The organism is Sulfurospirillum sp. SCADC (genome assembly GCF_000743525.1).
Taxonomy (GTDB): domain Bacteria; phylum Campylobacterota; class Campylobacteria; order Campylobacterales; family Sulfurospirillaceae; genus Sulfurospirillum.
The window spans coordinates 1-57,671 of sequence record NZ_JQGK01000009.1; the positions used below are offsets into that span (position 1 = coordinate 1).

58 protein-coding genes and 1 riboswitch (1 of these 59 running past the window's edge) are annotated in these 57,671 nt (G+C 41.6%); of the genes, 16 read left to right on the forward strand and 42 right to left on the reverse strand.

Features of this window, described 5'->3' with window-relative positions; translation table 11 throughout:
• Positions 1 to 274 (reverse strand): type II toxin-antitoxin system RelE/ParE family toxin (locus JU57_RS06915; protein WP_294876445.1); only part of this gene is annotated, 274 nt, incomplete at its 3' end.
• Positions 267 to 497 (reverse strand): ribbon-helix-helix protein, CopG family, encoded by a 231-nt coding sequence (locus tag JU57_RS06920; RefSeq protein ID WP_037958805.1) that lies wholly within the window; start codon positions 495 to 497, stop codon positions 267 to 269. The genes JU57_RS06920 and JU57_RS06915, both read right to left, overlap by 8 nt.
• 107 nt (positions 498 to 604) lie before the next feature.
• Between JU57_RS06920 and JU57_RS06925 the strand changes: the two genes are divergently transcribed.
• Entirely contained in the window at positions 605 to 1,081 is a 477-nt protein-coding gene (locus JU57_RS06925) for a glutathione peroxidase (RefSeq protein WP_037958808.1), read from the forward strand.
• Here the strand turns inward: JU57_RS06925 and JU57_RS06930 are convergent.
• Complete coding sequence (locus JU57_RS06930; RefSeq protein WP_037958810.1) at positions 1,076 to 2,104, reverse strand: YeiH family protein; 1,029 nt, start codon at positions 2,102 to 2,104, stop codon at positions 1,076 to 1,078. The two genes, JU57_RS06925 and JU57_RS06930, sit on opposite strands and share 6 nt — an antisense overlap.
• Before the next feature lie 102 nt (positions 2,105 to 2,206).
• Here JU57_RS06930 and JU57_RS06935 point away from each other — a divergent pair, with 102 nt between their 5' ends.
• Positions 2,207 to 3,091 carry a LysR family transcriptional regulator gene (locus JU57_RS06935; protein WP_037958812.1) on the forward strand — a complete coding sequence of 295 codons (885 nt, stop codon included), beginning with the start codon at positions 2,207 to 2,209 and terminating at the stop codon, positions 3,089 to 3,091.
• A 24-nt stretch (positions 3,092 to 3,115) separates the two neighbouring features.
• On the opposite strand, the gene ribB is transcribed toward JU57_RS06935, so the two are convergent.
• Positions 3,116 to 3,751, reverse strand: a complete 636-nt coding sequence (gene ribB, locus JU57_RS06940) for a 3,4-dihydroxy-2-butanone-4-phosphate synthase (protein ID WP_051906692.1) — start codon at positions 3,749 to 3,751, stop codon at positions 3,116 to 3,118.
• A gap of 91 nt (positions 3,752 to 3,842) precedes the next feature.
• A riboswitch (FMN riboswitch) is annotated at positions 3,843 to 4,160 on the reverse strand.
• Between the two features lie 40 nt (positions 4,161 to 4,200).
• Complete coding sequence (locus JU57_RS06945) at positions 4,201 to 5,082, reverse strand: DMT family transporter (RefSeq protein WP_037958814.1); 882 nt, start codon at positions 5,080 to 5,082, stop codon at positions 4,201 to 4,203.
• Between the two features lie 71 nt (positions 5,083 to 5,153).
• Between JU57_RS06945 and JU57_RS06950 the strand changes: the two genes are divergently transcribed.
• Complete coding sequence (locus JU57_RS06950; protein WP_037958816.1) at positions 5,154 to 6,146, forward strand: adenosine deaminase; 993 nt, start codon at positions 5,154 to 5,156, stop codon at positions 6,144 to 6,146.
• On the opposite strand, the gene JU57_RS13725 is transcribed toward JU57_RS06950, so the two are convergent.
• Positions 6,143 to 8,503 carry a transporter substrate-binding domain-containing protein gene (locus JU57_RS13725; RefSeq protein ID WP_051906694.1) on the reverse strand — a complete coding sequence of 787 codons (2,361 nt, stop codon included), beginning with the start codon at positions 8,501 to 8,503 and terminating at the stop codon, positions 6,143 to 6,145. The two genes, JU57_RS06950 and JU57_RS13725, sit on opposite strands and share 4 nt — an antisense overlap.
• Positions 8,504 to 8,628: 125 nt before the next feature.
• Positions 8,629 to 9,681 (reverse strand): GGDEF domain-containing protein, encoded by a 1,053-nt coding sequence (locus JU57_RS13730; protein WP_051906696.1) that lies wholly within the window; start codon positions 9,679 to 9,681, stop codon positions 8,629 to 8,631.
• A 159-nt stretch (positions 9,682 to 9,840) separates the two neighbouring features.
• On the opposite strand from JU57_RS13730, the gene JU57_RS06970 reads away from it, so the two are divergent.
• On the forward strand, positions 9,841 to 10,029 hold the full coding sequence (locus JU57_RS06970; protein WP_037958818.1) for a CCE_0567 family metalloprotein: 189 nt from the start codon (positions 9,841 to 9,843) through the stop codon (positions 10,027 to 10,029).
• Here JU57_RS06970 and xseA read toward each other — a convergent pair.
• The 5 genes from xseA to JU57_RS06995 all read right to left on the reverse strand — a co-directional run bounded on the left by xseA (position 10,026) and on the right by JU57_RS06995 (position 14,684).
• Positions 10,026 to 11,279, reverse strand: a complete 1,254-nt coding sequence (gene xseA / locus JU57_RS06975; protein WP_037958820.1) for an exodeoxyribonuclease VII large subunit — start codon at positions 11,277 to 11,279, stop codon at positions 10,026 to 10,028. The two genes, JU57_RS06970 and xseA, sit on opposite strands and share 4 nt — an antisense overlap.
• Positions 11,279 to 11,998 carry a bifunctional demethylmenaquinone methyltransferase/2-methoxy-6-polyprenyl-1,4-benzoquinol methylase UbiE gene (gene ubiE, locus JU57_RS06980; RefSeq protein WP_294876459.1) on the reverse strand — a complete coding sequence of 240 codons (720 nt, stop codon included), beginning with the start codon at positions 11,996 to 11,998 and terminating at the stop codon, positions 11,279 to 11,281. The genes xseA and ubiE overlap by 1 nt, the downstream gene beginning before the upstream one ends.
• A gap of 118 nt (positions 11,999 to 12,116) precedes the next feature.
• Positions 12,117 to 12,887 (reverse strand): complement resistance protein TraT, encoded by a 771-nt coding sequence (locus JU57_RS06985; protein WP_037958822.1) that lies wholly within the window; start codon positions 12,885 to 12,887, stop codon positions 12,117 to 12,119.
• Positions 12,888 to 12,976: 89 nt separating this feature from the next.
• Positions 12,977 to 13,756: a hypothetical protein gene (locus JU57_RS06990; protein WP_037958823.1), complete on the reverse strand. Its 780-nt coding sequence runs from the start codon at positions 13,754 to 13,756 to the stop codon at positions 12,977 to 12,979.
• Positions 13,757 to 13,766: 10 nt separating this feature from the next.
• Positions 13,767 to 14,684, reverse strand: a complete 918-nt coding sequence (locus tag JU57_RS06995; RefSeq protein ID WP_037958825.1) for a manganese-dependent inorganic pyrophosphatase — start codon at positions 14,682 to 14,684, stop codon at positions 13,767 to 13,769.
• Positions 14,685 to 14,999: 315 nt separating this feature from the next.
• Between JU57_RS06995 and JU57_RS07000 the strand changes: the two genes are divergently transcribed.
• Positions 15,000 to 16,265 carry a coproporphyrinogen III oxidase family protein gene (locus JU57_RS07000; RefSeq protein WP_037958827.1) on the forward strand — a complete coding sequence of 422 codons (1,266 nt, stop codon included), beginning with the start codon at positions 15,000 to 15,002 and terminating at the stop codon, positions 16,263 to 16,265.
• On the opposite strand, the gene JU57_RS07005 is transcribed toward JU57_RS07000, so the two are convergent.
• The 16 genes from JU57_RS07005 to JU57_RS07080 all read right to left on the reverse strand — a co-directional run bounded on the left by JU57_RS07005 (position 16,255) and on the right by JU57_RS07080 (position 34,472).
• Entirely contained in the window at positions 16,255 to 17,103 is an 849-nt protein-coding gene (locus JU57_RS07005) for a cache domain-containing protein (protein ID WP_037958829.1), read from the reverse strand. The genes JU57_RS07000 and JU57_RS07005 overlap by 11 nt on opposite strands.
• Positions 17,100 to 18,281: a HAMP domain-containing sensor histidine kinase gene (locus tag JU57_RS07010; RefSeq protein ID WP_037958831.1), complete on the reverse strand. Its 1,182-nt coding sequence runs from the start codon at positions 18,279 to 18,281 to the stop codon at positions 17,100 to 17,102. Before JU57_RS07010 ends, JU57_RS07005 begins: the two co-directional genes overlap by 4 nt.
• Positions 18,268 to 18,933, reverse strand: a complete 666-nt coding sequence (locus JU57_RS07015; RefSeq protein ID WP_037958832.1) for a response regulator transcription factor — start codon at positions 18,931 to 18,933, stop codon at positions 18,268 to 18,270. The genes JU57_RS07010 and JU57_RS07015 overlap by 14 nt, the downstream gene beginning before the upstream one ends.
• Positions 18,934 to 18,942: 9 nt before the next feature.
• Positions 18,943 to 19,911, reverse strand: a complete 969-nt coding sequence (nrfD, locus tag JU57_RS07020) for an NrfD/PsrC family molybdoenzyme membrane anchor subunit (protein WP_037958834.1) — start codon at positions 19,909 to 19,911, stop codon at positions 18,943 to 18,945.
• Positions 19,908 to 20,474 (reverse strand): 4Fe-4S dicluster domain-containing protein, encoded by a 567-nt coding sequence (locus JU57_RS07025; RefSeq protein ID WP_037958835.1) that lies wholly within the window; start codon positions 20,472 to 20,474, stop codon positions 19,908 to 19,910. The genes nrfD (JU57_RS07020) and JU57_RS07025 overlap by 4 nt, the downstream gene beginning before the upstream one ends.
• Positions 20,475 to 20,483: 9 nt before the next feature.
• Positions 20,484 to 22,769 carry a thiosulfate reductase PhsA gene (gene phsA / locus JU57_RS07030; protein ID WP_037958837.1) on the reverse strand — a complete coding sequence of 762 codons (2,286 nt, stop codon included), beginning with the start codon at positions 22,767 to 22,769 and terminating at the stop codon, positions 20,484 to 20,486.
• Between the two features lie 45 nt (positions 22,770 to 22,814).
• Complete coding sequence (locus tag JU57_RS07035) at positions 22,815 to 25,616, reverse strand: EAL domain-containing protein (protein WP_037958839.1); 2,802 nt, start codon at positions 25,614 to 25,616, stop codon at positions 22,815 to 22,817.
• Between the two features lie 130 nt (positions 25,617 to 25,746).
• Positions 25,747 to 26,712, reverse strand: a complete 966-nt coding sequence (gene nrfD, locus JU57_RS07040; protein ID WP_037958841.1) for an NrfD/PsrC family molybdoenzyme membrane anchor subunit — start codon at positions 26,710 to 26,712, stop codon at positions 25,747 to 25,749.
• The gene (locus tag JU57_RS07045) at positions 26,709 to 27,281 is read right to left on the reverse strand and encodes a 4Fe-4S dicluster domain-containing protein (protein ID WP_037958843.1); all 573 of its coding nucleotides are present in this window, start codon (positions 27,279 to 27,281) and stop codon (positions 26,709 to 26,711) included. The genes nrfD (JU57_RS07040) and JU57_RS07045 overlap by 4 nt, the downstream gene beginning before the upstream one ends.
• 15 nt (positions 27,282 to 27,296) lie before the next feature.
• Positions 27,297 to 29,588, reverse strand: coding sequence for a thiosulfate reductase PhsA (phsA, locus tag JU57_RS07050; protein ID WP_037958846.1), 2,292 nt, complete (start codon positions 29,586 to 29,588; stop codon positions 27,297 to 27,299).
• Between the two features lie 365 nt (positions 29,589 to 29,953).
• Entirely contained in the window at positions 29,954 to 30,526 is a 573-nt protein-coding gene (locus JU57_RS07055; RefSeq protein ID WP_037958848.1) for a hypothetical protein, read from the reverse strand.
• A 127-nt stretch (positions 30,527 to 30,653) separates the two neighbouring features.
• The gene (locus JU57_RS07060) at positions 30,654 to 30,935 is read right to left on the reverse strand and encodes a type II toxin-antitoxin system RelE/ParE family toxin (RefSeq protein WP_037958851.1); all 282 of its coding nucleotides are present in this window, start codon (positions 30,933 to 30,935) and stop codon (positions 30,654 to 30,656) included.
• Positions 30,925 to 31,161 carry a hypothetical protein gene (locus JU57_RS07065; protein ID WP_037958853.1) on the reverse strand — a complete coding sequence of 79 codons (237 nt, stop codon included), beginning with the start codon at positions 31,159 to 31,161 and terminating at the stop codon, positions 30,925 to 30,927. Before JU57_RS07065 ends, JU57_RS07060 begins: the two co-directional genes overlap by 11 nt.
• Positions 31,162 to 31,187: 26 nt before the next feature.
• Positions 31,188 to 32,834, reverse strand: coding sequence for a TIGR01212 family radical SAM protein (locus JU57_RS07070; protein ID WP_294876477.1), 1,647 nt, complete (start codon positions 32,832 to 32,834; stop codon positions 31,188 to 31,190).
• A 29-nt stretch (positions 32,835 to 32,863) separates the two neighbouring features.
• Positions 32,864 to 33,211 carry a nitrous oxide-stimulated promoter family protein gene (locus tag JU57_RS07075; RefSeq protein WP_037958860.1) on the reverse strand — a complete coding sequence of 116 codons (348 nt, stop codon included), beginning with the start codon at positions 33,209 to 33,211 and terminating at the stop codon, positions 32,864 to 32,866.
• A gap of 256 nt (positions 33,212 to 33,467) precedes the next feature.
• The gene (locus JU57_RS07080; RefSeq protein WP_037958863.1) at positions 33,468 to 34,472 is read right to left on the reverse strand and encodes a c-type cytochrome; all 1,005 of its coding nucleotides are present in this window, start codon (positions 34,470 to 34,472) and stop codon (positions 33,468 to 33,470) included.
• Positions 34,473 to 34,552: 80 nt separating this feature from the next.
• On the opposite strand from JU57_RS07080, the gene JU57_RS07085 reads away from it, so the two are divergent.
• Genes JU57_RS07085 through JU57_RS07095 form a run of 3 tightly spaced genes read left to right on the forward strand, consistent with a single transcriptional unit; the run spans position 34,553 to position 37,354 of the window.
• Positions 34,553 to 35,539: a cache domain-containing protein gene (locus JU57_RS07085; protein WP_037958866.1), complete on the forward strand. Its 987-nt coding sequence runs from the start codon at positions 34,553 to 34,555 to the stop codon at positions 35,537 to 35,539.
• Positions 35,536 to 36,195 (forward strand): response regulator transcription factor, encoded by a 660-nt coding sequence (locus tag JU57_RS07090; RefSeq protein WP_037958867.1) that lies wholly within the window; start codon positions 35,536 to 35,538, stop codon positions 36,193 to 36,195. Before JU57_RS07085 ends, JU57_RS07090 begins: the two co-directional genes overlap by 4 nt.
• Positions 36,185 to 37,354, forward strand: coding sequence for a HAMP domain-containing sensor histidine kinase (locus tag JU57_RS07095; protein ID WP_051906698.1), 1,170 nt, complete (start codon positions 36,185 to 36,187; stop codon positions 37,352 to 37,354). Before JU57_RS07090 ends, JU57_RS07095 begins: the two co-directional genes overlap by 11 nt.
• A gap of 3 nt (positions 37,355 to 37,357) precedes the next feature.
• Here JU57_RS07095 and JU57_RS07100 read toward each other — a convergent pair whose 3' ends face one another.
• The gene (locus tag JU57_RS07100) at positions 37,358 to 37,573 is read right to left on the reverse strand and encodes a cold-shock protein (protein ID WP_025343528.1); all 216 of its coding nucleotides are present in this window, start codon (positions 37,571 to 37,573) and stop codon (positions 37,358 to 37,360) included.
• 186 nt (positions 37,574 to 37,759) lie between these two features.
• On the opposite strand from JU57_RS07100, the gene JU57_RS13735 reads away from it, so the two are divergent.
• Together JU57_RS13735 and JU57_RS07110 are read left to right on the forward strand one after the other, a co-directional pair.
• Positions 37,760 to 40,282 carry an EAL domain-containing protein gene (locus JU57_RS13735; protein ID WP_051906700.1) on the forward strand — a complete coding sequence of 841 codons (2,523 nt, stop codon included), beginning with the start codon at positions 37,760 to 37,762 and terminating at the stop codon, positions 40,280 to 40,282.
• Positions 40,269 to 40,583, forward strand: coding sequence for a DUF309 domain-containing protein (locus JU57_RS07110; protein ID WP_037958873.1), 315 nt, complete (start codon positions 40,269 to 40,271; stop codon positions 40,581 to 40,583). The genes JU57_RS13735 and JU57_RS07110 overlap by 14 nt, the downstream gene beginning before the upstream one ends.
• 4 nt (positions 40,584 to 40,587) lie before the next feature.
• On the opposite strand, the gene ribD is transcribed toward JU57_RS07110, so the two are convergent.
• The 13 genes from ribD to nadA all read right to left on the reverse strand — a co-directional run bounded on the left by ribD (position 40,588) and on the right by nadA (position 53,421).
• The gene (ribD, locus tag JU57_RS07115; RefSeq protein WP_051906702.1) at positions 40,588 to 41,601 is read right to left on the reverse strand and encodes a bifunctional diaminohydroxyphosphoribosylaminopyrimidine deaminase/5-amino-6-(5-phosphoribosylamino)uracil reductase RibD; all 1,014 of its coding nucleotides are present in this window, start codon (positions 41,599 to 41,601) and stop codon (positions 40,588 to 40,590) included.
• Positions 41,595 to 42,023, reverse strand: coding sequence for a ribosome maturation factor (locus JU57_RS07120; RefSeq protein WP_037958874.1), 429 nt, complete (start codon positions 42,021 to 42,023; stop codon positions 41,595 to 41,597). The genes ribD and JU57_RS07120 overlap by 7 nt, the downstream gene beginning before the upstream one ends.
• On the reverse strand, positions 42,016 to 42,393 hold the full coding sequence (rbfA, locus tag JU57_RS07125; RefSeq protein ID WP_037958877.1) for a 30S ribosome-binding factor RbfA: 378 nt from the start codon (positions 42,391 to 42,393) through the stop codon (positions 42,016 to 42,018). The genes JU57_RS07120 and rbfA overlap by 8 nt, the downstream gene beginning before the upstream one ends.
• Positions 42,390 to 45,047 carry a translation initiation factor IF-2 gene (gene infB, locus JU57_RS07130; protein WP_037958879.1) on the reverse strand — a complete coding sequence of 886 codons (2,658 nt, stop codon included), beginning with the start codon at positions 45,045 to 45,047 and terminating at the stop codon, positions 42,390 to 42,392. The genes rbfA and infB overlap by 4 nt, the downstream gene beginning before the upstream one ends.
• Before the next feature lie 279 nt (positions 45,048 to 45,326).
• Positions 45,327 to 46,211, reverse strand: coding sequence for a homoserine kinase (gene thrB / locus JU57_RS07140; RefSeq protein ID WP_037958884.1), 885 nt, complete (start codon positions 46,209 to 46,211; stop codon positions 45,327 to 45,329).
• 9 nt (positions 46,212 to 46,220) lie between these two features.
• Entirely contained in the window at positions 46,221 to 46,583 is a 363-nt protein-coding gene (locus JU57_RS07145; protein ID WP_294876488.1) for a hypothetical protein, read from the reverse strand.
• A gap of 92 nt (positions 46,584 to 46,675) precedes the next feature.
• Positions 46,676 to 47,560, reverse strand: coding sequence for a UDP-3-O-acyl-N-acetylglucosamine deacetylase (gene lpxC / locus JU57_RS07150; protein WP_037958888.1), 885 nt, complete (start codon positions 47,558 to 47,560; stop codon positions 46,676 to 46,678).
• Positions 47,557 to 48,150, reverse strand: coding sequence for a septum site-determining protein MinC (gene minC, locus JU57_RS07155; RefSeq protein ID WP_037958891.1), 594 nt, complete (start codon positions 48,148 to 48,150; stop codon positions 47,557 to 47,559). Before minC ends, lpxC begins: the two co-directional genes overlap by 4 nt.
• Complete coding sequence (locus JU57_RS07160) at positions 48,147 to 49,517, reverse strand: M23 family metallopeptidase (protein WP_037958894.1); 1,371 nt, start codon at positions 49,515 to 49,517, stop codon at positions 48,147 to 48,149. Before JU57_RS07160 ends, minC begins: the two co-directional genes overlap by 4 nt.
• Complete coding sequence (locus tag JU57_RS07165; RefSeq protein ID WP_037958897.1) at positions 49,514 to 50,458, reverse strand: bifunctional oligoribonuclease/PAP phosphatase NrnA; 945 nt, start codon at positions 50,456 to 50,458, stop codon at positions 49,514 to 49,516. Before JU57_RS07165 ends, JU57_RS07160 begins: the two co-directional genes overlap by 4 nt.
• 64 nt (positions 50,459 to 50,522) lie before the next feature.
• Positions 50,523 to 51,581, reverse strand: coding sequence for a flagellar biosynthesis protein FlhB (gene flhB, locus JU57_RS07170; RefSeq protein ID WP_037958900.1), 1,059 nt, complete (start codon positions 51,579 to 51,581; stop codon positions 50,523 to 50,525).
• A gap of 20 nt (positions 51,582 to 51,601) precedes the next feature.
• Complete coding sequence (gene nadC / locus JU57_RS07175; protein WP_037958903.1) at positions 51,602 to 52,432, reverse strand: carboxylating nicotinate-nucleotide diphosphorylase; 831 nt, start codon at positions 52,430 to 52,432, stop codon at positions 51,602 to 51,604.
• Positions 52,429 to 53,421, reverse strand: a complete 993-nt coding sequence (gene nadA / locus JU57_RS07180; RefSeq protein ID WP_037958905.1) for a quinolinate synthase NadA — start codon at positions 53,419 to 53,421, stop codon at positions 52,429 to 52,431. Before nadA ends, nadC begins: the two co-directional genes overlap by 4 nt.
• A gap of 100 nt (positions 53,422 to 53,521) precedes the next feature.
• On the opposite strand from nadA, the gene plsY reads away from it, so the two are divergent.
• The 6 genes from plsY to JU57_RS07210 all read left to right on the forward strand — a co-directional run.
• Positions 53,522 to 54,148: a glycerol-3-phosphate 1-O-acyltransferase PlsY gene (gene plsY, locus JU57_RS07185; RefSeq protein WP_037958909.1), complete on the forward strand. Its 627-nt coding sequence runs from the start codon at positions 53,522 to 53,524 to the stop codon at positions 54,146 to 54,148.
• The gene (locus tag JU57_RS07190; protein WP_037958912.1) at positions 54,148 to 54,483 is read left to right on the forward strand and encodes a dihydroneopterin aldolase; all 336 of its coding nucleotides are present in this window, start codon (positions 54,148 to 54,150) and stop codon (positions 54,481 to 54,483) included. Before plsY ends, JU57_RS07190 begins: the two co-directional genes overlap by 1 nt.
• Positions 54,484 to 54,562: 79 nt before the next feature.
• Positions 54,563 to 55,234: a homeostatic response regulator transcription factor HsrA gene (gene hsrA / locus JU57_RS07195; RefSeq protein WP_012856039.1), complete on the forward strand. Its 672-nt coding sequence runs from the start codon at positions 54,563 to 54,565 to the stop codon at positions 55,232 to 55,234.
• 23 nt (positions 55,235 to 55,257) lie between these two features.
• Entirely contained in the window at positions 55,258 to 56,523 is a 1,266-nt protein-coding gene (locus JU57_RS07200; protein WP_294876502.1) for a HAMP domain-containing sensor histidine kinase, read from the forward strand.
• A 67-nt stretch (positions 56,524 to 56,590) separates the two neighbouring features.
• Positions 56,591 to 56,842 (forward strand): YfhL family 4Fe-4S dicluster ferredoxin, encoded by a 252-nt coding sequence (locus tag JU57_RS07205; RefSeq protein ID WP_025343508.1) that lies wholly within the window; start codon positions 56,591 to 56,593, stop codon positions 56,840 to 56,842.
• Positions 56,842 to 57,671, forward strand: the 5' portion of a protein-coding gene (locus JU57_RS07210) for a Ppx/GppA phosphatase family protein (protein WP_037958914.1). The gene runs 637 nt beyond the window's last position; the window shows 830 of its 1,467 coding nt (coding positions 1-830); it begins with the start codon at positions 56,842 to 56,844; the stop codon falls past the right edge of the window. The genes JU57_RS07205 and JU57_RS07210 overlap by 1 nt, the downstream gene beginning before the upstream one ends.

Sequence of the window (57,671 nt, forward strand, 5' to 3'; positions counted from 1 at the left end):
TGGGTTTTTCAGGGTCGACTATATAGTAAACCTCTTTGCGATGTGCAACACGAATGATTGTAATAACAAGCAACTCGCCCTCTTTAAGGTAAACAATGCGGTAATCACCTGCTCGTTTACGAAATTTACCTTTGTGTTTACCCTTGAGTGCTTTATCGCCTAAAAAATGACCTGCTTGGAGTTCTAAAATCTTTGCAGCAACAAACGCTTGGATGCTTTTTTGAAGCTTCAAAAACTCTTTTTGGGCATCTTGCTCAAAGGCAACTTTATACATCAATGCCCGCTTGCTTGAAAACCTCTTCCAAAGAAATCACAGTTGATTTACCACTTTTGAGATTGTCGATGCGTTTATCTGCTACCATCTCATCGAGCGTATCAAAGTAAAGCTCAATCGCCTTTTCGATCAAACTGGTGCGGCTTTTATCCAGTTCACCTGCATACTCATCCAATGTGTCAATCATCTTTTTTTCGAGACGTATATTAATAGCCTGTTTCATAAGTAGCACCTTCTGTTTTGTAGATACAATTGTAGTGCATATAACGCTACTTGTCAATAACTTTGCTATAATTTTCTACTCTTCATTTTACACACAAAGGAGTATTTATGAGCATCTATGACTTTGAAGTGAAAACAATTAGCGGTGAAATCATCTCAATGAGTAGCTTTAAACACAAGGTTCTCCTCATCGTGAATGTCGCGAGTAAATGCGCTTTCACCAGTCAATACGAAGGGCTTGAACGGTTGCATGAGAAGTACAAAGAGCAAGGGCTGGTTATCTTGGGCTTTCCGTGCAATCAATTTATGAACCAAGAGCCTTCAAGCGAAGAGGAGATCCAAAGCTTTTGCTCGCTCAATTATGGTGTGACCTTCCCAATGTTTGCTAAAATTGATGTCAATGGTGAAAATGCTCATCCACTCTACACGTACCTCAAAGAGGCGCAAAAGGGGCTTTTGGGAAGTGAAGCGATTAAATGGAACTTCACCAAATTTTTAGTCGATAAAAATGGAGTGGTGATCAACCGTTTTGCCCCTTCTACCAAGCCCGAATCTTTGGAAGTGGATATTCTTCTGTATTTATAGCATCAAAGAGCATTTAACGATAAAAAAGCCTCCCACTATGAGCCATACAAATAAAATACTTGCCAAATAAATAGGCTTCATGCCTACATTTTTAAATTTATCGATGCTCGTCTCCATCCCCAAAGCACTCATCGCCATTGTCAGTAAAAAAGTATCGACCGCGTTGATGTGAGCGACAAGATCAAGAGGAACCAAATCCAGAGAATTAAATCCTGCTATAACGATAAAAAAGACGGCAAACCAAGGAATCGTGATTTTCTTTTTCTGCTTTTGGCTCAGGGTATGAGATGTTTGAACCAGCCAAAATCCTAAAATTACCAAAAAGGGGGCAAGCATCATGACCCGTATCATTTTGACGATAACTGCCGTCTTAGAAGCTTCCACGCCAACAGCATTTCCTGCTGCGACAACGTGTGCGACTTCATGCAAAGTTCCTCCGATGTAAATGCCCATCTGCTCAGGGCTCAAAGGAATGATCCCGATTTTGTAGGCAAATGGGGAGAGAAACATCGCAAGGGTTCCAAAAACGACGACAGTTGAAACTGCGATGGCACTTTTATAAGGCTCTGCATTCAGTACAGGCTCGGTTGCAAGGACTGCGGCAGCACCACAGATAGAACTTCCAGCACTCGTTAAAATAGTCGTCTCTTTATCCAGTTTCAAAAACTTTGTTCCCACGAAATAACCGATGATAAACGTTGAGCTCACCACCAAGCCACTCGTGACAATGCCTGCAAGGCCTACGGCTTCGATGTTTTGAAACGTGATGCGAAAGCCGTATAACACAATGCCAGCTCGAAGAATGGTTTTAGTGGAAAATTGAATGCCTAGAACCCACTCTTTGGGCAGTTTGGTACGAAGCGTGTTGGCATAGATCATCCCAAGAACGATGCCGATAATCAAAGGGCTAATGCCAAAATGTTGAAAAAATGCAAAATCAGCCAAATAGGTCGCACTCATCGCAAAAAGCGCTACAAATAAAATGCCGCTGAGCGTATTGGTGCGATTCTCTTTTTGAAACATACTTATCCTTTAAATCTTTCATTGATTATAAAACGATTTTTTTCACAAGTAAAATAAATTATATTCGTTATAATCATAAATATTTTTAATTAAAGGTAAGGTATGACCTTTCAAGAGCTCCGACTTTTTTATTATCTCTGTGAAGATTCGCACATCTCAAACTTGGCACAAAAGCTTGGCATTACGCAATCTGCGATCTCGTTAGCGATCAAATCGCTTGAATCACACATCGGCGAGCCTCTTTTTGATCGTATTGGAAAAAAACTGGTGCTCAGCGAGACGGGGAAATTGTTTCGTGAGAAAACTCATGCCCATTTTTTAGCACTTAATGATGCAGAAGATTTTTTTAGAAACACGAAAGTATCGGGGATTTTAAACATCGCTTCGAGTAAAACGATTGGGGATTTTATTACCCCACAGATTGTGTTTGATTTTTTGGCACAGCATGAACATGTAAAAATTCAAAAAGATATTCAAAACTCGGCGCAGATCATTCAAATGGTCAAAAATGCCACCATCGACATCGGGTTTATCGAGTCTTCGTGTGATGAAGCAGATTTATGCAAAGAGGTCATAGGCGATGACCAACTGATCGTTGTAAGTAGCGATCCTTGTCTTGCAGAGGGGACATTTTTCATCGATGAGCTGTTTCATAAAAAGTGGATTTTACGGGAAAAAGGCTCAGGCACGCGGGAAGTTTTTTTAGAGGCTTTGGGTGAAATTGCCAAAGATTTAACGATTTTTATGGAATTTTCCGAGTTTGAAGAGGCAAAAACCATTTTGTTGAACAATCCTCAGACCATCACCTGTCTTTCCAAAGTGGCTGTTGCTAATGAGCTGAAGCGAGGCGAACTTTTTGAAGTGACGCTTGTCAATTTAAAAATGGATCGGTCGTTTTACCTGATTTATCACAAGAGCAAATACCAAAGCAGGCTCTTTAGTGAGTTTAAAAATTTTGTCCACACAAAGATGAATTCTCCGTCATAGATGAAGCCTATGACGGATCAACGTTTAGAGTGTATGCGCTTTACGATACGCGATAATTTCATCAATGCTCACGATGGGAAAACCATGTTGTTCTGCAAAACGATAGATGGTATCCCCCACTGCCATAGTACCATCAGGATTGGTCAGCTCACACAAAACGGCATAGGGTGAGAGATGAGAAAGACGCATCAGATCGATGGAAGCTTCGGTATGTCCATCACGCTCTAACACACCACCTTTCTTTGCACGCAATGGAAAAACATGCCCTGGAGAGACGATCTTCGTTTTGCCATCGGGATGAATGGCAGCATGAATGGTTGTGAGGCGATCTTTTGCACTCACACCTGTTGTAACGCCCTCTTTGGCTTCGATGGAGATGGTAAAACCGGTTTGGAATTTGGATTGATTATGCGTTACCATCATGGGAAGTTCAAGGGCATCGACCTTTTCAGGGGGTAAACACAAACAGACGATGCCACTGCATTCGCGAATCAGCAGTGCAGTTTGCTCTGTGGTAAGCGAGTCTGCGTGGAAGATGATGTCTGCCTCGTTTTCGCGGTTGAAATTGTCCATAACGATTACGCCGCTATGGTTTTGAAGCGAAGCGATGGCTTGCTTAACATGGTGGTGAAGGGAAGTTCCCTTACAGATTTGATTCATGGGTTACTCCTAAGAATGAGTAAACTTACCAGAATCAGGGCATCTTTAAATATAGACACACGATTTTGTCATCAACAATGGCAATAATGCACTACATTCTCTCTCATCCGGACTTTAACCGTTGGTTTTGGAATCGCACCAAATCTGCTTGACCTTTTAACATTAGACTTCTTACATAACCCTTGAAAAAAGAGTATCGTCCATAGCACATCACTTTTTAAAACTAAAAACATCGCCATAGCTTTAGCTATGACTCAATTTTGAGTTTTAAAAATTAACACACTCTGAACAAACTCTTCATCTTTTCAAGGGTTATGAAAGAAGTCTATTACATGTAAAAGCGCTCGCGGACTCTCTTTATTACAAGATTACCGCCAGTAGGGAGTTACACCCTGCCCTGAGAAATAAGTTTCGATCAAAGTATACTGCAATAGACTTAAAAAATAAAATTACTTTTTTGTAAGACTATTGGCAAGTCCCGATGCGACAATCAGTGCAAGCGCGATAAAATAGACCGGCAAAATGGGTTCATCAAAGACAAGGATTAGAAACGTTGCCGATAAAATTGGCGTGATAAAAATAAACGGTGCGACAAACGAAGCATCTGCATTTTGGAGGGCTTTAATCCAAAACAGATACGAAATGCCATTCAGAAACACGCCATTAATGAGAATGTACAACCACTCTTTCCCCTGAGGAACCACCCATGAGGAGAACGTTTGCATCGAGATAAACGCATAGATGATGGCAGTCAAAAAGTATATGGTTACAGCATTGGCAAGATTGATGCTCACTTTTTTACTCAAAACAGAAAAGAGTGCAAACGATGTTGCACCTAGCAAAACCATGCCAATCACATTTATATTGGACAGATCGATTGAGGCAAAATTTCCTTTGGTGATCACAACGACGACGCCTAAAAACCCCAAACACACAGAAATGGTTTTCGATAGAGTCAATTTTTCTTTGAGAATGACCAGAGAAAGGAGTACGATAAAAATGGGCCATGTATATTGCATGACCAGCACTTCAAGACCATTGGATTGTTGGTAACCAAAATACAAAAGAAGGTAGTAAAAAAAATCTAAGAAGCCAAGCAAGACTAAAAAAAGATACATTTTTCCAGAGTATTTGAGAAGCTCATGGGTTTTTTTCGTGTAAAAGGCTACGGTCAAAAGTGAAAGAAACGAGACAATGCTGGAGTAAAAAAGATACTGATGATGATCCAAAGTTGATTGCCCAAGTTTGGCAAAAACAGGGATCAACGACCATAAAAGAATGCACAGTGCTACGTAAATAATCCCTTGCATCGTTTGAGGAACCCGTTTCATATGTCTCCTTTTAAGAAGAGGATTATAGCCAATTTTAAATCTTTGCTATAATTTTGAAAAAAAGAGAACCCATGAAAGAGCTCATCGCCAAACTTCCCAAAGCCGAACTGCATCTGCACATTGAAGGAACATTGGAGCCAGAATTGATGTTTGCGCTTGCGCAAAAAAACAACATCAAACTCCCTTATCAAAACATTGAAGAGATCAAGCGTGCCTATAACTTTACCTCGTTACAATCGTTCTTGGACATCTACTACGCGGGGGCTAATGTACTGGTCAACGAGTCTGATTTTTTCGATCTAACGTGGGCGTACCTGCTTACATGTAAAGCGCAAAACGTTGTTCATGTAGAGATTTTTTTCGATCCTCAAACGCATACAGCAAGGGGTATTGCCTTTAAAACTGTGGTGGATGGCATCACGAAAGCACTGCTAAAAGGGGAAATTGAGCTCGGCATCAGCTCATTTCTTATCATGAGTTTTTTGCGCCATCTGAGCGAAGCAGAAGCGTTTGAAACCCTAGAACAATCCTTGCCGTTTAAAGATAAAATAATTGGTGTGGGGCTGGATTCGAGCGAAGTGGGACATCCGCCTTCCAAGTTTGAGCGCGTCTTTGCAGCGTGTGCAAACGTGGGCTATACAATCGTAGCTCATGCAGGCGAAGAGGGCGATAGTTCGTATATTTGGGAGGCGATCAACCTTTTACATGTAACGCGAATCGATCATGGAATTCGCTGTGATGAAGATGAAACACTGGTCGATTTTCTCATTGAAAAACAGATACCGCTCACCGTTTGCCCCCTCTCCAATGTCAAACTAAGAGCCGTTTCAAGCATGCGTGAACACAACATTATCACCCTGCTACGTCAAGGGGTTTTGGTCACCATTAATTCAGACGATCCCGCGTATTTTGGTGGGTATATCAACGAGAATTATGAAGCGGTTGCGACATCGTTACATGTAACCAAAGAAGAGCTCAAAACTTTGGCTCAAAACAGTTTCAAAGCCTCTTTTTTAAGTGAAGTGAAGAAGCGTGCTTTTAGTGAAATGATCGCGCTTCTTTAACGGCTAAGATCATAAAAACAGATCCGATCACGCCCTGCCTCTTTGGCATTGTACATCGCGGTATCGGCTCGTTTTAACAGATCGTCTTGGCTACCTTCTTCACTGTTAAAGACCAAGACACCAATGCTTGCGGTACAGTGATGCTCAACGCATTCATCTTTGCCTTCGTGCGGTATACACAGCAGATACGCTGCTGAAAGGCTGACGCGAATTTTCTCAGCAATGTTTCTGGCTTCTTGTGTCGAGATCTCTTTATCTGCATGCAGAGTATCTAAAACCACCACGAACTCATCTCCTCCAAAACGCGCTACCGTATCGACTTCACGAATGCAACGCTTAATCCTATCCGCGACTTGGCAGAGCAATATATCGCCAACACTGTGCCCTTGGGTATCGTTGAGCGATTTAAAATTATCCAGATCAATGAAAAAGAGTGCACTGAATTTTTTCGTGCGTTTCATGTTGTACATCACATGATTCAGACGCTCTTTGAGCAGTAGACGATTGGGCAATTGTGTCAGTGGATCGTAAAAGGCTAACTGTTGCACGCGATCTTGCATCGCTTTGCGCTCACTGATCTCTCTGGTAATACCATGATAGCCGATGATTTCACCCTTTTCATTGCGATCAGGTTTTGAGATAATTTCGCCCCAAATGAGTCTGCCATCTTTGCATTGATGTTGAATTTCATTCGTCACGAAATTGGTGCGAATGCCATTGTTTTCCGCTTCTGCTCTTCGTTTCATGTGTTCACGTAAAATTGCAACGCCCTCAGGCGTAAACATCTCAAACGCATGATGCCCGATCACTTCAGAGGCTTTATACCCTCTTAAGCGCTCATCTGAGGGGCTGATATACGTTATCATCAGATCACGATCTGTTTTCCAAATCACATCGCTTATCTCTTCCGTCAAATGCCGATAGAGCTCTTCGCTCTTTTTGAGTTTTGTGGTCACCATACTTTTTTCAATCGCAATACTGGCAAGATTGGCGGATTGTTCTATCAGTACATTATCGGCTAAGCTTGGTATTTGAGGAGTGGTATGGTAGATTGCAAACGTACCTAAAACCGTCCCATCCGATGCAAAAATCGGCTCCGACCAACATGCCTGCAGACCGGCACGAAGCGCTATCTCTTTGTACGCTTTCCAATAAGGATGGGTGGCAATATTTTCCACAATCACACGCTCTTTACGATACGCTGAAGTGCCACATGAACCCACACCCTCTCCTATCAAAACGCCTTTGATCGCTTCATTATAGAAATCAGGTAGTGTGGGGGCAATACTATCGTAAAAGTATTGTTTCGTTTCATCCAAGAGCAAAATACTGCAGATCATGTGGGGATTTTGAGCTTCCACCTCTTTGACGATGGATTCAAGAATGATCGGCAAAGGAAGCATTTTTGCGATCATCTCTAAAACACTTTTCCTGCGACGTTCACGCAGCTCAACCGCTTTGCAGTACTTGATTTCGCGATGCAGTCGATAATACCAATAGCCAAACAGCAGGAACAAACAGCCTACCCCTAAACTGTATTTTAGAATAGTCTCTTTGCGAATACCTTGCTCAATGCGCATCCCCAGCCAACGGTTAAAAATAGCGTCGGACTCCTCTTTGGAAACAGACGCCATAGCTTTTGCCATGATAGCAGTAAATTCGGTGTGCTTTTTAGGAAAAGCAAAGCGATGCTGACTGGAGAATTCCGTTTGACCTGAGAAGCGAAGTGTTTCAAGACCATTATTTTTAATCGCATAATTAATGGCGCTCAAATCACCCACATACGCATCGGCTCTCCCGTCCATAACACATATCAATGCTTCTAAAATATTATTGGCTAATACCAGTTGGATATTAGGATATTTTTTTGTAAGGACTTCTTGTGTGTAGTACCCTTTCTCAACGGCAACACGTTTATGATTGAGATACTCTGAACTCCCGATGAACGTCCCTTTACCATTGTCGACAATCATCGTCTGCGTCTCTCTGTAAGGAGGAGAAAAATTAAAGTATTTTAACCGCTCTGGTGTTTGAACAATGCTGGTAATCATGTCAATTTCACCTTTTTTGCCCATCTCAATGATTTGGCTCCACGATTTTCCTTTGACAATTTCAAAGTGAACACCCAATTTTTTCTCCAAAAGATGCAGGTAATCCACCGCCATTCCCACGTACGTTCCGTTTTGGTTCATCCACTCGTACGGCGCGTACGCAGAATCCATACCTACCTTGATGGTGGGGTGTTTAAGAAGCCATGCTTTTTCTGTTTCACTCAAGTCTAAATTCAAGGGTATAGCATTTGCAAAAAGCGAAAGAGGGAGCAGTAGACTAAAGAGGTGAAAAAGAAAAAATTTCATTTTTGCTCCTTTTTAGAGGTTCGTTTCTTAGCATAAATCGCTTTACTTAAAAAGGTTCTTAACTGCATTCTATTTTGAGAGAGGTTGAACCATCGCGTAACATTTAAGATCAATGGTAGGCTTTTTTAACTCTGGCTAAAGATGCTGACACAATTTTTGCCTAACATTTTAGCGTGGTACATCGCCTTATCGCAACGGTTCACCAACGCATCCAAACTCATCCCTTTTTCGTACGCACACATCCCAAAACTGCACGTAAGGGTGCCGACACTTTCAAACACACTTTGAGTGATTAACAGACGGATTTTTTCACATGCTTTTTGGGTCTCTTCGATACGCATATGGGGCAAGATCAGTAAGAATTCTTCGCCACCCCAACGCCCAAAGGTATCATTCACCCGTATAGAGTTTTTCACAAGCTTTGCAAGGCGTTTGAGCACCGCATCCCCTGCATTATGCCCATACGTATCATTGATACTTTTAAAATTATCCACATCAAACAAGACAACGCATAAGGGCGTGTGATGACGCTCTGTCCTCTCAATCTCCACTTGTAAGATTTCACGTAATTTATGACGGTTATACGTCTGGGTCAGCTCATCCTCTTCGGCTAGTTTCTGAAGCTTCGTGTAGGAACGGTACAGAGCTAGTTCCATCACATAGACCACAAAGGTGAGTAAAACCATTGAAAAAACATAGCGAAAAAAAGCAACCTTATCCCAAAGTCCATTTTGCCATACACCAATGCCCTCATGTGCCATCAAAAAGATATAGCCATAAAGGACAAAGGTGTAAAAAAGTCCTTTTTTATGCCCATTGAGGTTGATAGCAATCATACAAAAAAAGATATTCCAAATGAGCCCAAAGCTCTCATTTTTATTAATGTAGGTAAACGCAACAAAGAAAATAAAAAAATAGGCGGTTACAAAAACCCTTCCGAGCTCAATGTTGTGTGTTTTCTTTAAAAAAAGTATGGCACCAACCGACGTTGCAAAACAGATCGTATCGATCAAAGCGATGGTGTAATAGTGCAAAACCATGAGATTGTAAAAAAAGAAAAATCCAAATGTGACTGCACCCAATGAGGCAAATATCATCACCAATGAATATTGCCTGCTCGCATACGAACTCAGTGGCATACGGTTAGAGATAAAAAAACGGTAAAAAAAGTTTAACATTACACCTACTCCCAATAATCCTCATAATAAAAGCACCAGCCACTATATCGGTCAAAGGTTATAAAACTATCACATTGTATGCAAAAAAATTTAAAAATATTTTCTTATGCGGAATACTCCTTGCAAATGAAACAGCAATGTCACATAAGGAGTGCCCCGATGGATGAAAAAGAGCTCAAAAAAGAGTTAGCAAGACTCAAACGTTTAGCCGTTGAGATCGCAGGCGAAATTCACGATATTGTCGAAGATACCTTGTGGGTTAAATACAACGAACTGCCCATACTCTCCGCCAAAATCGTTGAAGCGATCCACGAGGCAGAGGCGTTTAAAGCGCAACACAATCTCTAAAGCGCTTTTTTCTCTAATGCTTTCGCTTTTAAAATGGTATGCGGTGTTTGAAGCTCGAAAAGTTCACCCTCTTCTATCTTTTCAAGGGCAATTTTTTTACCCCCTTTAACAATTCGAGCATAACACTCTTTTTGTTCACGTGTCGGCTCTTTAGAGTGAAGTGCTATCGTGTAAGAGGAGAGCAGTTGCTCTTTTGTAGCAATATTTTGTCTGGTTTGAAAGCTAATTTGCTCTTGGAGTAGCGTGACGTGGCGTGATTTTTCACGGTAGAGCAGTGCTATTTTATCGTTGTATTGACTCTGTAAAATACCAATTTCATTTTTCCATAACGAGAGTTTCTCATCGATGGAGCGTTTGGCAAAAAGGCGTGAAAGATGTGTTAAACTCTCTTCTTTAGAGCGTAAGATTCGTCCGAAGACAAGCGTGTAGTGCTCCATCAAACCATCGATGCGTTGCAACATTTCAACGCTATCTGGTAGTATCATCTCTATCGCAGCCGAGGGCGTTGGCGCTCTCAAATCGGCGACAAAATCGCTGATGACATAGTCTATCTCATGCCCTACGGCGGAGACAATTGGTGTTTTACATGTAAAGATCGCGTCTGCGACAATCTCTTCATTAAACGCCCACAAATCTTCCACACTTCCGCCACCGCGCCCAACGATAATGACATCAGCCCCAAGAGCGTCGGCACGTGCAACGTTCGCCGCGATGGAGAACTTTGCACCTTCACCTTGAACCAATGTATCGAGCAGTGTAATTTTGACCAGTGGCCAGCGTTTGGTTGCCACACGAAGCATATCTTGCAGTGCGGCACCTGTACCTGAAGTGACGAGCGCAATGTGATTGATAAAACGAGGTAAGGGCTTTTTGCGCTCCGCTTCAAAGTAACCTTTGGCTCCGAGTTTCACTTTGAGCTGTTCATACGCTTTTGCCAAAGCGCCGCTACCGGAAGGTTCCATCATCGTACAGTTGATCTGATAGGTTCCACGCGGTGAGAAAACGGAAATGGAGCCATAAACGACTACCGCCATGCCCTCTTCGACTTGAAATTTTAAGGCTTTGGTATTGCCTTTAAACATCACGCACGAGATGGAAGAGTCAGCATCTTTGAGGGTAAAGTAGAGATGCCCAGAGCTGTGGTATGTGGGTCTTGAGACCTCACCTTCCACACTTACATGTAAAAAGGTGGTCTCAAGCAGAGACTTGATTTGGTTGTTTAAACTTGAGACACTAAGGGTTTGGCTCATTAGCGTTTTTTAGCAATGACCAAAGTCGAGATGTCCATCGAAAAGCTTTTGACATATTCGGTTTCAAAGCCAGCAGTATCCAACTCTTTTTGAAGCATCGAAGGGGTTAAAAACCCTTCAATGGAGTTTGGCAGATACTCATACGCCGCTCTATTTTTAGAGATAAGCCCACCCAAAATTGGAAGCACTTTGTTGAGATAAAAATCTTTAATCACGAAGAAAAAGCCCTTTTTCTCATCTTTGGTAAACTCTAAAATAACGACATAACCGCCTTGTTTCACAACACGTGCAAACTCGCTAAAGGCTTCTTGTCGACGTACGACATTGCGAATACCATAGCTAATACTTAAAATGTCGGCACTCTCATTCGGAAGTGGAATTTCAGTAGCTTCGGAGATGACAAATTCAAACTCAGGGAATTTTTGCTTACCCACGTCGGTCATGCCAACGGAAGGATCAACCCCTAAAATCTTGCCAATTTCACGTTCAGCTTTTTTCGCTTGCTTTGCCCAGTAACCCATCATATCGCCTGTGCCACATGCGACATCGACAATGAGATCGATCGGTTTGGTGTAGCGTGCAAACGTCTCATCGCAGGCAGTTTTGCGCCATTGAATGTCGATTCCCATACTTAAAACACGGTTAGCCGTATCGTATGTCCCTGCGATCTCATCGAACATCTGAACAATTTTTTGTTGCTTGTTGTCGTTATTCTCCAAAACAATTCCTACATGTAAAATTAAAAGCGTGTCAAAGTATTTCTGCCTCGCAAGAGGCAAGCTTCAGTGCGAAGTCGCAACGTAGCCCCAAGAGCTTTGCTTTTGGGGCGTGTCAAGGTTAAAACAGCCCTGCAATCTGTTGTGCGATTTTATCTTCTAAAATCGGCGTTGCTTCGGACAGTGTTAGATCCATTTTTGTCGCTTCGGCAAACATCATCGTACGGTGTTCAATGTAGTCACTCTCATACGATTGTGAAGCAGAGGAGTAGGTGTTGCTGTACATTTTTCCACTCGCATCTGCATCGCGAATCGATCCACCAAAGCTGTTCATCGTACCCGATTTTTGACCATCTCTAATGCCCGCTTGTCCGCCCACATTGCCTGTATTTGCCATCACTTTGCCTTTGGCTTTTTCACGAATCACGATGTCCACTTGCATTTGGAAGATGGTATCTTCGGTCGCTTTTCCTATGAGTCCACCCACAAGTGCACCACCCAATCCCGCAGCTGCTATGCCTCTGTTACTTGATCCTGAATTTGCAATCGCTCCTGCGGCACCACCCATGAGCGCACCACCTACGACATTGTTTTCACTTTTTTTGTTACAAAATAAAATATTGGTCATGAGCACATACGTTGCCATTTCAGGATCATCTACGATGGTGTAGCCTTTCGCATACAGCGTCTGAATAATGCGATTTTCAAGATTAATCGGGGCGCCACTCGTATTTTTTGTCGAAACAAAAACGGTTCGTTTATCTTTTGCCACAGGATTAATAAAAACGCTCTGTGTCATCCGTGCACTGGTTTGAAGCTCACTCGTGGCACACCCACTCATCAAAACAAGCGCAGCACTCAGTGCTAAGCTTACATGTAATGTTTTTTTCATTGTTTATCCTTCTTAAAAATGGGTGTGATATTGTATCGAAATATCACACATTATTGCTAAAAGCATACTCCAAAAATCAAAATAAAATGTTAATAAAGCGCCTTTTTAAGCCTTTTGGCGATGCGAAACTCCTCTTTTTTAAGATACTTTTTCACAAAAAAAAGTAGGGGCATTTCACTCTTTTTTAAAAGGTAAAAACCACTCTGTTCACGCAGGAAAAAACGCATATCCAACAGCATGGTTGCATACGCCCTACTTTGCACAAAAGAGAGCAGGCGGACTCTGTCTTGGCTTAACAAGGGAGCCAATATTTTGAGCATTTTTTCTCTCATCACCTCATCAAAAATGACCGTTGAGATCTTCAACAGATAGCCAATATTTTCAGCTCGCTTAGCGATATTTTTGGGTGCTTTAGCATGATCTTCCAAAAGAAGAGCCACGTCGTATTCTAAAAATTGCATCTCACGGTAGAGAAGTACTTTGAGCACTTTGTGCGTGCTCATTCCTGAAGCAAAGGCAAATTCGAAAGGTTTAATGCCGATTTTGTCGCATTTTTTATACACGTCATAGAGTGAAAAATCATACGTCTGCGGCAGGCCAAACAAAGAGAGATAACGGCTTTTGTAGCGTTTATCGCCACTCACGTCCGCGCATAAAAACGATTTTAAATCCTCTTCAAAATCTTCCATTTCGCCTAATGAATGAAACCGTGTTCCAAGCACTGCTAACCGCTCAGACGCATCGGGATGGTTTTCGATGAAGAGTTGTTGAAGGTTTTTCTTGTAAAAGGGGAACGTGGTGAGAATACGTTTCACCACTTCCTTAGGATTTTGAATCAGATAACGTCGTTTCAGCGTAAACTTTTTCACACAGAAGCTTTTAGAACTGCTTTTCCATGACAGGAATCACCTGTTTTTTACGGCTCAATACGCCATCAACCCACATTTCATGATTGATAAGCTTCGCGTTAAATGCGTTTTCAATTTTGCTTTCATCATCACTGACAACCAAAAACTGCGAGCCTTCGATCATAATGTCGGTTAACAAAAGCATGATGGTATGGCGTCCGCCCTCTTCTTTGTAGGCTTTCATATCGGCAAAAAGTGCCTCTTTCATGCCATCAAAGACTTTGAGATCAACCACTTCAAGTTGACCAATACCAATTTTATTGCCACCCATTTCAAAATCTTTGTAATCACGAAGCAACAGTGTACGTGGACTTGCTCCAATCACGGCTGATTTTACTAAGAACATCTCCATACCAAGGGCTTTAAAATCTTCTACCTCTGCTATTTTCGTTAGTTCTTTAACCGCTTTTGTATCTGCTTTTGTACACGTTGGTGATTTAAATAACACCGTATCACTTAAAATTGCAAGCATCATTGCACCCGCAATATTTTTAGGGATTTCAATTTTATAGTGATCAAACATCTCTTTGACAATCGTATTGGTACACCCAACAGGGCGAATCCAACACTCAAGTGGCGTCGTTGTGGTAATGTCACCTAGTTTATGGTGATCGACAATGCCTAAGATGTTCGTCTCTTTAAGATGGTGTGGTGCTTGAGCAAGGTCGGAATAGTCGGTAATGTAAAGATTTTCGCCTGAAAAATCATTTTTCAAAAGTGGCTTTTCGAGATTAAATGTTTTTAAAATAAACTCCGTCTCAGGGCTAAGTTCGCCTTGACGAGCGGGAATACACGTCTCACCCAGTTGGGTTTTAAGATACGAGAGAGAAATGGCAGAGACGACAGAATCAGAATCGGGATTAATATGTCCACATGCGTAGGTTTTCATGGGAAATTCCTTTAGTTTTTCTGTAATTATAGCCGATTTAGCTCAAATTTTAGCCACGCTTCTCTTAAGGAGTAAAAGCCTTGTGGATTCATTGTGAAAAACATTTCCCCTTATTTTCTCCTTTTTTACATGTACTATTCCTTTTTTATTTCTTAATGTTTTAATTTACATAACCTTTTGTTTACATAAAAATTACGTTCATAGGTTTATAATACCTCTGAACATTTGTTATGGACATTTTATATCATTCTGAATGTCACAAAGAACCACTATAATGTACTTTAATGTGGCACGAAACGTTACTAAGGATTTAAGATGCAAAGCCGACAATCAAAGATTATTACGAATGCGACCAGCTATTTTATGAGCCAATACACCAAGCACTATTTACATGTTGAGAAACCCTCTTTGGGATTGCCACCTCCTCCTGAAAACAAAAAATACCTTCTGTACATTCATATACCGTTTTGTACGATGTTTTGCCCATACTGCTCTTTTAACAAATTTACTTACACCAAAGAAGCTGCGACGCATTACTACACGCATTTACGTGAAGAGATTTTACATGTAAAAGAACTCGGCTATGATTTTAACTATTTGGTGATTGGTGGCGGTACCCCATTGATCGATGAAGAGGAGCTTTTAAAAACCATTGAGTTGGTTCGAAAGCTCTTCTCCATTGAACACGTTTCGTGCGAGAGCGATCCTAACCATATCAGACCCAAGACCATACTCCAATTGGATGGCTTGGTGGATCGTCTCTCCATCGGTGTTCAAACCTTTGATGATGTTCTGTTGAAAAAACTAGGACGTTATGAAAAGTTTGGTTCAGGCGAAGAGGTGTACGCGAAGATTGCATCCATGTTGGGGATCTTGCCCATCACCAGTGTGGATCTCATTTTTAATTTTCCAACCCAAACAGAAGAAGGACTTATCAACGATCTTGAGACCCTTAAAAAACTCCGCCCCGAGCAGACGAGTGTCTATCCACTGATGACCTCTTCCTTAGTGAAAAATAGCGTGAAAAAAACATTGGGTGAGTTCAGCCTTGAAAATGAATTTACTTTTTTTGGTGTGATCAAAGAGTCTTTAAAAGAGAACTATCCTTCTCGCCATGGGTGGTCGTTTTCCAAAGAGAGTGAGCTGATTATTGATGAGTATATCATCGACAATGAAGAGTATGTGGGCGTAGGTTCAGGCTCATTTAGTTTCCTTCAAGACACGCTCTATCTCAATGAATTTGCACTGGATAAATACGCCACATTCATTGAAGAAAAACACTCAGCCGTGACCAAAGAGCGCACCTTTCCTGCCAATTCTCAGATGTATTATCGCTTGATGGTCGATCTTTTCAATGGTAAACTCTCCAAGAAAAAATTTGCTGCCATGTTCGGTGAAAACATCAATGACGTATTGGGCAAAGAGCTAATGCTGCTTAAATTTGCCAAAGCGATCAAAGAAAATCACGAGAGTGTCACCACCACAGAGTTTGGCGACTACCTCTTTTTAGTCATGATGAAAGAGTTTTACATGGGCATGGATCGCATCCGTAACGATGCGCGCAAAGGGCTTATCCTTTAAAGGAGGCGAGGGAGAGACTCTCACTCCACGTCAGCACAAAAAAGCCAATTTGCTCCCCATTGATGTCCACAATAGGAGAATACAACACGTAATAATCGCCGCGTTTAAAATACCCCGTACCTTGAAAATTGATCTCTTTAATAAAATTGAGACTATTGACCTCTTGATTCACAATGGTATAGTTATCGAGCATTAGTTTTTGATCGTAACTGGCTGCATTGGCGATAGGAAGGTATTCATTTTTCATCAGCACGCACAGTTCAATCCCATCTTTTTTAAAATACGCATTCAAGTCTTTAAAATCTACTACGGTTTCAATCGTTCCAATATAATCACTTTTTGCAAAAACCGGTGCAATCGCACGCATAAACATACCATGTCTTCCAATCTCAATGCCCTGAATCGGCTGTTTACTCTGTTTGATTTTCTCTAACGCATGGCGAAAGGTGCTAAGATCATCATTGGTCTGATTGCTGTAATCCCATAAGCGCATAAAGCTTTTAAACTCTTTGGTATGCAGATGCAGTCGTGCGTTTTCAAAGATGTTGGCTTGCGCCATACTGTTCCTGATTTCAAGCAGGTATTGCAAGCAGCGCTCCCTTTTTTGCTGGTTCAAACACGCAACCACATGCGGGCTTTTCGCCAAAATAACCGAACTTGCCAAAGAGACTTTGGTTGTCTCTTCAATCTTATTGTGCAAGGTTAACAGCAGCGCATCCATCTGTTTTTTAAGCGTTGCTTCCTCTTCATACGCAATGGATTTGTCGTACAAAAACAACATGACAAGCCCAAAAAAAAGCATCAGTGCCGCACTGAGAAAAAACCGTTTTTCTTTCATTTTTCACCCTTTATCGTCTCATCATCCACGCTGTCTAAAAGCTTCTTTTTATCCAACCTAAAAATATAGGTAAAACACGATCCCTTGTTTTCATACGATTCGATACTGATGTCAATGTCATTTTTATTGCAGATATTCTGCACAATATTAAGCCCCAAACCAAATCCTCCTTGTACCGAATCTTCCCGTTCAAAACGCTGAAACACTTTGTAGAGATCTTTGATACCCTGACCATAATCGTGAAAACTGAGCACACAATGCTCTTCATCTTTTGGCAAAAGCTTTATCTCCACCTTGCCTTGAAAAAAGGAGTATTTGATGGCATTGGAGAGGGTATTGTCGATGATGCGCTGCAGCTCGACTTTACTCATATAGATCATTATATCAGGCGCTACACTGTACTCCAAATCAATGGACTTTGAAACAGCAATATCTTCAAAAAAAGCAATGCGTTGGTTCAAATACTCCGAGAGATTCATCCGCTCTTTGTTGTAGGTCACTTTTTTATGTTTGATGTAATATTCCACGTCTTCATAGGTCATCTGCATCTGTTTTGTGGCCGCTTTTATGCGTTGGAGATGCTTGGTAGAATTCACATAGCTTGAAAGCAACTCCACGTTAATGTTGATCACGCCCAGAGGTGTTTTAAGCTCGTGCATCGAGTCATTAAAAAAGTCATTCATATAGCGCTGCATCTTTTTGTAGGGATAAATACTGGAGTGAATAAACACATTGCTCATCAAATAGATCAAAAAGAGCACGATAAAAAAGAGCATCGTGGTAATGAAAATAATCCTAGCATAGTTGAGTTGCAACTCCACCACAAGGTAGAGAAGTTTATTGGTGTGTTGAATTTTTTTTTGAAAATACAAAAAGGGGTATATCACACGTACTTTAAAATCAAGATCCATCAAAGATTCGTGAATTCCCTTATACAACAGTTGGTGGGTATCATCGTAGATGTTGATATGAAAGCGCACGCTTCGTGGAATGTCAAAGTGCTCTTTTTCAAAGATACTTTTTTCATGGGCATCCACCCACTCTAAAATTTCTTGAGTTGCTTTGTATTTCTCTTCCATGATCGTGCTTTGAATCGCAAAGTAACTGGGTACGCAAAAGAGCGCCATCACGATGAGGGTGTAGACTAAGACCGAGCGAAAAGGGTTAAGCGATAACATCGATGCGGTATCCTAAACCACGTGAAGATTTGATAAACGCTTCATCCACTTTAAGCCTGATCTTTCTGATGTACATGCGAATGTCCGCATAACTGATCTCTTTACCTTCCCAGACATTTTCACGAATCAACTCAATGTCGCAAAAGGTGTTTTTACGACGAATCAAAAAGCGCACCAAATCCAACTCTTTGGAGGTGAGTGAAACCGTTTTTCCTTCGTTTTTAAGCTCTCCTGTTTCAAAGTTAAAGACAAAACCGCAACTGAGGTGAAACGCACCATCACTGCTCGTTTGGTAATGTTTTTTAATGAGCTCACGTACTCGAAGTTCCAACTCTTTGAGCTCAAAAGGTTTTTTGAGGTAATCATTACACCCAAGCTCATACCCAATTTCAATGTTGTCAATATCGACCAAGGAGGTCATGATGATAATCGGTGTCGTGATATTCGCCTCTTTGATGTATTTGATCAGCTCATGCCCACTCAGCTTGGGCACTTTCACATCGAGTAAAAAGAGATAATAGCACTTCTGCATAATCGCATCCAGCGCACTCTCTCCATCAAAAAAGGCATCGACTTCGTACCCCAAAAGCTCTAAGTACTCCTTAATGCTCTCATTGTAATTGTAGTCATCTTCTAAGAGTAAAATCTTCATGCCTTCTCCTTAACCAAGATAAATTTGCCCTGCGTAAATGATGTAGTAACGCAGCATCAAGACGCCTAAAATGACCACCATTGAGTTAATCACAACATATCCCACGCGGTATACATGACTGCGCAAAGCGATGATGACCGTTATAAGAGGAAGCCCTAGTCCCACACCAATGACCCCAAACCAAAAGATGCCTGCCCAAAAACCCTCCGTCAATGCCATCTTAGCCGCATGGGAAACATCGCCTCCTGCGTAAAACAGACCGATAAAAAAGAGCCCTAACAGAGGCAGTTCAGTTAAGATCACTCTGGTATCCAGCACCAAAAGGTACTTAATACTCTCTGGATTAATGGTGCTTTTAAAAAAAAGAAGTCCGATGAGAATGTTCACCGCAACACCTGAGGAGAGGCTTGAAGTTAAAAACAGAATCGGCAAAAGTGGGCTGTTCCACAATGGAATCGCATACAAAGCTGAGAGTAAAAACCCCGTGTAGGAGCCGACACAAAGAGCTGCGCCAAAGAGAAAATACTCAATAATTTTCGCATACGAATGAAAGCTTTTGACCACATTGATCAGACTCTCCAGTGGGGCAAAAAACGGGTATTTGATAACCGTGCGTTCAAATACAAGTAGCATAAACACCATGACGATGGGCGTGTAAATGAGCAAAAAAAGCACCCCCAAACTCATGACCGAAGTAATATTGTAGCGAATCAGCAACCAGTAAAAGGACAAAGGACGTCCTAAATCGATGACCAAAATAAGCAGTCCTAAAAAAATTGCCACAGGCGCTACAACGGAGCCCGCTTTGATCATCGCATCCCAAATAGAGGAGTTACTGCGTTCATGGCGGTTCCATTTGACGAGCAACGCCACAATGATGGAACCAGAACTAAGACCTGCTAAAAACAGATAGATTGCAATCGCCCACGACCAATGAATCGCACTGTACTGCTCCACGCTTCCCCACATAGGACTCATGATTTCATTCCTTTGCGGTTGGGGATAAACGCCACTTTGGGCTTTGTTCCAAGATGCGCTTTGGGAAACACCAAAACCTCTTTGTGCGATTTTTGATGCACGAGAGAGTGTTTGTGCCGCATATCGCCAAAACTCAGCGCATCGGTCGGACAGATACTGACACAAGCAGGTAACAGCTCCTTAGAAACCCGTGTTTCATAGCAAAAATTACACTTCTCCACCACGTTTTTCAGAGGGTTGATAAAGCGTGCATGGTAAGGACAAGCGAGGATGCAGTATTTACATGCAATGCACGCTCTCTCATCAATATGCACCAAACCATCTTTGCTCTGAAACGAAGCATTCGTCGGACACACACTCACACAGGGAGGATTTTCGCACATGACACAGGAGAGTCGCTCGAAGTTCATCCCCAGATTGGGAAATTCACCTTTGGTGTGAAGATGCACTTGAAGTCTATAAACCTCATCAGGCACGCTATTTTCCACGCGACACGCCACACTGCAAGCTTGACACCCGATACAGAGGTTTTCATCGTAAATCAGTCGGTACTGTTTTCCCATCGTTTGACCCTACGCCTTGATGATATTCACACCAACATTGGTGATCATAGCACCACAAATGGGTGCGGATGCCAAGGAGAGAAACTTTGAAACATTGGTTCCTTTCCCGTGTGTTCGCGCAAGTGAAGGCGCATCACGACCAAAGCCCATGTAAGCAAACAGCGTATCGGGACGAATGCCCTCCGTGATAAAAACAGTCGCCTTCTCCTTAGCAATGGCGTTTTGAAGGTAAAAGGTATCGCCCATTTTGAGTCCATGCGCCTTTGCAGTTGAGGGGTGCATCCATATGGGATTGGAGGAGAGAAGCCTAGAAAGGTAAGGCACATTTTGCGTATGCCCATTGGTGTGCACGGCACTTTTGCCACTGGTAAGCACATAAGGCAATCCTTGGCTCACGTCCATATCGACACTGCGTGGTACTCCATACCCTTTAAAGATTTTTTCAACCGCATCACAATAGATCTCAATTTTTCCTGATGGTGTTTTAAGATGCGTTAAAAGATGCCCAAAACAACCCTGTGCATCTACCCAAGCACGGCTTTTGGGATAGCGTTCACAAAAGCGTTCCACCAAAGAAGATTCTCGTGCACAAAAAAATGGCACATCAAACGATGCGACACCTCGTAAGAGCAAGGTTTGCAAAAGCTCCGCGTTGCCTTTGGCTTGAAACGCCCGAAGTTCACTGCTGTTTTTCCACGCGTAATGGCTTCCATATCCCATGCGCTCTGCCAACGCTCTTATGATTTCAATCGCACTTTTGTTCTCATGCAAAGGAGCGACGATTTTATTGCGCATCGCATACGTGGGAACTTTACATGTAAGCGTGCTAATGCCCTCATCACGCTCCAAATAGGTACATTCTGGCAAGATGACATCTGCCATCATGGCGGTATCACTGAGGTAAATGTCATTGACCACGATAAATTCGAGCTGTTCCATCGCCTCTTTCATCTTTTGCGGATCGGCTACGGTAATGAGCGGATTGTGACGGGTTAAAAACCATCCCTTAATTTCATACGGTTTTTGAGAGAGTATGGCTTCGGGAATTGCGGTTAAAACGCCGTGTTGTTTTGAGACAAAACAGTATGCTCCCTCTTCTCCTGCCCCATCGATGCGTGGTTCATTAATTTGTAGGCGTGGAAAGGGGTCATTTAATTCAGGCACAATGGACTCTTTTGCCAGTGCATTCACACGCTTTGCACTCTTTGTCAAATAGATTCCGCCCTCTTTTTCCACATTCCCCATCAAAATATTGGCGATCAAAATAGCCCGTGACCTTTGAAACTCCGCCTGCGTCGTAGTCGCTTTGTGCCCCCAGTCAATAATACACCGAGGAGTTGCTGCGTACAGTTCTGCTGCAATGCGCTCCACCACACTAGCATCAATGCCTGTGCGTGTTTGTTGCCATTGAGGCGTTGTCTCTTTGACGGCATCCACCAAGGCATCAAACCCAATGGTGTACTGTTCGACAAAGGTGTGATCGAATTTGCCATCTCTGATCCATACATGTAAAAGCGCCAGTACAAAAGCAAGATCACTGCCTGGCTTGATGGAATGCCACTCATCGGCTTTGGCGGCAATGATGGAAAAACGAGGATCGAGTACCACCAATTTTTTAGAAGGATTGGCGCAAAAGTGTGCCATCGCTTTGGTGAGAGAAATGTCTAAGCCCTCAAAAAGGTTGTGCCCAAAGTTGAGAATGTACGTCGCATTTTCAAAATCACGGTGAAGTTTTTCGCCAAAGGTGTGATGAAATGCACTCTCAATGGCGATAGGACAGGAGCTCCAATGGGAGAAGACATTGGGTGAGCCAAAGGCAGAGGCGAAGGAGCGCAAAAGGTCATAATGCTCGCCTGTTTTAGACGAAAAGATAACACTGCGCGCCCCATACCGCTCTTTCAGCGCGGAGAGTTTGGTGGAGACAAGGTTTAATGCCTCTTCAAAGCTCGCTTCCCTCCACCTGTTTTCACCACGCTTTCCCACGCGGATCAAGGGACTTACAAGCCGTTGGGAATCGTACAGTTGCGAAGAACCCGCAACGCCTTTAGCACATAACGAGGTTCCCATCTCTTTGGCAAAAGCGTTGCCTTGAAGCAAGACGGTTTTGCCATTGATCACGCGTGCTTCCATGGGGCAACGACTGCTGCACATCTCACATATAGAGCGAACAAATTTATCTTCGCCCCGAAGTGCGACTTCGCCTAAAGCGCCCAAGCTTCCAGGTATCAATACCGTCGCGGTTGCACTTTTTGTTGCAAGCTTTAAGAAGTCTCTTCGCGCTTGAAAATATGCCATACTTTACCTTTTCCTAGTTTAATACTATTGTACGATAATTTGACTTTAATACGAAATAATGGGGCTTGGCTTGCTGAAAAGGTAGCCTTGCGAGAAGTTTACATGTAAACCCAAAAGCTTCTCTTGAATCGCTTCACGATCAACAAATTCAGCGACAATCGTATAGCCCATTTTGTGCGCAAACGAGATGATGGTTTCGACTGTCATCTCGATGATTTCGTTCGTATCGATCTCTTTAATCAGTGAGCCATCGATCTTAATCATATCGACTTCAAGCTTTGCGAGGTAGGCAAAATTGGAGTAACCTGTCCCAAAGTCATCGATGGCGATGCGACATCCTAGCTGTTTTACTTCGTGAATAAACGCGGTAATTTCGTCAAAATTTTCAATGCCCTCAGACTCAACGATCTCCAAAATAACGCGGTGTCCGCAGTTGTATTTTTTGATCGTTTCGTACAAACACTCTTTAACCGACAGGGATAAAATATCGCCCTTGGTGAGGTTGATCGAAAAATCCACTTCAAAATCTTTAAGGTATTCAAACGATTTACGGATCATGATTTTGGTCAGTTTTTCATACAGCCTCGTCTTTTTCGCTTGATCTAAAAAGTAGTAAGGACTCAGATAACTGCCATCCTCTTCGTGCAGACGCATCAGCACTTCGTATTTGGTAATTTTGTGCAACGTGTTGTCATAAATGCCTTGGAAAAAAGGAACAATGCGGTCATTTTCAATCGCGGCATTGATCTTGTGAATGACTTGAAGGTTCTCTTTGGTTTTGGCTTTAAGAGATGGATTGATGTCATAAAAAACCACGGCTTTATGCTCTGTCTTTGCCTCTTTGAGTGCGACATGCGATTGCATGTAGATCGCATCGGTCGTTCCCTCCGCAACGCCCACATTGAGTCTCACTACGACTTCATAGCCTTTGATGGTAAAGACTTTTTTCTCAATACGGTGAATCAAGCGTTTGACTTTATCGCGCACGTTTCGAAAATTTTTAGGATCTTTCTCCATCAGTAAAACAGCAAATTCGTCTCCGTTAATGCGAAAAACAGCGTCAGGATGTCCATCAAAGGTCTCCACCAAAAAATGCGCCACGTCTTGCAAAAGTTCATCACCCACGTCGTAGCCTAAATAGTCATTGATCTCGGAGAATTCGACTAAATTAAGCAAAATCAACAGCTTCGCACTCTCATCCAAACGCATTTTATGAAAGAGGGCTTCACGGTTTCCATACCCTGTGAGCTCATCTTTAAAATGCTGCTCAATCAACTGCTCTTTTAAAATCAGATCGGTAATGTCAAAATGGGCACAGATGTATTCTAGTGTATTGCCTGCTTCATCAAAAATTGGCATGACGGTATTTTGTAAGTAATGTATTTTCCCTTTTTTATCGACACCTTGAACAATTCCTTTCCAAATTTGTTTCGCTTTCAGTGTCTTCCAAAGTGTCGCGTAAATCGTAGTATCCGCGTCATTGGGTCTAAACATCTGGTGCGTTTGACCTAAAAGCTCTTCGCGTGAATAGCCTGCTACCTCGCAAAAAGGTTCACTCACATAGGTTAATTTTCCTTCCAAATTCATCTTAGAGACAATACAACACTCATCCAGTGCCATCTTGTACTGATTGAGAAAGTTTATATTGACATCCAGTTCATGTTGCGTGGTGTTGACCAAATGGGTCAGGGATTTGAGTGTGGAGCAGTTAAAGGCTGGTTTTTCGCCCAAAGGATGAGAAATAACATAGTCCGACTCACTAAGCGATACCACGGTTGTTGTCACATTCAAAAGTTGGTTTTTATGCGGTGAGTGAAAAAACTCTCCATAGGTAAAAAAGCCTGCCGTGGGAGCGATTTGCTGTAAAAGTCCTAATTCATAATTGAGCTGTTTTGAAAGAAACAGTTTACGAGCACTGCACGAATAGATAAAAATAGCATCGGATGGTTTTTCATTGATCTCGTCTTGCATCACAATGGCTCTGTCGATAATCGCTTCGACATTGCCAATCGCAAACCGTACTTTCTCGCCTGTTTCAAAATGCCCTGCAAAGGTTAAGGAACCGTCTATGTTGGCACTAATTAAAGAACGACACACATCGACCTCGTCTGAGATTTTGACAAAGGGAAACTCCATCGCACTGCTCGGAAGATTTTGAACCACATCGTTTCCTAAATAGTGCCGATACACCTCTTGGATCGGTTGATGATCGATCTCGTAAATCGTTCCTTTATTCACGTTGGTGACACAGAGTTCTTTGCCAACTTGCGTCCATGCAAGAGAGTAGTTGGTGTTTACATGTAAGCTTTTTCCGCTTAAGGTTACAAGCACAATGCCTTGAGAAAGTATCTGTTCTTCGCAAATAATAAACGCGCTTTGGAAGAAAAAATCATCCGCAGCATTGCCACCGGAGAGCGGCATATCGGCTTTGAGCATATTAAAGCCTTCCACAAAATCTTCGCTGTCATTCTCTCCAAAAGGATACGCAAGGGCGATACACACTTTGGTGTCTTCTTCGAGAATCGTTGCGGCAGCTTTTTGCCCACTGGCAAAATTGACCGCTTCAAAATAGTAGGCTTTGGCGTGACTTTTTTCAAGATGGCAAAAACTGATTTGAATGGTACCCGTTTTGATGCGACCCGATTTGATTTCACCTGCGGTGCTCGCACCGATGATGACAGATTTGGGAAAGGTATTTTTGAGAAAATGGAGGATTTCGGTTAGGGTTGCGCGATCCGTATTGCCACAGAAAAGTTGAATAAAAAGATGATCTTTGGGTCTAAAGTAGGTTCGTGCAAAGTGTTCTAACGCCTCAAGTGTTTCATAGGTATAATTAACTAACTTCACGTTATTACCTTATTTTAAAGTCTTACATGTAAAAGGCCTTCATCAAAAATGATTATAAGAAGTATTTTACAAAGTGAAACATAAAAAGAAGGCAAGCTCCCCTTCAAAAAGGGAGCTTGAGAGCAAAAACTTATCCTACGAAGGTTTGCCCTGCGTAGAGAATATAAAGGCGTAAAAAAACAACACCGATCAGTACGACCAGTGAGTTGAGCAAAATATAGCCTACACGGTACGCATGGTGTTTGAGTGCCGTGATCGCAATCAAAAGAGGTGTTGCAATGCCTACACCAATAACGCCTCCCCAGAAGACAAACGCCCAAATACCTGTTGTCAAGGCTTGTACAGCAATGATGGCTTTATCACCACCTTGGAAATACATCCCCACAAAGAGAGCAAAGAGGAGTAACAATTCCATTGGAACGACTCTTAAATCCAACTCTAAAAGGTACTTGGCATTTTTCTCATTGACTTCTGATTTGAAAAAGAGAAGCCCAAAAAGAATCGATGCTGCAATGCCAGAAGAGAGTCCAGATGCCAAGAACAGAATCGGCAACAGCGGTGTGTTAAACAGAGGATAACTGTACATCGCTGAGAGTAAAAACCCTGTATAGATGCCGATAATAACGGCAAATAAGAAGAGTGTTCGCTCTAACCATGCAGGATTGTCACCAACTTTATCCAAAAGACCTTTGAATGGTCTGAGTAAGCCTGCAAACGGACCTGTTTCAAACAGCCATGGTTTAAATTTAATCGCCGCGTAGATGAAACTAAGAGGTGTATAGATAAAAAGACCTAAAACACCCAAGGTCATCACCGAACCAAAGTTATAGTGAATCAATAATTTCCAGAACATTAACGGACGGGTTAAGTCAAAAATCAACAAAACCAACCCTAGACAAATCGTCAGAGGTGCTAACAAAGCGCCTGCTTTGATCAGTCCATCCCAAGGAGGCTTGCCGTTACCCTCTATCCATTTAACGATTAACGACGTCATCGCCGCACCAGCTGAGAGACCTGCTAAGAAGAGATAGACCGCAATTGGCCAATGCCATACGAGTGTTGAGTATTGCTCCATTGAGCCCCATATCTGATTCATGATCTGATCCCTCCTTTATGATTCGGTACGATAAACATTTTTGGTTGAGTGCCTAAAGACTCTTTTTGACGATACGTGACGCGCTCTGAGAGTGCTTTATTGATCTTGCTTTTCGGATCATTGAGATCACCGAAAATAAGTGCATCGGTTGGGCACACCGTGACACACGCTGGCTCTTCACCTCTTGCCAATCGTGATTCATGACAGAAGGTACATTTATCAGGCGCTTTGGTCACAGGGTGCACGTAACGCGCTTGATACGGGCACGCGGCAACACAGTACAAACAGCCTACACACAAGTCGTTATCGATCAAAACAATTCCATCTTCATTTTTATACGAGGCGTGTGTTGGGCAAACACTCACACAGGGTGTGTTTTCACATTGGACACACGATTGGCGGTGGTATTCGTAGCCTAAGCCTCCATTGGGGTACTCTTCTTGTTTGACCCATACTTGTAAACGGTACACGGATTCTGGTATTTGATTTTCCGATCTACACGCAACATTGCACGCTTGACAGCCGATGCAGAGATTGTTATCGTGGATCATTCCATATTTTTTTGCCATTGTTTTCTCCTCCCCTTACGCTTTTTTGACTTTGACGCCAACGACATGCAGGTTCATACCTGAATTTGGCGAGACCAAAGGCGAATAAAGCGAATTGCTGTTAACACCTTTTCCATAAGCTCGTTTGAGCTCTTTACTGATGTGACCAAAGCCAAAGTACGCAAACACGGTATCTTCTCTTACCCCTTTGGTGACAAGGGCTTTGCCTTTTTGCGTGCTGTATTTGTTATAAACATCGATCTTGTCACCGTTTTTAATGCCAAGGCGTTCCGCCGTTTTAGGGTGAATCCACACCGCCGCATCATCCAAAAGGTTGTTCAACCATGCGTTATTCCCGTTGTGACCGTTGGTACGTACCGCAGATTTGCCATTGATAAAGTAGAGTTCATCTGCTTCTTTGTATTTGTAAGGCTCATAACTTAAAGCGCCTTTTTTAGAAACGGCTTCGAGTTTTGGGCTAAACAATTTGATTTTATGAGGGAAATCGATCGTGCCCTCTTCATTGACTTTGCTTGCTGCACTGGGGTATTTTTTCACAAATGCTGCCACGCTTTTTTTATCTTGTAACAGCAAAGGTACCCCAAAACTTGCCATGCCTGTTGCTTTGAGTTTCGCCAAAAGATCGATGTTATCGCCCACTTGTTGCAAGCGGTAATCTTCGATGTCTTGGTATGGGAAATACGCACCCAGTCCCATTTTCTCCGCTAACTCTTTCGCGACTCTCCAACCAGGACGACACTCACCAATCGGTTCGACCACTTTTTGACGACCAACCCCATAACTTGGATTTTTACTACCACTGGCGGTAAACTCTTCGTCTCGCTCTAAATAGGTTGTATCAGGCAGAACGATGTCAGCAAACCACGCCGTATCAGAGACTTGAATATCATACACAACGACCAAGTCCATCGCTTTAAGCGCTTTGATGACCGTTTCGGTATTGGCTTGTGTCATGACAGGATTGTTACGGGCGATAAACCAACCATGGAGTCTGTAAGGAACACCCGGAAGATCTTCCAACGTCGCTTTAGGGATCAAAGTAACAATGCCATTGCCTTTTTTTGCCAAGAAAAATTCACTGTCTTTTTCGCCAATACGATCAATGCGTGGTACTTCTACCTTTGGATAGGCAGGGATTTTTGGCTTTTTAAGCACGGGCGCTTTGGCATCGCTTTCGCCTAAATATTTATTGTAAAAACCTGCACTTTTATTGAGGTAGTAGCCACCCTCTTGCTCTATGGCACCCACTAAAACATTACACATCATAATCGCACGACGTAGTTCTAACTCTTGAGGTGTCAAAGTGACTCGGTGACAGAAATCAAACAGAGCTTTAGGAGCCGCTTTGGCAAATTCATGCGCCATGCGTTTGATGACTTCTGCTGGAATGTCACACTCTAATGCCATTTTTTCAGGGGTATACTCTGCAATACTGGCTTTGAGCTCCTCGAATCCTTCACAGTATTTTTCAACGAATTTTTTATTGTAAAGATTGTCGTTAATCAGCGTGTGCATAAAGGCAAGAACAAACGGAAGATCATGCCCTGGTTTGATCGGATGCCACTCAGTAGCTTTGGCTGCCATCGTTGAAAAACGTGGATCGAGTGAGATAACTTTGGCACCATGCGCTAACGCATCCATGTATTGACGGGCATACGAGATAACAATGCCTTCAAAGACATTGTGGCTGAGATTGATGATGTATTTTGCTTTCGCAAAATCACGACTGACTCCACCTTCAAAAATATCGTCCATCGCCAAATCGTACGCCAATGGACAGGTCGCTTCATGCCCAAAAAGGTTGTGTGAACCATACGCTTGCGCTAAATTATGAAACCATGTTTTATTCCAACCGCTACGTGCTGTAAAAGCGACCGTATGCGCACCGTGTTTTTGCTTGATCTCATCCAGTTTTTTGGCAATGAAAGTGTATGCTTCGTCCCAACTGACCTCTTTCCACTTTCCCTCTCCTCGCTCACCCACACGCATAATCGGTTTGACCAAACGTTGTGGATCATAGAGTTGATTGAACCCAGCACTTCCACGAGCGCAGACTTTGCCACCTCGCCCTTTATCCGCAGGATTGCCGCGAATAAACATTCCCTTCCCCTCTTCCACACGCGCTTCAATGGTACACGAACTCGTACACATCTCGCAAATACTCGGTGTAAACTTCGTCGTACCTTTGTAGTGCTTTTTACTCTCTTCCATCGCCCCAAGAGTCCCTGGTATCGACGAGAGACTTGCAACGGCCGCTGCAGTAGAAGAGAGTTTTAAAAATCCTCTTCGGCTAAGCATTTGAGTCATCTTTCATCCTTTTCATAAGATTTCATACTGCAATCTTAGAAAAGCTATGTAAATTTTATGTAAACTTTAAAGACGACTTTTAAATACCATTTTTGTAGAAGATTTTAGATAACTAGGCTTTTTAGCGTGCTTTAGGGCATTACATGACGTAAAAAGAACGTAAATTTTGATGTTTTTACGTTTACATGTAAAGATGCTTTGTTTAAAAAGAAGTCGTAAGCGTTACAAATAAAGCTTTTTTTCATAGAATAAACATGGCGGTTGGTTTTTTGATATGTGAAAACTCTTTACATGTAAAGATTTGTAGACAAAATTTGGCTAAAATTTAACGTATAAAATTGGCGGTTAACAAGCTGAAATTAAAATCAAGCCCTCCTATTCTTTCTAAATAAATTTTTAATATATTTGATTTTGAAATAAAAAAACAATTTTATCTTCTGAAGAACACTTTCTCGATATATTGGGAATGGCACATAACTTTTTATAAAATTTGAAATTTCACTGTCGTTGATTTTCTCACCATTTATTGTATGTTTGAAATTCAAAACATATATTTTATAAATGAAATATCCAATGGGATTTACTAAAATGAACAAGGAAGAAGATATGACAAATAACCATGTTGGAATCGTGTATTCTGGAATGATACCTGCAAAAAGCAAGAATAAAAATGAAAAAACTATGGCTATTATTGAGAAAATTACAGTTATCACGAATAAATATTTGATTTTAGAAAATGCTTTTTTTGAAAATTTATTACCGTCTTGTAATATAAAGAAATTATCATCTTCTGCGAGCCCTTTACCTTTAGATTGTGTCAATATTATTTTTACAGATTCTAGATAGACATCTCTATAAGTTGCAATCAAATAGCCTAAGATGAAATTTGTTGCAAATGCCACCTCATATATACTAGTAATATTTTCCAGTTTGACCATGTATTAATCTCCTTTATATTAACTAACGTTTGACTTCATCGACAATTTTACTATTAGGTGACTTTCAACTCTTTACATGTAAAGGCAACACAACCGATAAACTCCAAGGATAAAATACCGCCATTCTTTAGTCTATAACATGCTCTTGATATTTTGTCAAACCAAAAATCTCAATTTTATCTTCGTTGATACGATACACAATCGTGTAGCCTTTGTAAACTAGATCACGAATGGATTCATCATTAAAATAGATAGATTTTCGGCATTTCAAAGGATGAAAGACAAGTGAGTGAATTTGGGTTAGAAGATCGTTTTTAAATTTTAGAGCATTTTTTGGACTATCGTTTGCTATGAAACGAAGTTGGCTTTCAAAGCGTTTGAGAAAACTCTCTTTGAACTCAATGCGCATATTCGTCAAGCACGTTGTTCATGTGCGCTTCAAACTCTTCAAGCGATACCATGGTTGCATGACCACTTTTAAGCTCTTCAAGCTCTTTTTCAAGGTAGGCTTTATCGTGCATAAATTGGCTATTTTTCTCAATCTTCACTTGATTGAAAAATCGACTATCCAAAGACTGCAAAATACTCAAAAACTGGGCTGCATAGCCCTCTTTGACATCGATGACAACTTGCATTTTTGCTCCTTTAAATCATAAAACGATTATACCAAACTTCTCTTTTGATGCAGTGTTTCGATCTCTTTATCACTCCAAACACCATAAGAATCGCGGTACGGCTCTTTTACATGTAACGGTTTTGAAGCCGTAGAATGTGTGGCGACAATGCCCTTGATGTCGCTGGTTTCATCATTGGCAACGTGCACGTCAAAGCCTGCGAGATTGAGTCCGATTTGGCTTACATGTAAAGCGGTTGAGGCGACTAAAACGCCATCAGGTTTGAGTAGTTTTTTCAGAGCTTGGAAGAATTCCAAGGTGACGAGCGAAGCGTTATTGCTCTCGATAAAGGGGTCTAAAAAGATCACATCAAATTTCTCGCTCAAAAGCGTGACACCGTAGCGTGCTTCGACATTTTGGAAGTCAATCCTCGCGAAATCATCTTCGTAGGTTTTACATGTAAAAAGTGCGTTCAATATCTTTACATGTAAAGCATTGGGAACGATAGCAGAAGCTCTCTGTAAAAGCATGCGGTCTTGGTCGATGGCGTTTACATGTAAACGATTTTGGGCTAAGGTTTGGGCTAATTCTATGGCTTTAAACGTGGTGTAGCCCATCCCAAAACCGATCTCTAAAAGGTTCACATCGCCTTTTTCAAGGCGTGCTTTGAGGTCTGATTTTTCAAGAAAAAGTGTTTCGGCTTGGGTGTAAGCGCCCGCTTTGGGATGGTAATAATCATGGTACGTTTCATTCCATAAAGTCGAACTTCCATCTTTTAGATCGATTTTTTGTGGTATTTCATCACTTTCTTCACACTTGGACTCGACCAAATCACCTTGTTTGATACCCCGATAACGCATCGTTTGGGCGATGTATTCGCCAAATTGTCCTTTTGCCATGTGCCATGTGGGGGCGATAAGTTCATAAGCTGGTGTGTCGGTGGCAAGACGTAAAATGGGAATGGTAGAAGGAATATAACGCAACAGCTCGATGAGCGCTTCGGCGTATGCGTACTCGTTTAAAAGCGCAAAAGGTGTTTGTGCGTATTCGCGTGCCAAATCGGTCTTTTCGATGATATGCAAATTGTGAAATTTAATGCCATCAATGCCCGCGTCCACCAAGCCTTTCAAACTCTGTTTCCACATCTCTAAATTCTCATTTGGCAAGCCGATAATGAGATGCGCATAGACCTTCAAACCTTTACCATGTAAACGCTTAATCGCATCCAGCGAACAGGCAGCATCGTGTCCTCGGTTCATGCGCGCTAAGCTTGTATCGTGCAAAGTTTGCACGCCAAGCTCAACTACGACGTCTAGTTTTTGGTTTAATTCACTCAAATATTCCAACGTCGATTCGCTGAGACAATCGGGTCTGGTGCCTACATGTAACGCCCGAAACGGGTAGAGCGACAGCAGGTTTTCATACGCCTCTTTTTGCCTAACCAACGAGGCAAAGGTTCCCGTGTAGGCTTGAATGTACAGCGCAAACGAAGAGGCTTTGTACCGCCTTTTCGCAAACGAAAGCGCTTTTTCAATCTGCTCTTCCACGCTTTTTGCGTCGGCAATTTGCGCCGCACGCGCACCGTGTTCAGGACAAAAAGAGCAGCCGCCACTGCCATCTTTTTCACGGTTGGGGCAGCCAAATTCAAGATTGACCGGAATGCTAAAGAGCGCTTCGCCATACTGAGCGAGCATAAAATTTTTATGGCTAAGGTAGGGGAGCATTATTTGGAAAAAATTTTGCGTATTTTGGAGAGTCCTAACTGCATACCACTGAACATCATCACGTTTGCCATCTTTTTCCACATCGGCTTTTCATAACAGGGATCAGGGCATTTGCGACAACTCGGTTTGTTCTCATGCGGACAATTTTTAAGCTTACCATACGCATAGAGGAAAAGCGTCTCGCACTCTTCGCAGATATGATAGGGAAGGTCGCATAAGCTCTCCTCTTTAAAGCAGACCTGCAAAGTGCCTTTTTTTTTGGGAACATCGTGATGTTTTTTGTCGCAATGCAGTTGAATAAAACGGTGCAAAGTTTGCGTATCGGAGATGAGTTTTTCTTTGTTCATGGAGGCTCTTTTCTGATTTTTACTAGCGTTTTTATAAAACTCTCAACACGCGTTTAAAGCAAAGCTCCAAACGCTACGTTAACACTGGGTTTTCTTCGGCAGAAAGCCCACGCACCTATGGTGCTACAAATTTAACTTTGAAAAAGTGTATTATAAAGAATATAGTCTAAACTTAACGTTATTGCAAGAAAACAGTGTTAATTTTTAAAGCAGTGGTTGGAAGTCTGTGGCAAACCGAAATTTGCCACATTAAAGATTATTCTGCTTTTTTCGCAGGAATAATAATCCCTTGATACGGACCAAATTTATGTTGGTGGCGTGTTTTGCCATCGTTGTAAGGTCCAACATCGCTATCAGGCACTTTCATGTTAAGATCAGGAAAATCTTTTTCACGATTGGCTTTGACATCGCGTGGTTTGTCGTAGTTATTGATGTACGCTGCTACGTTGTAGGCTTGCTCGTCGGTGAGAACACGGTTGTGGTTGTCCGCACCCAAAGGCATATTGGCTACGATCCAGTCTGCTGCGCGAAGCACGCGGTACATGCCAGCACCCGTGTTGTAGCTGTCTTTGCCCCAAAGTGGAGGAAATTCGTACCCATTGGCTTTGCCTTCACGTTTCACACCTTCGCCGTTTTCACCATGACATGAAGCACAATGCTCTGCATACACTTTCTCACCTTTAATCGGATCGGCCGCTTGGCTCATGACCATTTTGCGGTTGACCTGAGGAAACTCAGCGCCTTCGACTTTAGCGCCAACAGGAATGCCTTGTGCCAACCAGTACATGTACGTCACAATCGCACGCATCTCTTTTCCATTTTCAGGAAGCGATTTGCCATTCATACTGCGGTTCATACATCCATTGACACGCTCTTCAATACTGCCGATGTTTTCATCGCGGTTGCGGTATTGAGGGAAGTTTCCAAACGTTGCCATAAACGGTGCTGACCATCGCTTGGTGCCTGCATCTTGGTGACACGAAGAACAGGCAAGGTTGTTACCCGCGTAACGCATTTTAGCATCCGCAACTTCGGGACCGATGTATTTGTAGGTTTCATGCACCAGTGCTTTTCCATAACGCACGGTCTCCCCAAAAAGATTGTTCGGAATCGTGCTCTCATCAGGTGCTTTCCAATCCTTCACCACAACAGGTTTAAATCCTTTGTCTGAGCGTTTAGCTAGCTCCGCCACGTCCAATGCAAAAAGCCCGTTTGCCCCTAAAAAGAGTAGTGCCATTCCAAGCATCGATACTTTTTTCATCTCTTACCTCCTTAAAATTTTCTCTAACCACCATCATAGTTTTTCTACGTCAATTTTTCGTCAATTTCCGAAGCGCTCTTTTGAGCTATAATGTGAACAATACATCCAAAGGAGCTCTCATCAAAACGTTTCGTGCATTTGCACTCTTTTTTGGACTCTTTTTCGTCCTCATACTCACTCTTGGCTTCTTGATCTATCGTGCGAATCACAACCTTTACATTGAAGATGCTAAAAACAGCGTGGAGAGTGTGCTAGGCCTTACCCAAGAGCTCATTTCCCACGAAAAGCAACTGGCTCTCAGCATTGCGCTGATGCTTGCTCAAAATGAGACACTCAAAGAAGGCTACCTTACCAATGATAGGGCGTTACTTTTTGAAACATTACAGCGCGAAATTTCTAAAATCAAACAGTATTTACAGATTGAAACCCTTGAAGTGCAACTTCATACTAAAGATGCCAAAGCCTATGTGCGCAGCTGGGATTTTGAAGATTACGGTGATGATCTCTCCACATTTCGCAAAGGCATAGCGCTGCTTCAACAAACCAAAATGCCCCTCGTTGCCATTGAACTTGGCAAACGTCTTAACATTAAAGCACTCTGCCCTATTTATGCTAAAAATGAGTTTATCGGCTCTTTGGAGATCATTATCCCTTTCGATGAAGTCGCTCAAAAACTGAACGCCAAAAAGATCAATTTTGTCATTTTAATGGATAAAGAGCTTTTAGAAATTGGCGCGTGGATGAAAGAACTAACCCAAATCGATCACTACGTCATCGTCAGTAACAGCTGCCCTAGCGAGTGCATCAATGCTCTGAGTTCCATCATTTCGACCTCTACGGTGGAAAGAGGATTTGCACGAGAAAACGGTGTACTCTTTGGCTTCACACCCCTCTTTGACATCGAAGCCAAGCAGGTGGGCTACATTGGCATTTGGTTTGCAGAAGCCTTGCTCAAAGAGTCACTGCTGCTTCGAGCCTCGCTTTCACCTCGTTCAACACCTTTACATGTAAAGACGCTGGAGCCTGCTATGGAAGAGTCCCAAAAACATGAGATACTGATCCGATGAAAATTTTACTACTGGAAGATGACCACACTTACAATGAGAGCATTAAGGAGTCTTTAGAAGAGATGGGCTATGAAGTGGATGCCTTTGAAGATGGACTTGTTGCACTGGATGCACTGTTTGATAAACAGTACCATCTTGCCCTTTTGGACATTCGCGTACCCCATCTAGATGGCTATGAGATTCTTAAAGAGATTCGCAAAGCGAAGCTTGATTTGCCGATCATTTTCATCACGTCGCTCACCGACATTAACAATCTCTCATTGGGCTATGAGCTTGGCTGCAATGATTATTTGCGCAAACCGTTTTCACTCAAAGAGCTTCAGTACCGCGTCTCTCAAACACTCAAAAGTTACCACCTCCATACAACGCTGGGTGTGATACCGCTCCCCTATGGATTTTCCTACCATAGCGATGACCAAAGCCTTTGGTTTGAGGAGATGCAGGTCAATCTCAGCAATTATGAGCGCAAACTGCTCTTTGTGTTGGTGAAAAATAGGGGCAATTTTATCTCCACAGAGCTCATCCACGAATACGTTTGGGAAGGTAAGGAGGTCGGCGATAATGACATACGCATGCTGATTAAAAAACTGCGCGACAAAACCGATAAAGAGTTTATTATTACCGCGAAAGGGATAGGATACAAAATTGAAAAGTGAGACCAAAAATGCGTTTATGTTCGCGATCATTCTTACCTTCTTGACCCTCTTGCTGGTCTCGTTTCCCCTTTTAAATTACCTCTCGGCATCGTTTCGCCTTTCTCAATTTAATCAAGAAAGAGAGCTACGTCTTTATGCCGCAGAGATAGAAGAGAGCATTTACGCGCTTTCACCTTTGCAAAAAACATTTCTGTTTCCTCGCTCTATTCTGTACAAAAGTGCACTCGTAGACGCTTCCAATCGTGTTGTTTTTTCGTTAATCAAAGAGCCCATTCCCTCTTTTGAGAGTCCATTTTATACCGGTGAGCACGCCATCTTTTACAAACAACCCTTACGCAAAAATCTTTTACATGTAAACTTTCTCATCGTTCAAAAAGAGCTTTCGTACTCGCAGGTTATATTGGATATTTTGGTGATGGTGGGCGTTGTGCTCTCTGGCATGTTTATCATCTCATTTGTACTGATGAAGATGTTGCTCAAACCACACATCGAAGCATCAACACGCATGAATCATTTTTTCACCGATGTCATGCACGAACTTAAAACGCCTCTGGGTATCATGCAACTTAACATCGAAGGTTTAGTGAGAAAATACAAAGACAAACGCCTCAGTCGTACGCTTGCGGCACTCTCAACCCTTTCAACGTTGTATGATGATCTCGAGTACCTCATTAAAAACAAAACGATCACCTACACAACCGAACTGCTTAATTTTTCGACGTTTTTGGAAGATCGTATTGCGTATTTTGAAGCCTTGAGCGCTTCAAAGGAGATTTTGATTTGTTCACACATTGAACCAGAGCTTTATGTACGCATCAACCGCATTGAGCTTCAACGCATCATTGACAACAACATCACCAATGCGATCAAATACTCGCCAACGCAAACCATCATCGACGTTGCATTAAACGCAGACAATGGCAAACTCTGTTTTACCATCAAAGATCACGGTGTGGGCATTAAAGAGGTCGATAAAATTTTTGAGCGCCATTACCGAGGTGACATTTACAAAGGTGGTTTTGGCATAGGTCTAAGTATTGTAAAAAGTATTTGCGATAAGTACGGTGTTGTGATTGAAGTACAATCGGAAGAGAAAAAGGGGAGTGAATTTAGGTATTGGTTTAGAGAAGAAGCAAAGGAGGAGAAAATCTCCTCCTAAAGATTATAGTGCTGTTACGTTCTCAGCTTGTGGGCCTTTTGGACCTTCGCCTAGTTCATAAGTAACTTTTTGGCCTTCTGCCAAAGATACACGACCATAACCTGATCTATTTACTTGACGAAAGTGTACGAATACATCTTTTCCGCCATCATTTGGTTGGATAAAACCAAAACCTTTTTCATTGTTAAACCATTTAACGGTTCCCTCTAATAAAGCCATCTAATGCTCCTGTTATAAGATCGAAAAGTAGAAAATTGAGTATTTTTGGAGTATTTAGGATGCTAACTAAAGGTCACGTATCACAAAACTACCAAAGATGAACTCGAACCTCATCTTTCTAGGAAAATAGTGTATCTTATTTTTTAAAATAAAGCAAATTTAAATCGCTTTTAACTATACTAAGGCATGAAAATAGCAAAAACATATGCACTTTACAGCACAATCATCCTCTCTTGCACACTCATCTTAATGACCAGTGTCTGGTTTAGTCAAAAAACGCAAGAACAACGTCAGATTGTACACGAGCAAAGAAGTGTGTTTGAACGCTATAAAGCTGTCTTAAATCTTGAAAAAACCTCCATGATGCACATGAGCCTTAACTACTCACGTTGGGATGAAATGGCGGCATTTGTGAATACCCAAGATTTAAGCTGGAGTCAGGCTCATTTGGAGCCTCTGCTTCCCACATTTGGGCTTGATTATATTTTTATCTTTGATGCTTCCAAAAAGCAGGTTTATCGCCATAAAAGTAACGCCGTTCAAACCATAAATGTTGATTTATCCTCTTTGGATGCTTCAACACTCTCTTTTAAAGAGTTTTTCCACTATGAAGATGGGGTTTTCATCCAATTTTTTTTAGCGCCCATTCATAGCTCGGCGGATGTGAAACAAAGCGGCGATGCAAAGGGATTTTTGCTTTTAGGGCGACTTTTTGATGATGCTTTTCTCAAAAGTATGGAAGAGGCAACCCTTGGAAAGGCATCGCTTCTTTCTGCAAGTGATCATCCTACCTTACACGAAGATTTTGGGCTACCACTTCGCTCCTTGCATGATGACGTGATCGGTTATCTTCATTTTTCCTACATCTCCTCAACGCTTCTTTTTATGGCGGAAATACAAAACTTTCTTATTTTGGCAGGACTTATTATTGTCTTAGGTGGCATTGTACTGTTTCATGTTCTTACGTATAAGATTATCTTCACACCGATTCGATATATCTCCATGGCACTTAAAAGCCACAATCTCAACTACATAGCAGCTCTCTCACGTCAAGAGCATGAACTGGGTGAAATTGCGCATCTCATTTGCGAACATGAAAAACAATCCCATCTCTTAGAACACTACAAAGAGGCGATTGATGAAAATACGATTGTCTCCAAAACCAACGCTAAAAGCATCATCACCTATGCCAATAAGCAATTTATAGCGATCTCAGGCTACACCGAAAAAGAACTTTTAGGTAAACCCCATAACATCGTTCGCCATCCAGACAACCCTCAAAACTTCTTTAAAGAGATGTGGGAGACCCTCAAAGAGGGGAAACCATGGAAAGGCGTTGTGAAAAACCGTCGCAAAGATGGCAGCACCTACTATGTTAAGTCGGTGATTATGCCACTGTTTGACGAGCAAGGAGCGATTCAGGAGTACATCGCGATTCGCTACGATGTCAGTGAGCTTTTTGAACAGGTAGAACACTTGCGCAAAGAGAAACTCATAGAGCTTCCCAGTCGCAAGTTTCTCTTTGAAGCGATTGAACGCACCCAAACACCACACTTAGCCATTCTTAATATTTGTGGATTTCGTGACATCAATACTCTGCATGGGCAAGCCTTTGGAGACCTCTATCTGCGTCATTTAACCCTTAAAATTAAACAGCTGATGCCAAAAACGTGGCAATTCTTTCATCTCCAAAGCGACGAATTTGCCCTCTTTTGTGACGCACCGCTTCTTGACCAAGCGTTTAACAACGAGTGCCAACACATTCTTGCCATACTCTCGCACGAAGGACTTTTCATACACCAATCGTTTTACCCACTCACCCTTCGCTTTGGCATTGCCAATGGGGTTGGGTATCTTTACAACCGTGCGGAAATTGCCATGAAAGAGGCACGCGCATCGCACAAAAACTTCGTAGTTTACGATGATAATAAGGGCTTTGAAGAGCGTCTCCAAAAAGACATTCAGTGGAATGAAACCATCATGAGTGCACTTAAAGAGAACCGTTTTACGATCTTTTTGCAGGAAATTGTTCCTTTACATGTAAAGAAAAATGCGCGCAAAAAATATGAAGTGCTGATTCGCCTCATCGATACCGATGGACGGATTATCTCACCTTTTCATTTCATTGATCTTTCCAAACGTATGCACTTGTACGACCAACTCACGCGTTTTGTCATTCAAGAGGGGTTACGAGCTGCTTTGGAGCTTCATTGTGATATTTCGATTAATATCACCAAAGAAGATATTATGAACCAAGAGACCACGGCATTTTTGATGGATATGTTACGCCAATACCCTACACTGCAAGGACATATCACCTTAGAACTTGTCGAATCAGAGGGCATTGAAGACTCCACAGAAGTGCAAATATTTTTGCAACAGATACGCACATACGGCTGTTTGCTTGCGATTGATGATTTTGGAGCTGGGTATTCTAACTTTGAATACTTACTGCGCCTCAATGTGGATTTCATCAAAATCGATGGCTCATTGATTAAAAACCTTGACACCGATGCCAATGCGTATGCAACGGTGAAAACAATTACCCATTTTGCTAAAAACTTGGGGATTTTAGTGGTCGCTGAATTTGTTCACAAAAAAGAGATTTTAGATAAAGTCAAAGAGCTTGACATTGACTTTGTGCAAGGGTTCTACCTGCATGAACCTTCCCCAAAAACAAAACTAAAGAGTCATTATGTTAGCCATTGAAGCATTTTTACATGTTGTTGAGAATGATGCGTTTGTCGAAGGACACGAAGTACTGGAAGTGGAGTGGCACCGTTTGAAAAAACTCCCCAATTCCGAAGATGAGGCGAAAATCCTTAAAGGGCTGATCAACGCCTCTACCGCTTTAGCGTTGGCGTGCAAAGGCAAAAAAGAGGGAGCATTGCGCGTGTGGCAGACGTATGAAAAATACGCCCCACTGATTGCTTCAACCCCTTCATCCTTAACCGAACGCTACGAAGAGGCTCAAGCGCTTTTATTACGCAAATATGCACTTTACATGTAAACGTTTAGACGGTGTGTTTAAAGTACCAGCTCATCGTATCTTCGCCCACTCTTTGAGCAAAAATCTTTTGTAATCCTGTGGGTAAAATAATCGTCTTTCCCTCTTTTTCATGCGGTGATTCAAAGATCAAATACCATCTGATTTCGTTTGAAAGGGCATCCAAAAGCCCTTGCCCGCCTTCAACCATCACCATTTTAGAACCATTGACGCTGGTAAGATCTGAAGCAATGGTTACGGAGCGATCAGGAATATCAAACAGAGGAATAGTGCGATCAAAATCGTTGTGATGGGAGTAAATAAGCACATCCGGTGCTTTCCCCTCACACAGCCTCGCATCTAAAATGGGGCGATCTATCCGAACCGTATTACCACCAATCACTAAAAGATCACAGCGATCTCGCAAACGATGCACCATAACGCGTGAATCAAGCGATGTAATGATTCCCCCCGTTGCCACACCATTCGCACTGAGGGCGAGTTTAAAAAAGAGAAACGGCTCTTTGTTTTCTTTACATGTAAACGGACTTAAGAGCAGATCGCACGCCTGTTTCAGACATCCAAAATGCACCTCCATCCCTTTACTTTGAAGATACGCCCCACCGCCTTGTGCGCGACTTTCATCAGAGGAGCCAATCACAATTCGTTTAAAATGAAGCGCTTCAATCAAGGAGGAACATGGAGGGGTTTTGCCAAAATGGTGACACGGCTCTAGGGTCACATGTAAAGAGAGATTGTGGAAAAGATGGGTGTGATATTTTTTTAAAAAAGTGTGGAGTTCGCTCGCCTCTTCGATGTCACTGATGCGTCTATCGTCCGTGAGTTTTTCGTACGCTGCTTTAATCGCAAGCACTTCAGCGTGAGCTGATCCCGCTTTTTGGTGTGCACCAACACCCAAAATATCGCCTTGGTCATTGCTTACAACCGCTCCCACCGCAGGGTTTGGAAACGTCAGCACCTGATACGCCCAAGCAGCATCAAGTGCTTTTTGCATTAAAAGAGTGTCAAACGCGCTTACCATTCAAAATAAGTTCGGATACTTTCGATCTCAGCCAGTGAAATCTGTTTGAGTTCATTTTCAACGCGCACAGAGGCAACGTTGTCAACAAAGCTTTCAAGAAGTCCGATGAATTTCTCTTTATTCGTCAATTTGACTTTGACTTTTTCACCAATAGAAGCTGTAAAATGCTCCGGTTTGGTGAGTTTGCGCTCAATGCCTGGAGAGCTGACTTCAAAAAGATACTCACCCTCAAGTGGCGGTTCCAAATCAAAAATAGGCGATAAAATACGGCTGATTTCCGCACATTTATCCAAACTAATGCCCTCTTTGGATGTGATATAAATTCTAAAAATTTTTTTATCGTATTCGTTTGCAATTTCGGTATCGTAGAGCGATACACCGCAACTCTCTACAAGTTTGACCATCTGTTCTTTATCAAGCATCGTTGTTCTTACCTTTTTTGAGCTCTTCTTCCACTTTTGCAAACAGCGCATCCATCTTATTTTGGCGCTCTAAGCTATCATCGAAATAAAACGTGAAACGTGGGCAGCGAAACCAACCTTCTGCTTGCATACAGTGGGTTTGAATATGACGCTGAACGCGATCCAATCGTGAAAGAATATAATTTTTCTCTTTTTCATTATAAATAGAACCATCTAAATAGACGTTCGCATCGTATTTTCCACGACTACATTCAACATCTACCACACAAACCCCGCGAAGCATCTCATCTTCTAAGGTTGAAAGCGCTTCAGGGATCAATTCCCTTAAAACGCTTTGGGTTCTCTGGATTTTAATACTTTTGTCTATCATAGTTTCGCTTTTTCTTCAACCTCTTTAAAGCTTTCGATATAATCGCCCACTTTAATGTCGGTGTATCCTGTGATACCTACACCACACTCAAACCCTTTACCCACCTCTTTAACGTCCTCTTTGAAACGCTTAAGGGATGAAACACTGCCTTCATAGATGATGACGCCATCACGAATAACCCTGATTTTAACACCACGATTGATCGTACCATCGGTAACGATACAGCCAGCAATATGTCCTAATTTTGGCACAGCAAAGACTTCTCTAACCATGGCTTGACCGATATTCTCTTCCCGAATCACTGGAGCCATAAGCCCTGTGACTATGTTGGTGACATCATCAATCAAATCGTAGATGATATTGTACGTTTTAATCTCAACACCAGCACTTTTGGCTTTCTCTTTCACCACACCTGTTGGGCGTACATGGAAACCTAAAATGATACAGTCTGAGCTCGCACTCGCAATCGCAACATCACTCTCCGTAATGCCACCAATACCTGCACTCACAATGTTAACTTTGGTTTCAGAGTTTCTAATTTTCTCTAAACTTCCTTTGATCGCTTCAAGACTTCCTTGAACATCCGCTTTGATAATCACAGGCAATGTTTTTAAAGCACCCTCTGCAATCATCGCACTGAGATCATCCAAACTCACTTTAGTTGTTTTGGAGAGCTCTTTTTGACGGAGGTATTCTGCTTTTTTCTTCGCATATTCACGTGCAATTTTATCGCTCTTAACGCTAATCAGTGTATCACCAGCACCTGGGACTTCACTAAGCCCTAGTACAACAACCGGCTCACCAGGAAGTGCCTCTTTGACGGAACGTCCAAGGTCATCGAGCAGTGCTTTGACTTTACCAAAAGCAACTCCCGCAACGACAATGTCGCCGACACGCATCGTACCGTCTTCAACCACAACAGTTGCCACAGGACCACGCCCTTTTTCGAGGGAGCTTTCAATGACGGTTGCTTTCACTTCACGGCTAGGATCGGCTTTGAGTTCTAAAAGATCCGCTTGCAATAAAATGGTCTCAAGCAGGTCTTCAATACCCATTCCCGTTTTAGCAGATACCGGTACAAATTCGTGATCTCCACCCCAATCAACAGGTGTAATGCCTAGTTCTGCCAATTGCGCTTTGACAAGATCCGGATTGGCCGCTTCTTTGTCCATTTTATTGACCGCGATAATAATAGGCACACCCGCTGCTTTTGCATGCTCAACAGCCTCTTTGGTTTGAGGTTTAACACCATCATCTGCTGCGACAACAACGATAACAATGTCGGTGACTTTAGCACCACGTGAACGCATTTCCGTAAAGGCTTCGTGACCTGGTGTGTCAATAAAGGTAATGTTTCGACCATTTTTCTCTACCATATAAGCACCCACGTGTTGGGTAATGCCACCTGCTTCACCTGCAGCCACTTTGGCACTTCTAATGTAATCTAAAAGAGAGGTTTTACCATGATCTACGTGACCCATGATGGTGATAACAGGAGCACGCTCAACCAGAATTTGATTATTGGCGTCACCTTCATCATCGTATGCTTTAACGTAGTCAAATGCCTCTTGATCATTAACAGTTGTCACGTTAATGCCAAAAGTCTCTGCTAAAATTTCAATCGAATCTTTATCTAAAAAGTCGTTTTTGGTAAACATAACACCTAAAGAGAAAAGCTCTTTAATCACTTCACTCACCGGTTTATTGATCTTTTCAGCAAACTCATAGACCCTAATCTCTTCAGGAATTTCAATCGCACTAATCGCTTCACTCTCTTGCACTTGTGCTGGACGACGTCTACGCTTGCGCCCAACTCTTTGAATACCTTGCATCACAAAATTGGTTTTTTTAGTGGTTCGAATTTGGCTTGGATCGATCTGTTTTTTCTTTTTCGCTTCTTCATTGACCAAAAGACCCACATTAAGATCGGGAAGAACAATCATGTCCTCCTCTTCCGTATCAATACTGTTGTCTGCCATCTCAATATTTAAAGCAATATCCAACTTCTCTGTCGTGGATTTTTTCTCAGCAGGTACTTTTTTAAGCTTCTTTTTCTTTTTCTGAAGTTCACTTGCACTGTTAGACGCAGCAAACATGGACTCCATACTCCTTGAAGGTGTACTCTCACGTGAGCCATAAAACGATGATGGACTTTGTCTTACTTCAACTTCGACCTCTTTGACTTCAGGTCGCTTCTTTTTAACAATCACCAGACCTCTGCGCTTTTGTACATTCGTTGGATCGATTTTATCAGCTGTGTCTACTTTATCTTCGGCAACATCTGATCCTACGTTCTCAACCACTTCTTTGTGAGAAGCAGTGGGAGCGGCATGACCCATTTCAAGCTCTTTTTCTTTCAATGTCTTCGTTTTAGGAGCAACAACTTCGTGTACTTTTGGTTTTTCAACGACAGGCAGTGGTGTCTCTATGACTTCAACTTTTTTAATCTCTGGAGCTTTAGGTTGAGGAGATGGCTTACTGGTTTGTGCAGTCTCTCCGCTTAAGACGTAATTCATGAGTTTTTCGGCATCTTCTGTACTAATTGAACTTGAATGCCCTTTGACATCAAGCCCAAGATCTATCGCTTTATCAACGATCTCTTTGTTCTTCATGCCCAGTTCTTTTGCTATTTCGGTTATACGAACTTTATCCATTCGACCCTATCTCCTTAAAAATTTTACCAAATTCCATCATTGCTTTGTGATTTGTTTTGCATTTATTGTTGAGTATTTTTACAACTTTCTTTTCATTGTTTGTCATACATGCCTTGCAGATATAAAAGCTTCTTCCAACTTTGGAAAAGAGCATGAGCTCTCCATTTACAATCTGCAATCTTTGTAAACTGTCTTGTAAAGATCTTTCTCTACAAACAATGCACATTCGTATGGGTTGACTCATTTTTGCGCCTGATTATATCAAATTTTAGCTGTCTTTCAGCTTTTTACGATTTCAAAACCGTTATTATCTAATTCAAAGATTTCTACTCTAAACATCCCAAACGCATTCTTAAGGGCTATGGCAACCTTTGGAGCATCTTCTGCCTTCACGAGATTGAAAAACGATGAGCCACTTCCTGAGAGGGTACTCATAAGCGCACCACTTTTTAGAGCAATCTCACGTACTTCAAAAAGTTCTTTCATCTGCTTCATACGACGATGTTCGTGCATACAGTCTTTGGATGCCACTCTTAAAAATTCCCAATTTTCGCTAAACAACGCTGCTGTGAGTAAAGATGCACGCGAAAGATTGTACACCACATTTTTCATGGGGTATGATTTAGGAAGCAGTGTCCTCGAATGCGCTGTGGACATAGGGCGATCAGGAATCACCATCACCACTTTAAGCTTCTCTCCAAGCACTTTTTTCAATGTTTTGACTCTTCCACTTTCTACTACAGAGCTGGTAAAACCTCCAAAAACGGCGGGGGCAATGTTATCAGGATGCGTTTCATATAAGATGGCTTTATTTAAAATAGTCTCTCGACTCGCTTTCACGCCTGCCATCTCATAAGCACTGGCAATGGCACCCACAATGACAGCGGAACTGCTTCCTAGCCCTCTTGAAAAAGGGATTGTATTGTAAAACTCAAACCTGAAAGGATCTTTTTTACCCGCTAATTCTTGATAAATATCGTAAAAAATGGAGACAAAAATATTGTTTTTTTTCAGTTTTGCATTCTCTTCACCCTCGCCTTTAACAGAGATACTCTGGTAACTTGAAGGTTTAATGCAAACTTCATTGTAAAGTGCGATGGCAAGACCTAAACAATCAAATCCGGGTCCTAAATTGGCACTGGTCGCCGGTATCTTTATCTTCACACATCGCTCCTAAACTGCTGGTAACATATAAAGTGGTTCAATTTCGTTCGTAAAAAGGGTTTCATCTAAAACTTTTGGTAAGGTAAAATGTTGCTCCACAGGGCTTTCTAACTGCACCGTGGTAATCGCTTCTGTCTCTTTTATAAAATAGAGATTGCGCATTGCACGAATCGCTCTTCCTTCGTTAAAGACAAATCCATCGCAGGCTAAAAGAGGAATATTCAGTGTAATACTAAGCGTTTTTAAAAAAATATAGGTAATTTTAATCGCCATAAAACTTCCAGGTCCCCTCGCAAAAAAGAGACGTACTGGACGATACTCTTTTAAAATAGCCTCAAAAAGCAAGGGCAAAACTTCACTTGTTTGATCCATTGTCTCATACGTTTTAATGAGCTGGTTATTTTCATAAATGCCTACATGTAAAGGCGAAGTAAGCGTTATAACAACAATATCAACGGCAGTTTTTATGCGTACACCTTCTCAAATTCTTGGGCTCTTTCAACACTCAATGTGCGAATTTCATAATTGCTTGGATCTCTTAAAATCGCTTTGGTCAACTCATGATTTAAGTTATGACTTCCTGCAAAAGAGGTGTAGTCTCCTAAAAAAGGAGCCCCCAAGAGGGATAAATCGCCAATCGCATCTAAAATCTTGTGTCTGACAAATTCATTGGAAAAACGTAATCCCTCAGGATTGAGAATCTTCGTCTCATCTAAAACAACCGCGTTATCCAAAGAGCCACCAAGCCCAAGACCGCGAGCACGTAGCATTTGGACATCTTTCATAAAGCCAAACGTACGTGCACGTGCTATCTCTTCAATAAAATTTTTCTTGCTAAATTCAAAGTGATACTCTTGTTTCCCAATGGAAGGATGTGCAAATTCAATCATAAAGTTATAGGTAGGCTTAAGACTCGGTGTGACGCGTGCAAATTTCTTGCCATCGGCAACTTCAACCTCTTTTTTGAGGATCAAAACCTGTTTCGTTGCATCCAATTTTCGCTTTCCCGCTTCATCGAGCATCATACAAAAACTGGCACTGCTTCCATCCATAACAGGTACTTCCGCACCATCAAGAACCACTCTAATGTTGTCAATCCCATACGCATAAACGGCAGAGAGAAGATGTTCAATCGTTGAGATATAACCACTTGCATTGCCAATGACCGTTGCCATTTGCGTATTCACAACATTGTGTGGCAGGGCTTGAACCAAGAGTCCTATATCACTTCGGTAAAAAAGAATACCGCTATTGGCTTCAAGAGGCTCAAGACGTATTTGAATAGGCTCACCTTTATGAAGCCCAATTCCTACACCGCTGACTGCTTTGGCTAATGTGGTCTGTTTCACACAACTTCCTTTATCTCAAGAACGTTATTGCGCATAACGATTTTTTGAAGCACATTTTGTTTGATCATCTCCCGATCCACGATCTCACCATTAAAAATGAGGTGACCTCTAAGGCTTATGCCACTGAGCACGATATATTCACCATCGCACTGTACTAATCCGTCAATAATACCATAAATACTCATACTCTCTTCACAAAAGACTTTCGCACCGCTGTTAACGCGTCCAAAAATCACAATCGGTAAACTCTCCACAATCTCTTCACCTGATCGAATAGGACGATCATAAAGCTTGAGTTTTGGCATCTGCTTTGGTGGTTCTTCTTCTAAAACTTTCTCTTTTTGAGGCGCTTCTTCAAGAGAGGGTGCCTCTTTTTTAATACCACCAAAACGAATGTTACACTGATTGATCTCTTTATAACAGACACCACTTTGCTCTAAAACAAAGGCAATATTCTTCGTAATTTCACCTTCTATAAGCAAAAAGAATTCCCTTAAAAGAAGGCTATTTTTTCTAAAATAGTCTAAAAAAGAGGCTTCATCATCAATCTCAATATGAAACACTCTGACGTTTTTTTGCGTTACTTTCATCGATCCATAATCTTCTTTGCTGATTCTATTACATTAAAAATACTCTCTTTAAGCCACACCTCATCCATCCACTCTTCGGGTCTGACATCCACACCTTGAACATACATGCCAAAGTGAAGGTGATCTCCTAATGCTAAGCCTGTTAAGCCTGTTTTGGCGATAGACTCTCCTGCTTTGACCACATCACCCTCTTTGACCATATAACTAGAACAGTGCCCATACAGTGAATAAACGCCCAAACCATGGGAGATAATGATGTTGTTGCCGTAAATGCCGTTTTCACGTGCAAAGACAACAACCCCATCGTTCGAAGTTTGCATAGGAGCTTGCGCATTACTGGCAAGATCCAACCCTAAATGGTAGGACTCACTGGTAGGTTGCTTCTCATACTCATAATAACGGTGATCCCCAAAACTGGCAACCACTTTGCCATTGCGAAGCGGATAAAATGGTTTTAAATAAAATCCATTGATAGGGTCTATGGAAACCGCAGAGGTTACTTTTAAAATATTGGCTTCATTGCCTTGGCGCATATCTTCATTGACAAATTTAAATTTTTCGAGTTTTGAAAGAGAGGAGCGTTCAGGAGCCATCTCCGCAATCAAATCGGCGATTTTCCCATCTAAAAAGCGATCTTCCAATGCAATCGTAGATGTTTTGTACTTTTTATCTTGTAAAAAATACGGTACATGCGATTTGGTTAAATTTCCTGCGCGGTCTATGGCAATCACAGAAGCACTAAAACTTTCGATACTTGTAGGCCATGCCACTAGCGTGATGTAATAACCCTCTTTGTAAAACGGTGTCGGATAAAATTTCTTACCAAAATTCGTCTCAACGTAGAGTGATTTCATCGCTTCATCTTGCGCTTTAAAAATCACCGCCGCAACACCACCCTTCATAATCTTATACGAACTTCCAATGATATTGACATCAGGTCTTTTGGTATCGACTTTAATCACCGATTTGGCACTGACACTATTGCCAGAGAAGAAATTCCATTTACTTGCATCGACTGCTTCGATTGTTAATTCAAATACTTTTTTATTGGCACCAAACCCCACTTTGGGAAAAGAGAGGTTTAAATCAACCATTTTTTCAGCTGATTTGAACTCTTTTGTCTCTAGAATAACGCTTTTTTCACCATCAAAGAGCGAAGCACGTACAAAACGAACTCCGCTTGCATCGGCTATCTGCACTTTAATCGGATCTTTTAAATTCCACTCTATCTCTTTGGGAAGAACGATCTGGGGAGCTTCTCTTTCAAATAAATTGGAGTTAAATACAAACGCAACACCCCCTACAAGGAGTAAAAAAATAAACCCTAACACAAAAGCGGCTATAGATGATGTTCTCTGTTTTTTCATTCTTTGTCTATCCTTTTTATTTTGTCCACAATTTCATCTCGAAGCATTTTGGGATCACAAAGGGGTACTTCAAACCCTGCAGCAGTCTTGTGACCGCCACCTTGATACTCCAACGCCACTTTGGAGACATTAATATCTTTACTGCGTAATGAGACTTTATAGCCTCCCTCTTTCTCTTCCAATATCATAATAGCAATGGTAACATTTGCAATGCTTCTGAGCATATTGACAATATTTTTGGTATCGTCTCGTTTGGCACCTGTTGCTTCCAGGGCTGCTTTATCAAAAATAATAGTCGCGATGCGTCCATTTTCATAAAGATCAAAATGGTTGAGCATGTACCCATAGAGTCTTATCTTTGAAAGCGATTCTCTGCGTTTCACTTTAGAAGCAATCTCTTTTGGATTGGCACCATCTTTCACCAGTTGCGCCACAATGCTAAAGGTAAATTCATCCATATCACCATACTGAAAAAACCCTGTATCATCTGCAATCGCCGTGTAAAGGCACGTTGCACAGGCTTGGCTCATCTCAATGCCATTGGCTTTTAAAAGCTCATACACGACCATTCCAGCACTCGTGAAGCGATCTACGACAAGGTTGATGTCTCCAAAATAGTGGTTGGTGAGGTGATGGTCAATGTTGATAATCTCATAATCTCCCAGAGGGATTTTGAGCCTATCACGGGTTGAGCAATCACAACTGACCACCAGATCAAAATGCTTTGGTAAGCTATTTTTAATTTTTGAAAATCCTGGTAAAAAATCGTACACGCGCGGTAATTCACTGTTTTTGTTGTAATGCGTTACTTTTTTCCCTGCGCGGATCAGTACATCATACAACGCTAGCGCACTTCCTAGAGTATCACCATCGGGATGTACATGAGAGACAATAACAATATGCTTGGCGTCTTGCATACGCTTCCACGCTTGGTGATACATTTTAACTCCACATTCGTAAAACGGTAATTATACTTAATTTTGACTGAAAAGTTATTGATGCTCCCTAGCGCATTTTTTTAGAGCTTTTGTAGACAAACGCCAATACTTCAGCAACAGCCTTGTAAAGATTCTCAGGAATAATCTCACCTATATTGCATTTTTTATAAAGCTCTCTTGCCAATGGAGGGTTCTCAACAATCTGAATATTATAATTCATCGCAATCTCTTTAATGCGAAGTGCTATGTAATCTGTCCCCTTAGCAATCACTTTAGGTGCTGCCTCTTTTTCTTGGTTATAGCGAATGGCTACAGCATAATGCGTTGGATTGGTGATAACGACATCGGCTTGGGGAATCTCTTGCATCATGCGCTTACGCGTCATCTGCATCTGAATCTGCCTAATTTTGGCTTTAATCTTAGGATCACCTTCCATCTGTTTGTATTCATCTTTCAACTCTTGCTTGCTCATCCGCAAACTTTTAAAGTAGTTGTAGCGGACAAACATCAAATCCGCTAAGGCAAGCACCAAAAAGAGCAATAAAATGACGGCAATTAAGATAAGCATTTTCTCTTTGAGCCATGCCAATTGATCATAAAGTGGAAAATAGATAACCGTAGGAAGCTCTTTGGTAAACGAGAGTAAAAAATAGTAGCACACCCATAAAATCACACTGACTTTGATGATAATTTTAATCGACTCTACCGCCTTTTTCATCGAAAAAAGATTTTTGAGCCCTTTCACCGGATCCAGTTTTGAAAGATCAGGGATCAGTGGTTTAGTGGTAAAAATAAAACCTGTTTGCATCACATTGGCTAAAATTCCAGAAATCGCCACCGCTAAAGAGAGGGGAATGACCATAAAAATAACTTCACGAAAAGAGATCATTGAGATTTGAAAGGTTGCTTCTTTGGTAATTTCGGTGCCAATGAGAGATTGATAGTAGAGATACAAATAGACGACGCGTGATTCTATCCATGATAAGAGCGCTAAAAAGGCAACCAATGCCACCACCAACGTGACAAACGCGCTGGTATCTTGACTTTTGGGAACATTGCCGTCTTTTCTGGCATCTTCAATCTTCTTGGAACTGGGTTCTTCCGTCTTTTCTTGATCATCTGCCACAGTGCAACATTCCTACTTACTTAGATCACGGTTTTATGGGTAATTTTCATTGAAAAATCAAGCCAAACCGCGTGATGAATCAAACTCCCACTGCTAATCGCATCCACCCCTGTTTGAGCATACGCTACGATATTTTCTTTGGTGATGTTGCCACTGGCTTCTAAAAGCACATGAGGGAAATCACTGTTTTTATACGCAACAACCGCTTCGATCGCTTCATACGACATATTGTCACACATTACAATATCGGCGCCACATTGCATCGCAAACTTCGCAAACTCCACATCTTCACACTCAATTTCAATCTTACATGTAAAGGGAAGTTTCTCTCTGGCTTCTTCAATAAAAACATTCAGATCGTCGATGGTTTTCAGATGAGTATCTTTGATCATCAAGCAATCATCCAAGCCCATTCGGTGATTATTGCCACCACCGCAACGAATGGCGTATTTTTCAAACACGCGCAAATGCGGTCTGGTTTTTCGTGTATCCAGCAGTTTAACACGGTAGCCTTCAAGTACTTTTTTATACGCAGCAACATTGCTCGCAATGCCACTGGCATGTTGCATGAGATTTAAAATCGTTCGCTCGCACCGCAAAATATTTTTGGATTTGCCTTCGATTAACGCGACCAAATCCCCTTTTTGAAGCGTATCGCCATCGTCAAAGTAGAAGGTAACATCCAGTTTGTTCATCTTGCACAGCGCTTTAACATAAGGCTTTCCTGCAAAAATCCCCTCATCTTTGCAGATGATATTGGCACTCGCGAAACTGTCTTTTCCCACCAATGAAAAAAGATCTCCTCTGCCGACATCCTCTTCAAGTGCTTTTTTAACAAAGGATTTAATCATAGCTCAAACATCCGATTTAACGCTGCATAAGCCCATTTTCGGGTCTCTTCAGAAATCATGATTTCATTCTCAAATCGCCCTTCTTTGATGCTAAGAAGCACATTGTACACATCTTGGAGTGTGGTTTCATTCATCGTAGGACACTCTGGCTTTGTTGAGGAGAGCACATAAGTATTCTCTTTGCGCAAACGCTTGATCATATTGTATTCCGTGCCAATGGCGACTTTTTGATCCAACGGAAGTTTTTTCACGTAGTCGATAATCTGACTGGTTGAGCCCACAAAATCGGAGAGATCACACACTTCAGGCTTGCACTCTGGGTGCGTCACGATGAGGATGCCCGGATACTTAGCACGGTAAAACGCGATGTCATCGACATCAAAAAGCTGATGAACCGAGCAAAAACCGTTGTAACATAAAATGTCCGCTTCCTTAGGATCACTTCCGTCCCCCACAACGCATGATTTTAGCCCCATCTCTTTGGCGATGTTTTGTCCCAAACAGCGATCGGGAACAAAGAGAATTTTTTTGTTGCTCTCCAGTGCTTTGGTGATAATTTTTTTGGCATTGGAGCTCGTGCACACATACCCGCCCATCACGCCAATGCGCGCTTTCACATCTGCTGATGAGTTGATATATGTCACTGGCAAAATGTCTTCTTTGGCAATGCTCGCTTTTTCTAAAAGGGCTACATTTTGATCAAAATAATCCACATCAATCATCCGAGCCATCGCACAACAGGCGATTTTAGGCATTAAAACACGTTTTTCAGGCGCTAAAATCTTGACACTTTGTCCCATAAATCCTACTCCGCAAAAGAGCAAATAGGGATTTTTATCTTTGGCTGCCCACTGAGCAAGTTGAAGCGAATCTCCTGCAAAATCAGCCAGTTCGAACACTTCATCTTTCTGATAAAAATGGGCCACGATGCTTACATGTAACTCGTCTTTGAGTTTTAAAATTTCTGCTTTGAGTTTTGAATTATCCACCCTAAATTCCTTACGTTCTATCGAAAAAACTTATTATAGCGTTAAAGAAATAATAACAAAATTATTGCTATACTGTGGCAATTTCAATGAAGGATTGTGTGTGGATTTTCTCTATAATATTAACGTTCAATTTTATATTTTAAGCTATCTTGTGGGGGGCATTCCGTTTGGCTTACTCTTAGCAAAACTCTTTACCGGTCAAGATATTCGAGAAGCAGGAAGCAGAAGTATTGGAGCGACCAATGTACTTCGGGTGCTTAAAGAGACCAATCCCGTATTGGCGAAAAAACTCGCCATTGCTACGGTTATTTTAGATGCACTGAAAGGCATTGTTCTTTTACTCGTTGGTAAATTTTTGGGACTCAGCATCGAGACATTGTGGGCGATTGCTATTTTTGCCGTCATTGGACATTGCTACAGCCCTTATCTTAAATTTGAAGGCGGCAAAGGTGTCGCAACAGGAGCTGGTGTACTGTTTGTCATGTTGCCTATTGAAACCTTGATTGCTTTTGTGACATGGTTTGTTGTGGGCAAAGTGCTTAAAATCTCTTCGTTATCATCACTACTTGCGCTTTGCGCTTTGATTCTCTCTTCGTTTATCCTTCATCCTGATCTTGAAGGGATTAAAACTCATGCGCCGATTTTCATTATCGCATTTTTGATTGTGTATAAACACATTCCCAATATCATTCGACTCTTTCAAGGCAAAGAATCGAAAGTTGTCTGATGCAGATTCATATTCACAATTTAACGTTTGAAACAATTGTAGGCATTTTGGAAAAAGAGCGCCTCACCCCTCAAAAGGTTACGTTACATGTAAAGATTGCGTACGATTATCATGAGAATAATTTCATTGATTATGCTAAAGTTTCTGCTTTTTTAGAATCTGAAATGAACGCGATGCGCTACTTTTTGCTCGAAGATGCCCTGAAGGATTTAAGTCAAAAACTTAAAGTTTTCTATCCACAAATGTCAAAACTCAGGCTCAAAATTTTAAAACCTGATATTTTGCCAAATGCGATAGTTGGGGTTTCGCACACGATTGACTACGCCAAAAATTAAAATTTAATTAAAAAAACTTTAAATCTAGCTAAAATTATGCTATAATCCCGTTTAAATTTTAGCAACTAAGGAATTTATAATGCGAATTTTAATCGTTGAAGATGAAGTAACCCTCAATAAGACTATTGCAGAAGGCTTACAAGAGTTCGGGTACCAAACCGACAGCTCTGAAAACTATAAAGATGCAGAATACTACATTGGTATTCGTAATTATGACCTCGTTTTAACAGATTGGATGCTCCCTGATGGCGATGGTGTTGATCTTATCAACCTCATTAAACAAAAATCTCCTCGTACAGCTGCAGTGATTATCTCTGCAAAAGATGACAAAGAGAGCGAAATTAAAGCCCTTAAAGCAGGTGCGGATGATTACATCCGTAAGCCATTTGATTTTGATATTTTAGTCGCTCGTATCGAGGCTCGTCTTCGTTTTGGCGGCACCAATGTTATCAAAATTGATGACCTTACGATCGATCCCGATGAAGAAAAAATTACCTACAAAGGTCAAGAGATTGAACTTAAAGGTAAGCCGTTTGAAGTATTAACACACCTTGCTCGCCACAGCGACCAAATCGTCTCTAAAGAGCAACTCCTTGATGCAATCTGGGAAGAGCCAGAGCTGGTAACACCCAACGTTATTGAAGTTGCTATTAACCAAATTCGTCAAAAAATGGACAAACCATTGGAAATCTCAACGATTGAGACCGTTAGACGAAGAGGTTATCGATTTTGCTTTCCCAAAAAAGTATAAGAGAAAGTTTTATATTACAATTGGTGTCCGCTTCGGCGACACTGATTGTAATCTTTTCCGTCATCCTCTACAACTACATTAAAATCTCTATTTTTGAAGATATTACCCAAGAACTCACCAAACAAGCTAAAATTATTGCAACTTCCCGCACGAGCTCCATTGAGCGCATGGGCATTAATATTTTTGATCCATCCCTCAGTTCGATCAATAACCCAAACGATGTGCAAGTGACCATTGCGATTCGTGTCAATCAAGGGAATGTCCCTTCGTTTGAACACAGTGAAAAAGATAACCAAAAATTTTTGACCATCTACTACCCACTGGAGAAACGCGAACATTACTTCATCTCGATCACTAAAGATATTTCCAATACCGATATTTTACTGAACAAAATTCTTAAAAACATTTTGAGCATTAACCTTACCGCGATCTTCTTGATCCTTTTTTACGCGCTTTTCCTGTCTCGAATGCTGGTACTTCCTATTCGTTCTTTGACCAACAAACTTGCCAATATGAATGAAAATTTTTTACAGATGATAGAGACGCAAAAGCTCCCTAGTGAGTTTCAACCATTGGGTTTAAGCATCAATAAACTGGTTGAGCGTATTCAAATTTTTGTGAACTCTCAAAAAGAACTCTTTATCGGCGCCGCACATGAACTTAAAACGCCTTTGGCGGTCATGAAAACCAAGAATGAAGTGACCCTTTTAAAGCCAAGAGAGAATGAAAAATATATTGACACGATCAAAAGCAATAACCAAACGATTAACGATATGAACAAGATGATTAGCAATATCTTAGAGATTGGACGGCAAGAAGGGGCGCAGTTTGAAAAACCTGTAGAGATTGATTTGATTGCTTTTTTAAAAGAACAAGTGAATAATTACACTATTTTAGCCAAGATGGAAGATAAAAATCTTATTGAAGAGATCGCACCTTTAAGCTATAAAATGATGCTTCAACCCACTCTTTTGATTCATATCTTACAGAATTTTGTTCAAAATGCGATCAAATTCACACCAAAACATGGAAATATCACGATTCAAGCACTGCTTTTAAAAGAGGGGTTTGTGGTACATGTGATTGATGAAGGGATTGGCATCGATGAGAGTAAAGATCTTTTTGCACCGTTTAAACGCTATGGAAATCAAACAGGTGCAGGGCTTGGACTTTTCCTTGCCAAAAATGCCGCTGATGCTATTGGGGCAAAAATCACCCTAAAAAACAGGGAAGATCGGCAAGGAACCATCGCCACACTCTTACTTCCTCTTCGCAAACGCTCTCTTTAAATTTCGTTAAAGTATTTTTAGTGTATAAACTCGTCAATAAATTTGACTTTAAATAAGGAAAACAAGCATGTCTTTAATGATCACGGAAGAGTGTATCGCGTGTGACGCGTGTCGCGATGAATGCCCCAATGGGGCAATTGAGGAGTCTGATCCTATTTATATCATTGATCCTGATGTGTGTACAGAGTGCGTTGGTCACTACGATGAGCCTGCCTGTATCTCTGTATGCCCGGTTGAGTGCATCGTTGCAGACCCCGATAATATCGAAAGCGTTGAAGAGCTAAAGCTAAAATACGAACAGCTTAATAGCGACCTTTAATGTCTAAACGCACAGCCATTATTGATATAGGATCTAACTCTGCAAGAATGGCAATCTTTGAAAAAAGTAGCCGTTTTGCTTTTCACCTGATTAATGAAACCAAAAGTCGTGTCCGCATTGGAGAAGGCGCTTACAACTTTGGTGGCGTATTGCAAGAACCTGCACTGAAACGCGCTTTTACAACGCTTGAGGAGTTTGGTCATGTCATTAAAGGGTATAAGTGCAACAAAGTACTCTGTATTGCTACATCTGCACTCCGCGATGCGCCTAATGCCAACGCCTTTATTAACCAAGTTCATCATGCGCTTAATATCAATATTAAAATTATTGAAGGAACGAAAGAGGCGTATTATGGTGCTGTAGGAGCCCTAAACTACCTTAAAACGATTCAGAATGCTGTGACAATTGATATTGGTGGAGGCTCAACCGAGCTTGCTAAGATTGAAAATGGACTCATTGTTGATACTATTTCACTTAATATTGGCACCGTTCGACTCAAAGAACTCTTTTTTGATAAAAAAATCCCTCTGGAAAAAATTCGCTCTTTTATCAACGAAGAGATTGAAAAAATACCTGAACGTTTTACATGTAAAGAGATGATTGGCATTGGAGGAACACTCAGATCGCTTTCTAAGATCATTATGGAGCGCACCCATTATCCTCTTAAAACGGTACATGGCTTTGAGTATGAGATCGCTTCGCATGCCTCTTTGGTGAATGCCATCGTTAGTTCGGATGTTTTGGGGCTCAAAAATCTGGGTGTACGAAAAGATCGCTTTGATACAATGCGTGAAGGGTGCATCATCTTTCAATCCATTGTCCAAAAGCT

What these genes read in the sequence shown, in the direction of transcription:
- JU57_RS06920 (WP_037958805.1), bottom strand. Translation starts at nt 497, where the DNA reads ATGAAACAGGCTATTAATATACGTCTCGAAAAAAAGATGATTGACACA.
- JU57_RS06925 (WP_037958808.1), top strand. Translation starts at nt 605, where the DNA reads ATGAGCATCTATGACTTTGAAGTGAAAACAATTAGCGGTGAAATCATC.
- JU57_RS06930 (WP_037958810.1), bottom strand. Translation starts at nt 2,104, where the DNA reads ATGTTTCAAAAAGAGAATCGCACCAATACGCTCAGCGGCATTTTATTT.
- JU57_RS06935 (WP_037958812.1), top strand. Translation starts at nt 2,207, where the DNA reads ATGACCTTTCAAGAGCTCCGACTTTTTTATTATCTCTGTGAAGATTCG.
- ribB (WP_051906692.1), bottom strand. Translation starts at nt 3,751, where the DNA reads ATGAATCAAATCTGTAAGGGAACTTCCCTTCACCACCATGTTAAGCAA.
- JU57_RS06945 (WP_037958814.1), bottom strand. Translation starts at nt 5,082, where the DNA reads ATGAAACGGGTTCCTCAAACGATGCAAGGGATTATTTACGTAGCACTG.
- JU57_RS06950 (WP_037958816.1), top strand. Translation starts at nt 5,154, where the DNA reads ATGAAAGAGCTCATCGCCAAACTTCCCAAAGCCGAACTGCATCTGCAC.
- JU57_RS13725 (WP_051906694.1), bottom strand. Translation starts at nt 8,503, where the DNA reads ATGAAATTTTTTCTTTTTCACCTCTTTAGTCTACTGCTCCCTCTTTCG.
- JU57_RS13730 (WP_051906696.1), bottom strand. Translation starts at nt 9,681, where the DNA reads ATGTTAAACTTTTTTTACCGTTTTTTTATCTCTAACCGTATGCCACTG.
- JU57_RS06970 (WP_037958818.1), top strand. Translation starts at nt 9,841, where the DNA reads ATGGATGAAAAAGAGCTCAAAAAAGAGTTAGCAAGACTCAAACGTTTA.
- xseA (WP_037958820.1), bottom strand. Translation starts at nt 11,279, where the DNA reads ATGAGCCAAACCCTTAGTGTCTCAAGTTTAAACAACCAAATCAAGTCT.
- JU57_RS06985 (WP_037958822.1), bottom strand. Translation starts at nt 12,887, where the DNA reads ATGAAAAAAACATTACATGTAAGCTTAGCACTGAGTGCTGCGCTTGTT.
- JU57_RS06995 (WP_037958825.1), bottom strand. Translation starts at nt 14,684, where the DNA reads ATGAAAACCTACGCATGTGGACATATTAATCCCGATTCTGATTCTGTC.
- JU57_RS07000 (WP_037958827.1), top strand. Translation starts at nt 15,000, where the DNA reads ATGCAAAGCCGACAATCAAAGATTATTACGAATGCGACCAGCTATTTT.
- JU57_RS07005 (WP_037958829.1), bottom strand. Translation starts at nt 17,103, where the DNA reads ATGAAAGAAAAACGGTTTTTTCTCAGTGCGGCACTGATGCTTTTTTTT.
- JU57_RS07010 (WP_037958831.1), bottom strand. Translation starts at nt 18,281, where the DNA reads ATGTTATCGCTTAACCCTTTTCGCTCGGTCTTAGTCTACACCCTCATC.
- JU57_RS07015 (WP_037958832.1), bottom strand. Translation starts at nt 18,933, where the DNA reads ATGAAGATTTTACTCTTAGAAGATGACTACAATTACAATGAGAGCATT.
- nrfD (WP_037958834.1), bottom strand. Translation starts at nt 19,911, where the DNA reads ATGAGTCCTATGTGGGGAAGCGTGGAGCAGTACAGTGCGATTCATTGG.
- JU57_RS07025 (WP_037958835.1), bottom strand. Translation starts at nt 20,474, where the DNA reads ATGGGAAAACAGTACCGACTGATTTACGATGAAAACCTCTGTATCGGG.
- phsA (WP_037958837.1), bottom strand. Translation starts at nt 22,769, where the DNA reads ATGGCATATTTTCAAGCGCGAAGAGACTTCTTAAAGCTTGCAACAAAA.
- nrfD (WP_037958841.1), bottom strand. Translation starts at nt 26,712, where the DNA reads ATGAATCAGATATGGGGCTCAATGGAGCAATACTCAACACTCGTATGG.
- JU57_RS07045 (WP_037958843.1), bottom strand. Translation starts at nt 27,281, where the DNA reads ATGGCAAAAAAATATGGAATGATCCACGATAACAATCTCTGCATCGGC.
- phsA (WP_037958846.1), bottom strand. Translation starts at nt 29,588, where the DNA reads ATGACTCAAATGCTTAGCCGAAGAGGATTTTTAAAACTCTCTTCTACT.
- JU57_RS07055 (WP_037958848.1), bottom strand. Translation starts at nt 30,526, where the DNA reads ATGGTCAAACTGGAAAATATTACTAGTATATATGAGGTGGCATTTGCA.
- JU57_RS07060 (WP_037958851.1), bottom strand. Translation starts at nt 30,935, where the DNA reads ATGCGCATTGAGTTCAAAGAGAGTTTTCTCAAACGCTTTGAAAGCCAA.
- JU57_RS07065 (WP_037958853.1), bottom strand. Translation starts at nt 31,161, where the DNA reads ATGCAAGTTGTCATCGATGTCAAAGAGGGCTATGCAGCCCAGTTTTTG.
- JU57_RS07070 (WP_294876477.1), bottom strand. Translation starts at nt 32,834, where the DNA reads ATGCTCGCTCAGTATGGCGAAGCGCTCTTTAGCATTCCGGTCAATCTT.
- JU57_RS07075 (WP_037958860.1), bottom strand. Translation starts at nt 33,211, where the DNA reads ATGAACAAAGAAAAACTCATCTCCGATACGCAAACTTTGCACCGTTTT.
- JU57_RS07080 (WP_037958863.1), bottom strand. Translation starts at nt 34,472, where the DNA reads ATGAAAAAAGTATCGATGCTTGGAATGGCACTACTCTTTTTAGGGGCA.
- JU57_RS07090 (WP_037958867.1), top strand. Translation starts at nt 35,536, where the DNA reads ATGAAAATTTTACTACTGGAAGATGACCACACTTACAATGAGAGCATT.
- JU57_RS07100 (WP_025343528.1), bottom strand. Translation starts at nt 37,573, where the DNA reads ATGGCTTTATTAGAGGGAACCGTTAAATGGTTTAACAATGAAAAAGGT.
- JU57_RS13735 (WP_051906700.1), top strand. Translation starts at nt 37,760, where the DNA reads ATGAAAATAGCAAAAACATATGCACTTTACAGCACAATCATCCTCTCT.
- JU57_RS07110 (WP_037958873.1), top strand. Translation starts at nt 40,269, where the DNA reads ATGTTAGCCATTGAAGCATTTTTACATGTTGTTGAGAATGATGCGTTT.
- ribD (WP_051906702.1), bottom strand. Translation starts at nt 41,601, where the DNA reads ATGGTAAGCGCGTTTGACACTCTTTTAATGCAAAAAGCACTTGATGCT.
- JU57_RS07120 (WP_037958874.1), bottom strand. Translation starts at nt 42,023, where the DNA reads ATGCTTGATAAAGAACAGATGGTCAAACTTGTAGAGAGTTGCGGTGTA.
- rbfA (WP_037958877.1), bottom strand. Translation starts at nt 42,393, where the DNA reads ATGATAGACAAAAGTATTAAAATCCAGAGAACCCAAAGCGTTTTAAGG.
- infB (WP_037958879.1), bottom strand. Translation starts at nt 45,047, where the DNA reads ATGGATAAAGTTCGTATAACCGAAATAGCAAAAGAACTGGGCATGAAG.
- JU57_RS07145 (WP_294876488.1), bottom strand. Translation starts at nt 46,583, where the DNA reads ATGGATCAAACAAGTGAAGTTTTGCCCTTGCTTTTTGAGGCTATTTTA.
- minC (WP_037958891.1), bottom strand. Translation starts at nt 48,150, where the DNA reads ATGAAAGTAACGCAAAAAAACGTCAGAGTGTTTCATATTGAGATTGAT.
- JU57_RS07160 (WP_037958894.1), bottom strand. Translation starts at nt 49,517, where the DNA reads ATGAAAAAACAGAGAACATCATCTATAGCCGCTTTTGTGTTAGGGTTT.
- JU57_RS07165 (WP_037958897.1), bottom strand. Translation starts at nt 50,458, where the DNA reads ATGTATCACCAAGCGTGGAAGCGTATGCAAGACGCCAAGCATATTGTT.
- nadC (WP_037958903.1), bottom strand. Translation starts at nt 52,432, where the DNA reads ATGATTAAATCCTTTGTTAAAAAAGCACTTGAAGAGGATGTCGGCAGA.
- JU57_RS07190 (WP_037958912.1), top strand. Translation starts at nt 54,148, where the DNA reads ATGCAGATTCATATTCACAATTTAACGTTTGAAACAATTGTAGGCATT.
- hsrA (WP_012856039.1), top strand. Translation starts at nt 54,563, where the DNA reads ATGCGAATTTTAATCGTTGAAGATGAAGTAACCCTCAATAAGACTATT.
- JU57_RS07205 (WP_025343508.1), top strand. Translation starts at nt 56,591, where the DNA reads ATGTCTTTAATGATCACGGAAGAGTGTATCGCGTGTGACGCGTGTCGC.